The 56,694-nt window shown below is 62.9% G+C and carries 53 protein-coding genes and 1 tRNA gene; 29 read left to right on the top strand and 25 right to left on the bottom strand.

From position 1 onward, the window contains the following. Positions 1-42 precede the first annotated feature (42 nt). The 6 genes from HEP69_RS14795 to HEP69_RS14770 form a co-directional block, all read right to left on the bottom strand. A complete protein-coding gene (locus HEP69_RS14795; protein WP_290559320.1) occupies positions 43-354 on the bottom strand; it encodes a heavy metal-binding domain-containing protein in 312 nt (103 codons plus the stop codon). After that, entirely contained in the window at positions 354-551 is a 198-nt protein-coding gene (locus HEP69_RS14790; protein WP_290559319.1) for a hypothetical protein, read from the bottom strand. Before HEP69_RS14790 ends, HEP69_RS14795 begins: the two co-directional genes overlap by 1 nt. A 48-nt stretch (positions 552-599) precedes the next feature. Continuing rightward, a complete protein-coding gene (locus HEP69_RS14785; protein ID WP_290559318.1) occupies positions 600-917 on the bottom strand; it encodes a hypothetical protein in 318 nt (105 codons plus the stop codon). Beyond that, positions 917-2,437 carry a Fe-S cluster assembly protein SufB gene (sufB, locus tag HEP69_RS14780; protein WP_290559317.1) on the bottom strand — a complete coding sequence of 507 codons (1,521 nt, stop codon included), beginning with the start codon at positions 2,435-2,437 and terminating at the stop codon, positions 917-919. Before sufB ends, HEP69_RS14785 begins: the two co-directional genes overlap by 1 nt. A gap of 16 nt (positions 2,438-2,453) precedes the next feature. After that, a complete protein-coding gene (locus HEP69_RS14775) occupies positions 2,454-3,512 on the bottom strand; it encodes a cysteine desulfurase family protein (RefSeq protein WP_290559316.1) in 1,059 nt (352 codons plus the stop codon). Between the two features lie 103 nt (positions 3,513-3,615). Beyond that, positions 3,616-4,077 (bottom strand): Rrf2 family transcriptional regulator, encoded by a 462-nt coding sequence (locus tag HEP69_RS14770; protein ID WP_290559315.1) that lies wholly within the window; start codon positions 4,075-4,077, stop codon positions 3,616-3,618. 216 nt (positions 4,078-4,293) lie between these two features. Here HEP69_RS14770 and HEP69_RS14765 point away from each other — a divergent pair, with 216 nt between their 5' ends. From HEP69_RS14765 to HEP69_RS14755, 3 genes are all read left to right on the top strand, one after another. After that, complete coding sequence (locus HEP69_RS14765) at positions 4,294-4,947, top strand: alpha/beta hydrolase (protein ID WP_290559314.1); 654 nt, start codon at positions 4,294-4,296, stop codon at positions 4,945-4,947. 15 nt (positions 4,948-4,962) lie between these two features. Then, complete coding sequence (locus HEP69_RS14760) at positions 4,963-5,205, top strand: hypothetical protein (protein WP_290559313.1); 243 nt, start codon at positions 4,963-4,965, stop codon at positions 5,203-5,205. Between the two features lie 181 nt (positions 5,206-5,386). Next, positions 5,387-6,601 (top strand): NADP-dependent isocitrate dehydrogenase, encoded by a 1,215-nt coding sequence (locus HEP69_RS14755; protein WP_290559312.1) that lies wholly within the window; start codon positions 5,387-5,389, stop codon positions 6,599-6,601. Between the two features lie 76 nt (positions 6,602-6,677). Here HEP69_RS14755 and HEP69_RS14750 read toward each other — a convergent pair whose 3' ends face one another. After that, positions 6,678-6,914, bottom strand: coding sequence for a DUF6356 family protein (locus tag HEP69_RS14750; RefSeq protein WP_290559311.1), 237 nt, complete (start codon positions 6,912-6,914; stop codon positions 6,678-6,680). 115 nt (positions 6,915-7,029) lie between these two features. On the opposite strand from HEP69_RS14750, the gene HEP69_RS14745 reads away from it, so the two are divergent. The 3 genes from HEP69_RS14745 (at position 7,030) to typA (ending at position 9,787) form a co-directional block, all read left to right on the top strand. After that, the gene (locus HEP69_RS14745) at positions 7,030-7,488 is read left to right on the top strand and encodes an Lrp/AsnC family transcriptional regulator (RefSeq protein WP_290559310.1); all 459 of its coding nucleotides are present in this window, start codon (positions 7,030-7,032) and stop codon (positions 7,486-7,488) included. Between the two features lie 15 nt (positions 7,489-7,503). Further along, positions 7,504-7,839 carry a multidrug efflux SMR transporter gene (locus HEP69_RS14740; RefSeq protein WP_290559309.1) on the top strand — a complete coding sequence of 112 codons (336 nt, stop codon included), beginning with the start codon at positions 7,504-7,506 and terminating at the stop codon, positions 7,837-7,839. 130 nt (positions 7,840-7,969) lie between these two features. Beyond that, on the top strand, positions 7,970-9,787 hold the full coding sequence (gene typA / locus HEP69_RS14735) for a translational GTPase TypA (protein WP_290559308.1): 1,818 nt from the start codon (positions 7,970-7,972) through the stop codon (positions 9,785-9,787). A gap of 60 nt (positions 9,788-9,847) precedes the next feature. On the opposite strand, the gene HEP69_RS14730 is transcribed toward typA, so the two are convergent. The 3 genes from HEP69_RS14730 to recA all read right to left on the bottom strand — a co-directional run bounded on the left by HEP69_RS14730 (position 9,848) and on the right by recA (position 14,053). Further along, positions 9,848-10,135 carry a DUF1330 domain-containing protein gene (locus tag HEP69_RS14730; protein ID WP_290559307.1) on the bottom strand — a complete coding sequence of 96 codons (288 nt, stop codon included), beginning with the start codon at positions 10,133-10,135 and terminating at the stop codon, positions 9,848-9,850. A gap of 3 nt (positions 10,136-10,138) precedes the next feature. Continuing rightward, positions 10,139-12,796, bottom strand: coding sequence for an alanine--tRNA ligase (gene alaS / locus HEP69_RS14725; RefSeq protein WP_290559306.1), 2,658 nt, complete (start codon positions 12,794-12,796; stop codon positions 10,139-10,141). 186 nt (positions 12,797-12,982) lie between these two features. After that, positions 12,983-14,053, bottom strand: coding sequence for a recombinase RecA (gene recA / locus HEP69_RS14720; protein ID WP_290559305.1), 1,071 nt, complete (start codon positions 14,051-14,053; stop codon positions 12,983-12,985). 196 nt (positions 14,054-14,249) lie between these two features. On the opposite strand from recA, the gene HEP69_RS14715 reads away from it, so the two are divergent. Then, positions 14,250-14,843: a gamma-glutamyl kinase gene (locus tag HEP69_RS14715; protein WP_290559304.1), complete on the top strand. Its 594-nt coding sequence runs from the start codon at positions 14,250-14,252 to the stop codon at positions 14,841-14,843. A gap of 5 nt (positions 14,844-14,848) precedes the next feature. On the opposite strand, the gene HEP69_RS14710 is transcribed toward HEP69_RS14715, so the two are convergent. The 3 genes from HEP69_RS14710 to guaB all read right to left on the bottom strand — a co-directional run bounded on the left by HEP69_RS14710 (position 14,849) and on the right by guaB (position 19,872). Beyond that, complete coding sequence (locus tag HEP69_RS14710; protein ID WP_290559303.1) at positions 14,849-17,161, bottom strand: ATP-binding protein; 2,313 nt, start codon at positions 17,159-17,161, stop codon at positions 14,849-14,851. A gap of 102 nt (positions 17,162-17,263) precedes the next feature. Beyond that, positions 17,264-18,424, bottom strand: coding sequence for an RsmB/NOP family class I SAM-dependent RNA methyltransferase (locus tag HEP69_RS14705; RefSeq protein ID WP_290559301.1), 1,161 nt, complete (start codon positions 18,422-18,424; stop codon positions 17,264-17,266). After that, entirely contained in the window at positions 18,424-19,872 is a 1,449-nt protein-coding gene (guaB, locus tag HEP69_RS14700) for an IMP dehydrogenase (RefSeq protein WP_290559300.1), read from the bottom strand. The genes HEP69_RS14705 and guaB overlap by 1 nt, the downstream gene beginning before the upstream one ends. 248 nt (positions 19,873-20,120) lie before the next feature. Here guaB and HEP69_RS14695 point away from each other — a divergent pair, with 248 nt between their 5' ends. The 4 genes from HEP69_RS14695 to HEP69_RS14680 all read left to right on the top strand — a co-directional run bounded on the left by HEP69_RS14695 (position 20,121) and on the right by HEP69_RS14680 (position 23,925). Continuing rightward, the gene (locus tag HEP69_RS14695; protein ID WP_290559299.1) at positions 20,121-22,163 is read left to right on the top strand and encodes an ASKHA domain-containing protein; all 2,043 of its coding nucleotides are present in this window, start codon (positions 20,121-20,123) and stop codon (positions 22,161-22,163) included. A 14-nt stretch (positions 22,164-22,177) separates the two neighbouring features. After that, positions 22,178-23,023 (top strand): methyltransferase domain-containing protein, encoded by an 846-nt coding sequence (locus HEP69_RS14690; protein ID WP_290559298.1) that lies wholly within the window; start codon positions 22,178-22,180, stop codon positions 23,021-23,023. A gap of 25 nt (positions 23,024-23,048) precedes the next feature. Then, positions 23,049-23,615, top strand: coding sequence for a peroxidase-related enzyme (locus HEP69_RS14685; protein WP_290559297.1), 567 nt, complete (start codon positions 23,049-23,051; stop codon positions 23,613-23,615). Positions 23,616-23,851: 236 nt separating this feature from the next. Beyond that, positions 23,852-23,925: transfer RNA gene (locus tag HEP69_RS14680), tRNA-Gly, on the top strand. A gap of 42 nt (positions 23,926-23,967) precedes the next feature. Here HEP69_RS14680 and HEP69_RS14675 read toward each other — a convergent pair. Both HEP69_RS14675 and HEP69_RS14670 read right to left on the bottom strand, forming a co-directional pair. Then, positions 23,968-24,948 carry a 2-dehydropantoate 2-reductase gene (locus HEP69_RS14675; protein WP_290559353.1) on the bottom strand — a complete coding sequence of 327 codons (981 nt, stop codon included), beginning with the start codon at positions 24,946-24,948 and terminating at the stop codon, positions 23,968-23,970. 97 nt (positions 24,949-25,045) lie between these two features. Beyond that, positions 25,046-26,572 (bottom strand): acyl--CoA ligase, encoded by a 1,527-nt coding sequence (locus tag HEP69_RS14670; protein WP_290559296.1) that lies wholly within the window; start codon positions 26,570-26,572, stop codon positions 25,046-25,048. Between the two features lie 227 nt (positions 26,573-26,799). Here HEP69_RS14670 and HEP69_RS14665 point away from each other — a divergent pair, with 227 nt between their 5' ends. Further along, positions 26,800-27,891, top strand: a complete 1,092-nt coding sequence (locus tag HEP69_RS14665) for a histidinol-phosphate transaminase (protein ID WP_290559295.1) — start codon at positions 26,800-26,802, stop codon at positions 27,889-27,891. Here HEP69_RS14665 and HEP69_RS14660 read toward each other — a convergent pair. Together HEP69_RS14660 and HEP69_RS14655 are read right to left on the bottom strand one after the other, a co-directional pair. Next, on the bottom strand, positions 27,888-28,868 hold the full coding sequence (locus tag HEP69_RS14660) for a 3-hydroxybutyryl-CoA dehydrogenase (protein WP_290559294.1): 981 nt from the start codon (positions 28,866-28,868) through the stop codon (positions 27,888-27,890). The genes HEP69_RS14665 and HEP69_RS14660 overlap by 4 nt on opposite strands. Then, on the bottom strand, positions 28,855-29,955 hold the full coding sequence (locus HEP69_RS14655) for an NAD/NADP-dependent octopine/nopaline dehydrogenase family protein (RefSeq protein WP_290559293.1): 1,101 nt from the start codon (positions 29,953-29,955) through the stop codon (positions 28,855-28,857). Before HEP69_RS14655 ends, HEP69_RS14660 begins: the two co-directional genes overlap by 14 nt. A 230-nt stretch (positions 29,956-30,185) precedes the next feature. On the opposite strand from HEP69_RS14655, the gene dctP reads away from it, so the two are divergent. The 3 genes from dctP to HEP69_RS14640 all read left to right on the top strand — a co-directional run bounded on the left by dctP (position 30,186) and on the right by HEP69_RS14640 (position 33,168). Next, positions 30,186-31,211: a TRAP transporter substrate-binding protein DctP gene (gene dctP / locus HEP69_RS14650; RefSeq protein WP_290559292.1), complete on the top strand. Its 1,026-nt coding sequence runs from the start codon at positions 30,186-30,188 to the stop codon at positions 31,209-31,211. A gap of 97 nt (positions 31,212-31,308) precedes the next feature. After that, the gene (locus HEP69_RS14645; protein ID WP_290559291.1) at positions 31,309-31,809 is read left to right on the top strand and encodes a TRAP transporter small permease; all 501 of its coding nucleotides are present in this window, start codon (positions 31,309-31,311) and stop codon (positions 31,807-31,809) included. A 21-nt stretch (positions 31,810-31,830) separates the two neighbouring features. After that, positions 31,831-33,168, top strand: coding sequence for a TRAP transporter large permease subunit (locus tag HEP69_RS14640; protein WP_290559290.1), 1,338 nt, complete (start codon positions 31,831-31,833; stop codon positions 33,166-33,168). 73 nt (positions 33,169-33,241) lie between these two features. Here HEP69_RS14640 and HEP69_RS14635 read toward each other — a convergent pair whose 3' ends face one another. From HEP69_RS14635 to HEP69_RS14620, 4 genes are all read right to left on the bottom strand, one after another. After that, entirely contained in the window at positions 33,242-34,015 is a 774-nt protein-coding gene (locus tag HEP69_RS14635) for an aspartate/glutamate racemase family protein (protein ID WP_290559288.1), read from the bottom strand. A gap of 108 nt (positions 34,016-34,123) precedes the next feature. Next, positions 34,124-35,677 carry an indolepyruvate oxidoreductase subunit beta family protein gene (locus tag HEP69_RS14630; RefSeq protein WP_290559287.1) on the bottom strand — a complete coding sequence of 518 codons (1,554 nt, stop codon included), beginning with the start codon at positions 35,675-35,677 and terminating at the stop codon, positions 34,124-34,126. Beyond that, complete coding sequence (locus HEP69_RS14625; RefSeq protein ID WP_290559286.1) at positions 35,674-37,824, bottom strand: indolepyruvate ferredoxin oxidoreductase subunit alpha; 2,151 nt, start codon at positions 37,822-37,824, stop codon at positions 35,674-35,676. Before HEP69_RS14625 ends, HEP69_RS14630 begins: the two co-directional genes overlap by 4 nt. A 29-nt stretch (positions 37,825-37,853) precedes the next feature. After that, entirely contained in the window at positions 37,854-38,345 is a 492-nt protein-coding gene (locus HEP69_RS14620; RefSeq protein WP_290559285.1) for a MarR family transcriptional regulator, read from the bottom strand. A 332-nt stretch (positions 38,346-38,677) separates the two neighbouring features. On the opposite strand from HEP69_RS14620, the gene HEP69_RS14615 reads away from it, so the two are divergent. Further along, positions 38,678-39,640 (top strand): 2-hydroxyacid dehydrogenase, encoded by a 963-nt coding sequence (locus HEP69_RS14615; protein WP_290559284.1) that lies wholly within the window; start codon positions 38,678-38,680, stop codon positions 39,638-39,640. On the opposite strand, the gene HEP69_RS14610 is transcribed toward HEP69_RS14615, so the two are convergent. Continuing rightward, a complete protein-coding gene (locus HEP69_RS14610; RefSeq protein ID WP_290559283.1) occupies positions 39,637-40,125 on the bottom strand; it encodes a MarR family transcriptional regulator in 489 nt (162 codons plus the stop codon). The two genes, HEP69_RS14615 and HEP69_RS14610, sit on opposite strands and share 4 nt — an antisense overlap. A gap of 120 nt (positions 40,126-40,245) precedes the next feature. Between HEP69_RS14610 and HEP69_RS14605 the strand changes: the two genes are divergently transcribed. The 11 genes from HEP69_RS14605 (at position 40,246) to HEP69_RS14555 (ending at position 51,512) form a co-directional block, all read left to right on the top strand. Continuing rightward, positions 40,246-41,190 (top strand): PDR/VanB family oxidoreductase, encoded by a 945-nt coding sequence (locus HEP69_RS14605; RefSeq protein WP_290559282.1) that lies wholly within the window; start codon positions 40,246-40,248, stop codon positions 41,188-41,190. A 21-nt stretch (positions 41,191-41,211) separates the two neighbouring features. Beyond that, entirely contained in the window at positions 41,212-42,540 is a 1,329-nt protein-coding gene (locus HEP69_RS14600; RefSeq protein ID WP_290559281.1) for an aromatic ring-hydroxylating dioxygenase subunit alpha, read from the top strand. Further along, positions 42,537-43,019 (top strand): aromatic-ring-hydroxylating dioxygenase subunit beta, encoded by a 483-nt coding sequence (locus tag HEP69_RS14595; protein ID WP_290559280.1) that lies wholly within the window; start codon positions 42,537-42,539, stop codon positions 43,017-43,019. Before HEP69_RS14600 ends, HEP69_RS14595 begins: the two co-directional genes overlap by 4 nt. After that, positions 43,016-44,638 carry an AMP-binding protein gene (locus tag HEP69_RS14590; RefSeq protein WP_290559279.1) on the top strand — a complete coding sequence of 541 codons (1,623 nt, stop codon included), beginning with the start codon at positions 43,016-43,018 and terminating at the stop codon, positions 44,636-44,638. The genes HEP69_RS14595 and HEP69_RS14590 overlap by 4 nt, the downstream gene beginning before the upstream one ends. Then, positions 44,638-45,813, top strand: coding sequence for a thiolase family protein (locus tag HEP69_RS14585; RefSeq protein WP_290559278.1), 1,176 nt, complete (start codon positions 44,638-44,640; stop codon positions 45,811-45,813). The genes HEP69_RS14590 and HEP69_RS14585 overlap by 1 nt, the downstream gene beginning before the upstream one ends. Next, a complete protein-coding gene (locus HEP69_RS14580; RefSeq protein ID WP_290559277.1) occupies positions 45,810-47,063 on the top strand; it encodes an SDR family oxidoreductase in 1,254 nt (417 codons plus the stop codon). The genes HEP69_RS14585 and HEP69_RS14580 overlap by 4 nt, the downstream gene beginning before the upstream one ends. Then, the gene (locus HEP69_RS14575; RefSeq protein WP_290559276.1) at positions 47,060-47,833 is read left to right on the top strand and encodes a cyclase family protein; all 774 of its coding nucleotides are present in this window, start codon (positions 47,060-47,062) and stop codon (positions 47,831-47,833) included. The genes HEP69_RS14580 and HEP69_RS14575 overlap by 4 nt, the downstream gene beginning before the upstream one ends. Beyond that, a complete protein-coding gene (locus HEP69_RS14570; RefSeq protein WP_290559275.1) occupies positions 47,830-48,546 on the top strand; it encodes an SDR family oxidoreductase in 717 nt (238 codons plus the stop codon). The genes HEP69_RS14575 and HEP69_RS14570 overlap by 4 nt, the downstream gene beginning before the upstream one ends. Positions 48,547-48,661: 115 nt before the next feature. After that, entirely contained in the window at positions 48,662-49,690 is a 1,029-nt protein-coding gene (locus tag HEP69_RS14565; RefSeq protein ID WP_290559274.1) for a TRAP transporter substrate-binding protein, read from the top strand. 6 nt (positions 49,691-49,696) lie between these two features. Then, positions 49,697-50,218: a TRAP transporter small permease gene (locus tag HEP69_RS14560; RefSeq protein ID WP_290559273.1), complete on the top strand. Its 522-nt coding sequence runs from the start codon at positions 49,697-49,699 to the stop codon at positions 50,216-50,218. A gap of 1 nt (position 50,219) precedes the next feature. Next, complete coding sequence (locus tag HEP69_RS14555) at positions 50,220-51,512, top strand: TRAP transporter large permease (RefSeq protein WP_290559272.1); 1,293 nt, start codon at positions 50,220-50,222, stop codon at positions 51,510-51,512. A gap of 154 nt (positions 51,513-51,666) precedes the next feature. On the opposite strand, the gene HEP69_RS14550 is transcribed toward HEP69_RS14555, so the two are convergent. Next, a complete protein-coding gene (locus tag HEP69_RS14550) occupies positions 51,667-52,428 on the bottom strand; it encodes a hypothetical protein (protein ID WP_290559271.1) in 762 nt (253 codons plus the stop codon). 78 nt (positions 52,429-52,506) lie between these two features. Here HEP69_RS14550 and HEP69_RS14545 point away from each other — a divergent pair, with 78 nt between their 5' ends. After that, entirely contained in the window at positions 52,507-54,228 is a 1,722-nt protein-coding gene (locus tag HEP69_RS14545; RefSeq protein WP_290559270.1) for a dihydroxy-acid dehydratase, read from the top strand. Next, positions 54,221-55,096, top strand: a complete 876-nt coding sequence (locus HEP69_RS14540) for an NAD(P)-dependent oxidoreductase (protein WP_290559269.1) — start codon at positions 54,221-54,223, stop codon at positions 55,094-55,096. Before HEP69_RS14545 ends, HEP69_RS14540 begins: the two co-directional genes overlap by 8 nt. 155 nt (positions 55,097-55,251) lie before the next feature. On the opposite strand, the gene HEP69_RS14535 is transcribed toward HEP69_RS14540, so the two are convergent. Both HEP69_RS14535 and HEP69_RS14530 read right to left on the bottom strand, forming a co-directional pair. After that, positions 55,252-55,794, bottom strand: coding sequence for a hypothetical protein (locus tag HEP69_RS14535; protein ID WP_290559268.1), 543 nt, complete (start codon positions 55,792-55,794; stop codon positions 55,252-55,254). A gap of 138 nt (positions 55,795-55,932) precedes the next feature. Beyond that, the coding region (locus tag HEP69_RS14530) for an NAD(P)-dependent oxidoreductase (protein WP_290559267.1) at positions 55,933-56,694 on the bottom strand (762 nt) is incomplete at its 5' end.

Genomic DNA, 56,694 nt, shown 5'->3' with positions numbered 1-56,694 from the left:
TGCCCTTTCAGTAATTTCCAGGCGGCGCGGCGCCTGCCCGCTTTATCCCAGCTGCACAGCCGTGCCCGAGGCACTGACCATCAGCATGTTATTGATCACTTCATAATCCAGATCGACACCGACAACGGCATTCGCGCCCAAAGCCTGCGCCCGTTCCTGCATCTCGGCCAGCGCGGTTTCGCGCGCCTTGCCCAACTCTTGCTCATATGCGCCCGAGCGGCCGCCCAGAATATCGGTGATCCCGGCAAACACATCCCGGATCACGTTGGCGCCCAGGATCGCCTCGCCCACGACGATGCCTTTGTAATCCGCGATGCTGTGGCCTTCGACCGAAGGCGTGGTTGTCACAATCATCACATGCTCCTCAGAAAGTAGTTATAGCCCATCGCGACCAGCAAGGCCGCGCCGCCCGCGGCACTGGCGGTCAGGAACACCGATTGCTCGATCAGGCCGCCGGTCTTGCCCCTGCGCCGCCTGACCGAAAAGCCGATCAGCGCACCGATAAAGACGCCCAACGCAGGGGCAAGCGATTGCAGAACCAACTGTTGCATGTCTATTGCGCGCCCCGGCCCGCTGTCAGCGACAATCCATTCACGTGACTACTCCGTATCCTGAAGGTCCAGCACGACCGCGCTTTTGGCCCGTTGCATCACGGTCACCAACCGCAAAAGCAGCGCGCTCCAGCAGACAAACAGCACCAGACCGATCAGGATCTCGAACCGTTCGGCCAGGCTGGCAATCATCCAGCCATCGCTGACCAGTTCCGCCACGATCTCATCATGCGCCAAGGACAGAAAGAACACGACCATATGGCCCAGCACCAATAACGTGACCTCCCGCGTCTCAGGGGTGAGACGCGAGGGGTGGCCCAGCCGGATCATCAGCCGTGGTCTGTCATTTGGCGCATCCAGGGCCATCAGCCCACGGAACCTTCCAGAGAGATCGCCACAAGCTGTTGCGCTTCCATGGCAAATTCCATCGGCAGGGCCTGAAGCACGTCCTTGCAGAACCCGTTGACCACAAGCGCCACGGCCTCCTCCTCATCCATCCCGCGCGAGCGGCAATAAAAGAGCTGGTCATCGTCCACTTTGGATGTGGTTGCCTCATGCTCGACCCGCGACGAGTTGTTCCTGACCTCGATATAGGGCACGGTATGCGCCCCGCATTTGTCGCCGATCAGCAGGCTGTCACATTGGGTGTAGTTCCGGCTCTCCTTGGCCTTGGGGTGCATCGACACCAGGCCGCGATAGGTGTTCTGCGCTTTGCCCGCACTGATCCCCTTCGAGACGATCCGGCTCTTGGTGTTCTTGCCCAGATGGATCATCTTGGTGCCGGTGTCGGCCTGCTGATAGTGGTTGGTGATGGCGATCGAGTAAAACTCTCCCTGGCTGTCGTCCCCGCGCAGGATGCAGGAGGGATATTTCCAGGTCACAGCCGAGCCGGTTTCCACCTGCGTCCACATCACCTTGGCCCGGTCGCCCCGGCAATCGGCACGCTTGGTCACAAAGTTATAGATCCCGCCCTTGCCGTTTTCGTCGCCGGGATACCAGTTCTGAACGGTGGAATATTTCACCTCGGCATCTTCTTCGATGATGATTTCGACAACCGCCGCATGCAACTGGCTGGTATCGCGCTGCGGCGCGGTGCAGCCTTCGAGATAGCTCACATATGAGCCTTTGTCGGCAATGATCAGCGTCCGCTCGAACTGGCCGGTGTTTTCGGCATTGATGCGGAAATAGGTGCTGAGTTCCATCGGGCAGCGCACGCCGGGCGGCACATAGACGAACGAGCCGTCCGAAAACACCGCCGAGTTCAGCGTGGCATAAAAATTGTCCGAGACCGGCACGACCGACCCGAGGTATTTCTTGACCAATTCGGGATGATCCTTGATCGCCTCAGAGATCGAACAGAAGATCACGCCCGCCTTTTTCAGCTCGGCCTGGAAGGTCGTGCCGACCGACACGCTGTCGAACACCGCATCAACGGCGACCTTACGGCCCTCGGCGGGGGCGTTTTCCGCCCCCTCAACACCGGCCAGGATCATCTGTTCTTTCAGCGGAATGCCCAGCTTTTCGTACGTCGCCAGCAGCTTGGGATCGACCTCGTCCAGGGATTTCGGCTTCACTTCCATGCTCTTGGGGCGCGCATAGTAATACTGATCCTGAAAATCGATCTCAGGATAATCGACCATCGCCCAATCGGGCTCTTCCTTCTGAAGCCAGCGCTCATAGGCCTGCAGACGCCATTCGGTCATCCATTCCGGCTCTTCGTTCTTTTCCGAAATCAGGCGCACGATATCGGGGGTCAGGCCCTTGGGCGCATACTCCATCTCGATATCGGTTTCCCAGCCGTATTTATACGTGCCGACTTCGCGTACCGCATCGACGGTTTCCTGATCGACGCCTTCTTTGACTTGGGTCTGGTCCAACGCTGCCATCGGGCTCTCCATGTTGTTATGCCGCACCTTGTTCCGTGCGGGCGCGGAATTTCTGTTCTTTGCTCTGCCACGCCTGCACGAAACGCAGCACCTCATCCTCTGTCGTCGCGGGCCCGAGCGAAACACGGACCGCACTGGCCGCCTGCCCTGCATCAAACCCCATCGCACGCAAGACCCGGCTCTCGCGGACCTTGCCGCTGGAACAGGCAGACCCGGCGCTGATCGCGAAACCAGCCAGATCCATCTGCATCACCTGGGTTTCCCCTTTCCAGCCATCCGTGATGAAACAGCTGGTATTGGGCAGACGCGCAACGCCTTTCCCGACAAAAATAGTCTTGTTTGCCCGGGCCTCAAGACTTGTTTCTAGAATATTTCTAAGTTTTTCAACCCGCTCCCATACCCCATTTGACAGATCCTGCATCGCCGCTTCAATTGCAGCGCCTAAGCCAGCGATTCCAATGATGTTTTCGGTCCCAGACCGACGACCCATTTCCTGTCCGCCACCCAGAGAGAGGGCCGGAATGTCAAATCCGCGGCGCACGATCAGCGCCCCGACACCCTTTGGTCCGCCCAGCTTGTGACCGGACAGAATCGCCAGATCGGCGCCGCTCCAGGAAAAGACGAAGGGGAGGCGCCCCACCGCCTGGGTGATATCCAACAGCAGCAGATTTCCCGCATGCCCGTCCGCGCTCCAGCCTTCTGCGCCTTTGTGCGGTTCGGTGACGATGCCGGTCTCGGAATTGGCAAGCCCCATCGCCAGAACCGTGTCCGTCCCGCTCCCCGGCTGATGATGCGCCCAAAGCGCGTCATGAGCGGTGGGCGGCACCCGGACATCGGAAAACCCCTCCAGAACCCGTGCGGCCTCGGTCGCACCCGACGTAAAGACAACTTCGGCCACCTGACACCCGACCGCCTGCGCCACCTGCTCCCGCGCACGCTCCACCAATGCCTTGGCCGCACGCCCCTCGCTGTGAACGGAAGACGGATTGCCGACCACATCCATGGCGGCGATCATCGCCTGTCGCGCCTCAACCCGCAGCGGAGCGGTGGCGTTATAGTCCAGATACGCCCTCACGCGCCCACCTGCCGCTTCTTCTTGCTGAAAATACGACGGGGAGCGCGAGGGGCCGCGCCCCTCGCCAGTGCCACCGTGCAATGCCGGGCGGGGGGATGCAGGATCATTCGGAATCCACGATTGCAAACAGACCCGGCACGGCCGGACAGGGTGCGAGGTCGTTCTGCACGATATCCGACAGCCGCGTCTGATGCAGGAATACATAGACATGCGCGCTCAGGCTTTCCCAAAGCCGGTTGGTCAGCGATTGCGCGCGGCTGCCCGACAGCGCGCCCGAGGCCCCGGCCCCCTTGTGCATCGCATCCACCGTCTCATCCACAGCCGACAGAATATCGACCACCCGGATCTCGGACGCCGGACGCGCCAGCCGATAGCCGCCGCCGGGCCCGCGGACCGACATCACCAGTTCGGCGCGCCGCAATTTGACAAAGAGCTGTTCCAGATAGGGCAGCGAAATCTGCTGCCGTTCGGAAATATCGCCGAGCGTCACCAACTTGTCCTGCGATTGCAATGCGATATCGCACAGCGCCACCATCGCATATCTGCCTTTGGTCGAAAGTTTCACTGAAATACCCTTCCCGTCAAATCAGTATTCCGAAGCTGCCTGTGCGAAAAGATTGACGTTCCCGCGATCTCAGCCTATGTGGCCAAGACCGCGCGCACCCGCACGGCGCCGGACCTGATTAGAACGGTTCTAAGGAGACCAAGCGATTTTGTCAATAATCGCGCCGCTGCCTGAACCCGATCACCGGCTCGGACGACGATAACAACAGGACCGCATATGCCCGAGGTGATTTTTCCCGGCCCAGAAGGTCGGCTCGAAGGCCGCTACCACCCCCAAAAGGAAAAAGACGCGCCAATTGCGATCATCTTGCATCCGCACCCGCAGTTCGGCGGGACGATGAACAACAAGGTCGTCTATAATCTGCATTACGCGTTCTATAACATGGGCTTTACGGTGCTGCGGTTCAATTTCCGTGGCGTCGGGCGCAGCCAGGGCGAATACGATCAGGGCATCGGAGAGCTGAGCGATGCCGCCTCCGCACTCGATTATCTGCAATCGATGAACAACAATTCCAAACATTGCTGGGTCGCGGGGTTCTCCTTCGGGGCCTGGATCGGCATGCAGCTCTTGATGCGGCGGCCAGAGATCACCGGGTTCATCAGCGTGTCGCCCCCCGCCAATATGTATGACTTTTCGTTTCTGGCGCCCTGCCCTTCATCGGGTCTGATCATCAACGGGACCGCCGATCGCGTCGCACCGCCCCCCGATACGCGCAACCTGGTCTCAAAGCTGCATGAACAAAAGGGCATCACGATCACCCATCAAGAGATCGAAGGCGCCGACCACTTCTTCAAAGAGCCGCATATGGACACCATGATCGGCAATGTCACCGATTACGTGAAGCGGCGGCTGACCGAAACGACACGGTAGATCAAAGGCACGGATATGGGACTGGCCGAGGAACTGGGCGACAAGCTGGCGATCGACGTTCTCAAGGTGATCGACAAACTGGGCGACGATCAACTGGTCATGGAGGTCGCCAAGGTCCTGGCGGCCAGCTCCACCCCGACCGAGGAGGCGTTTCTCACCTCCGTGCGCGTGCGCCAGGCCGAAGCCCGGGCGCGAGGCTTTCTGCGCGACTATGTCAAAAAGGAACTGGCCAAGCGGCCACAGACCCCCAAGGACTGAAGCGGCCTGCATCTGCCCGCGCGTCCTCGTCACGGGTCCGGGGACAGGACACTCTCAGGCCCCTGACAAGCTGCCGCGGCCCAGGGTTCATCTCTTTCACATTGCGTTACCATGCACGCTATAGTCTGCGTCGTTGAGACGTCACGCGTCTGATGACACCGAAACCAAAAAGAGGTCTCTGATGAGCAAGATCAAAGTCGAGGGCCCCGTCGTCGAGATGGACGGAGATGAGATGACCCGCATCATGTGGGACTTCATCAAAACCAAACTGATTCTGCCTTATCTCGATATCGATCTGCTCTATTACGATCTGGGCATCGAAAGCCGGGATGCCACCGGCGATCAGATCACCATTGACGCCGCCGAAAAGACCAAGGAGGTCGGCGTCGCCGTCAAATGCGCCACGATTACACCGGATGAAGCCCGAGTCGAAGAGTTCGGCCTGAAAAAGATGTGGCCCAGCCCCAACGGCACGATCCGCAACATTCTGGGTGGTGTGGTGTTCCGCGCGCCGATCATCTGCCGCAACGTCCCGCGCCTGGTGCCTGGCTGGACCAGGCCGATCGTGATCGGGCGCCACGCCTTTGGCGATCAATACAAGGCCAGCGACATAAAATTCCCCGGTCCCGGCAAACTGACGATGCGGTTTGAAGGGGTGGGCGGTCAGGTGATCGAACGCGAGGTCTTTGACGCGCCCTCTGCGGGGGTGTTCATGTCGATGTATAACCTCGACCAGTCCATCACCGATTTCGCCCGTGCAACCTTCAACTATGCGTTGGGGATCGGCTGGCCGGTGTATCTGTCGACCAAGAACACCATCCTCAAACACTATGACGGCCGGTTTCTGGAAATCTTTCAGGAGGTGTACGACGCCGAGTTCGCCGACCGGTTCAAAGAACAGAACATCTGGTACGAACACCGCCTGATCGACGACATGGTGGCCTGCGCGATGAAATGGAACGGCGGGTTCGTCTGGGCTTGCAAGAACTATGACGGTGACGTGCAATCCGACACGGTGGCGCAGGGCTTCGGCTCGTTGGGTCTGATGACCTCACAGCTGATGACGCCCGACGGCAAGATCGTGGAGGCCGAGGCCGCCCATGGCACCGTCACGCGCCATTACCGGCAGCACCAAAAGGGCGAGGCGACGTCCACCAACTCGATCGCGTCGATCTATGCCTGGACCGGCGGGTTGAAACACCGCGCCAAGCTTGACGAAAACGCCGAGTTGACGCGCTTTGCCGAGACACTCGAACGGGTCATTGTCGAAACGGTCGAGGGCGGGTCGATGACCAAGGACCTTGCCCTGCTCGTCGGACCGGATCAGGGTTGGCTGACAACGATGGGATTTCTCGAAAAGATCGACGAGAATCTCAACAATGCCCTGACGGGGTAACGTCAGGCCGAACCGCTTTCGGGCCACGGCGCCGAACCAACGCGCCGCAACCTGTCATTGGGTCGGGCGCGAGGGATTACTCCGCCGGGGTCGCTGCGGCGCCGGGCTGCGCTCCGCGGTGTTCGATCCGCGCATACATCTTGCGGATCAATCCGCTGGCGGTCGTCTTGCACAGCGCCGGGATCAGCGCATGGACCAGTGCCGCGCATCCGGCCAGAAACAAAAGGCCCGCAAACCGCAGGGCAAAGCCCATATGCTCGGCATAGCTTTCATCGACGGAATGAGGATGGTCCAGAAAAAGGGCTTTGAACATGTTCGCGCTCCACTGTTGCGTTGTGCTCAGCTTACCGCGGCAGCATGGGGAAGATTTCACAAAGACCGGTGAACGCCCACTATGAATGGGAGATTATCCCTGATATCCATCCCAGATGGAGAATATCGACACCCTTGACCGTAAGATCCTGACCGTTCTGCAACGCGCCTGTGATACCCCGCTTGAGGCCATCGGCGAAGAGGTGGGCCTGTCGCGCAATGCCGTGTGGCGCCGCATTCGCGCCTTGGATGCAACCGGCATCATTCGCGCTCGTCGGGCAGAATTGGACGCGGCCCGGTTGGGCCTGGGGCTGATGGTGTTCATGCAGATCCGCACCCAAAGCCATGATCCGGACTGGCAAAAGGCATTTTCAGCCGCGACGCGCGCGCTGACCGGCATTCTCAGTGTCTATCGCATGACCGGAGATCTGGATTACCTGATCCGCGCGCGGGTGGCCGATATGGCCGATTACGATCGGCTTTATCAGGCGCTGATCGCGCGCGTGCCGCTGTCGGATGTCTCGGCAAGCTTTGTAATGGAAGAAATCAAGGACGACCCTGCCCTGCCCCTCTAACCCCCGGAGCGATGTATGCCCCTGCATTACGTCTACCTGATCGTCGCGGTGTTCTTTGAAACCGTCGGTACCACGGCCTTGCAGGCCAGCCAGCAATTTACCCGCCTGGGTCCAACCCTCGTCGTCATCATCGCCTATGGAGCCGCGTTTTTCTTCCTGGGACTTACCCTGAAATACATGCCGGTTGGCATCGTCTATGCGATGTGGTCAGGGCTGGGGATCGTCCTCATCGCGCTGATCGGGTTTGCCGTTTTCGGCCAGCGCTTGGATTTCGCGGCACTCCTCGGGATGGCCATGATCATCGGAGGGATCGTTGTGATCCATCTCTTCTCCAAATCGGCGCATCAATAGCGGATTCTCGGGCGATGGTTTGGCCCGCCGGGTCGCTGATCACCGCACGGGTCCAGTGGGTGGCTTTTTGCTGGCATCTCCGGACTGGCCGCGTTATGCGCGCGGCAACTCCCGTACAAAGGCTGACCTTATGGACCTGCGCAATATCGCAATCATCGCTCACGTTGACCACGGCAAGACCACTCTGGTGGATGAGCTTTTGAAACAATCGGGCGCGTTCCGCGACAATCAGGCCGTGGCCGAACGCGCCATGGACAGCAACGATCTGGAGCGCGAGCGCGGCATCACGATTCTGGCCAAGGCGACCAGCCTCGAATGGAAAGGCACCCGGATCAACATCGTCGACACGCCCGGCCACGCCGATTTCGGGGGTGAGGTCGAACGCATCCTGTCGATGGTGGACGGTGTGGTCCTGCTGGTCGATGCCGCCGAAGGGCCGATGCCGCAGACGAAATTCGTGACCTCCAAGGCGCTGGCCCTGGGGCTGCGCCCGATCGTTGTGCTCAACAAGGTCGACAAGCCGGACGCCGATGCGGACCGTGCGCTGAACGAGTGCTTTGATCTCTTTGCCAACCTGGATGCGACCGAGGATCAGCTCGATTTCCCGCATCTTTATGCCTCGGGCCGGTCAGGCTGGGCCGATGCCGAGTTGGACGGGCCGCGCAAAGACCTGTCCGCGCTCTTTCAACTGGTGATCAATCACGTCCCTGCCCCGCGTCAGATCAAACGCCAGGATGAGGATTTCCGCATGCTGGCCACCACACTGGGGGCCGATCCGTTTGTGGGCCGGATTCTGACGGGCCGTGTCGAATCGGGTCGCGTCAAGGTCGGTCAGACCGTGCAGGCCCTGTCACGTATTGGCCAAAAGATCGAACAGTTCCGCGTCACGCGTGTTCAGGCGTTCCGGGGTCTGGGTCAGCAGGATATCGACCTGGGCGAGGCAGGCGACATCGTCTCGCTTGCCGGGATGTCCAAGGCCACGGTGGCCGATACGATCTGCGCGTTGGCCGTCGACACGCCGCTGGACGCGCAACCCATTGATCCGCCGACAATCACCGTCACCTTTGGCATTAACGATTCCCCCCTGGCCGGGCGCGACGGCAAGAAGGTGCAAAGCCGGGTCATCCGCGAACGGTTGATGAAAGAGGCGGAATCCAACGTCGCCATCAAGATCGCCGACACACCGGGCGGAGAGGCTTTTGAGGTCTCGGGCCGCGGCGAGCTTCAGATGGGCGTTCTGATCGAGAACATGCGCCGCGAGGGGTTTGAGCTGTCGATCTCCCGCCCGCAGGTGATCATGAAGGACGAAGACGGCCAGATGATGGAGCCCGTGGAAGAGGCGACCATCGACGTCGATGATGAGTATTCCGGCGCAGTGATCGAGAAACTGACCGGAACCCGCAAGGGCGAACTGGTGGAGATGAAACCGGCGGGCGCAGGCAAGACCCGCATCATCGCCCATGTTCCGTCACGCGGGCTGATCGGATATCACGGCGAGTTTCTGACCGATACCCGAGGGACAGGCGTTCTGAACCGTGTCTTTCATGGCTGGACGCCACACAAAGGCTCGATCCCGGGACGCCGCGCCGGTGTTCTGATCTCCATGGAGAATGGCGATGCGGTCGCCTATGCGCTGTGGAACCTTGAGGATCGCGGTAAAATGTTTATCGGTGCACAGGCCAAGATCTATACCGGGATGATCATCGGCGAACACAGCCGCGAGAACGACCTGGAAGTGAACCCTCTGAAGGGCAAGAAGCTGACCAACGTGCGCGCGTCGGGCACCGATGAAGCGGTCCGGCTGACAACGCCTGTCACACTCTCGCTGGAAGAGGCGATTGCCTATATCAACGACGATGAACTGGTGGAAGTTACGCCGAACGCGATCCGGCTGCGCAAACGCTATCTGGACCCGCATGAGCGTAAACGGATGGCCAGGACATCTTAGCCGGGGTCGGGGCACTGCCCCGGACCGCGTTTACCTATCCGTCGGGGTGAAAAATCGCGCTTATTCGTCGGTCTCGACGATCATAAGCTCCCGCTCCGACGCGTCACGGGCATGGTTGAGGGCACGCTGATAAACATCTGAATTGTAACATTTCTCAGCCGCTTCGACAGAGGGAAACCGCGCCACGACATTGCGGGGTCGCGCCTGCCCCTCAAGCTGGACGAACCGCCCACCACGCGCGATAAACACACCGCCATGCTCGGCGATGGCCTGGGTCGCCAATGCGGCATATTTGGCATAGGCCGTCTCATCCGTCACCGTGACATGCGCGATCCAGAGTGCACCCATCTTTCAGCCCTCCAACAGTTTTTCTGCGGCCGCGATCGCAGCCTGTGCATTCGCGACATCCCTGCCGCCGCCTTGCGCCATATCGGCCCGACCGCCGCCGCCCTTGCCGCCCAGTTCGGCAACCGCCGCACGCACCAGATCAACAGCCGAAAGGCGGTCTGTCAAATCGTCTGTCACTCCGGCTGCGACCGCCGCCTTGCCCCCGGCATCGGCAATCAGCAGAACCGCACCGGTTTCCAGCCGCGTCTTATGTTCGTCAATCAAGGCGGGGAGATCCTTGCCGGTGACCCCTGAAAGCACCTGAGCTATGATCTTTATCCCATTGATTTTCTTTGGACTGAGTCGATTTTCCCCACCACCGGCCATTGCCAGTTCACGGCGCAACTGCACAACTTCATTCTCCAGCGCGCGATTGCGCGACAGAAGTTCGAGCTGTTTCGCTTTGGCATCCTCCGGACCCTGCGCCTTAAGCTGCATCTTCATCCAATTGAAGGCATCCGCCTGATCTTCCAGCCAATCTAGCGCCTCTTGCCCGGTCAAGGCCTCTATGCGGCGCACACCTGCCGAAGAGGCCGTGTCCTGAACAATGGCGAACGCACCGATATCACCCGTGCGCCGGACATGTGTGCCGCCGCAAAGCTCCAACGAATAGGTATCCCCGTCGCTGCCTTTGCCAGAGCCCGGCTGACGACCCATCGAAACGACGCGCACCTCGTCCCCGTATTTCTCACCGAAAAGCGCCTGCGCCCCCAGCGAGCGCGCATCGTCGGGTGTCATGATCCGTGTCTCGACCGGCGCGTTCTGGCGGATATAGGCGTTCACCTCGATCTGAACCCGCTGGATCTCCTTCGGGCTCAATCCTTTGGTGTGGCTGAAATCAAACCGCAGCCGATCCTCGGCGTTCAGCGAACCGCGTTGCGCCACATGATCGCCCAGGGCCTCCCGCAGGGCTTCGTGCAGCAGATGCGTCGCGGAATGGTTCGCGCGGATCGCTGTGCGGCGACCGTGATCGACCTCCAGAACGGCCGCCTGCCCGGTCTGAATGGTTCCGTCCACGACGGTCCCGATATGGACAAAGACATCCGCAGCCTTTCGGGTATCGGTGATCTCAACACGTGCCGCATCGGTTCGGATGAGGCCGCTGTCACCGACCTGCCCGCCGGATTCCGCGTAAAACGGTGTCTGGTTCAGAGCGATCTGCACAGCATCTCCCGCAGTCGCGGTATCGACTTGCACCCCGTCACGCAGAATAGCCACCACTTGCCCTTCGGCGGTTTCGGTATCGTATCCCAGAAAATCCGTTGTCCCGTTCTGATCCGCGATATCGAACCAGATCGCCGCATCCGCCGCCTCGCCCGACCCCGCCCAGGCCGCGCGTGCCTTGGCCTTTTGTTCCGCCATCGCGGCGTCGAACCCATCGGTGTCCACCGTCCGGCCTTTTTCGCGCAGCGCATCCTGCGTGAGATCCAGCGGGAAGCCGAACGTGTCATAGAGTTTGAACGCGGCCTCGCCCGGAAGCTCGGCCTCATCGCCGAGCCCGGCCAGTTCGTCATCCAGCAGTTTCAGCCCGCGATCCAATGTCTGCTTGAACCGCGTCTCCTCCAGCTTCAGTGTCTCTTCGATCAGCGCCTTGGCGCGGCCCAGCTCGGGATAGGCAGCGCCCATCTTGTTGACCAACGCAGGGACAAGCCGATGCATGAGCGGGTCTTTGGCGCCCAGAAGATGGGCGTGCCGCATCGCCCGCCGCATGATCCGGCGCAGAACGTAACCGCGCCCGTCATTCGACGGCATCACCCCGTCTGCGATCAGAAACGAGGTTGAGCGCAAATGATCCGCAATCACCCGGTGATGGGTCTTGCCCGGTCCGTCGGGATCGGTGGAGGTCGCATCCGCGCTGGCCTCGATCAGGTTGCGGATCAGATCCGTGGCATAGTTGTCATTGGTGCCCTGCAAAAGCGCCGCCACCCGTTCGATGCCCATGCCCGTGTCGATGGACTGCGCGGCCAGATCTCGGCGCGATCCGTCCTCAAACTGCTCAAACTGCATGAAAACCAGGTTCCAGATCTCGACAAACCGGTCGCCATCCTCGTCCGGGCTGCCCGGAGGCCCCCCCCAATACTGCTCCCCGTGGTCAAAGAAAATCTCGGTGCAGGGGCCGCACGGCCCGGTCGGACCCATCATCCAGAAGTTGTCATTTGTGGCAATGCGGATGATGCGGTCTTCGGGAACACCGGTCTTTTTCCAGATCTCGACCGCCTCGTCATCGGTATGATAGACGGTCACCAGCAGCTTGTCCTTGGGGATATCAAGCTCGCGCGTGATCAACTCCCAGGCAAACGGGATCGCCTCGGATTTGAAGTAATCGCCAAAGCTGAAATTACCGAGCATCTCAAAAAACGTGTGGTGCCGCGCGGTATAGCCCACATTGTCGAGATCGTTGTGCTTGCCGCCCGCGCGTACACATTTCTGTGCTGTCGCCGCGCGGGTGTAGTCGCGATGCTCGACCCCGGTAAAGAGGTTCTTGAACTGCACCATGCCCGAGTTGGTGAACATCAATGTGGGATCGTTGCGCGGCACCAAAGGAGAGCTGTCGACGACCGCATGCCCCTGCTTGGCAAAGTAATTCAGAAAGGTGGACCGGATGTCGTTGACTGAGGGCATGGGGATGGGTGACCTTGCAGGGCTATTCGGGTTCGGCCTGAAATAGCGCTCTGTCAGGGGGGTGTCTACAGCATTGGCGGCTCAAACGGAAACAGAGCGGCCCGTCAGCCGCCCTGTCCCGGGATATTCTCGATCCTGCGTCCAGGATCGGGGCGTTTGTACAGTCGCCGTCTGCGTCTGGTGCGCTCAGGCTTCTAGGATGTCCTCGCCGCCGCCATCACCCGGTGCCATATCGAATTCCAGGCCATGCGCGGCGCGGATCTTATCCTCGATCTCCAGGGCTGTGGCGATGTTTTCTTTCAGAAAGGTCTTGGCATTCTCGCGCCCTTGACCGATCCGTTCATCGCCATAACTGAACCACGAGCCCGATTTTTCGACAACGCCGGCTTTGACGCCCAGATCCAGAATCTCCCCCGTCTTGGAGATCCCCTCGCCATACATGATGTCGAATTCAACCTGCTTGAACGGCGGCGCCACCTTGTTCTTGACGACCTTCACGCGGGTCTGGTTGCCCACGATCTCGTCGCGGTCCTTGACCGCGCCGATGCGGCGGATGTCCAGACGGACCGAGGAATAGAATTTCAGCGCATTGCCACCCGTGGTCGTCTCGGGCGAGCCGAACATAACGCCGATCTTCATGCGGATCTGGTTGATGAAGATTACCATGCAATTCGAGCGGCTGATCGAGCCGGTGAGCTTGCGCATGGCCTGGCTCATCAGTCGGGCCTGAACGCCAACGCTGCTGTCGCCCATATCCCCTTCGAGTTCAGATTTGGGGGTCAGGGCAGCCACGGAATCGACCACAACCATATTCACGGCACCTGAACGGACCAGCGTGTCGGTGATCTCCAGCGCCTGTTCCCCGGTGTCGGGTTGCGAAATCAACAGCTCATCGACATCCACACCCAGCTTGCGCGCATATTGCGGGTCCAGCGCATGCTCGGCATCCACAAAGGCACAGACCCCGCCGTTTTTCTGCTGCTCGGCCACGCAATGGAGCGTCAGCGTGGTCTTGCCCGAGCTTTCGGGGCCGTAAATCTCCACGATGCGCCCCATCGGCAGCCCGCCGATCCCCAGCGCGATATCGAGGCTCAGCGATCCGGTCGAACTGGCCGCGATCTCCTGCACCGCGCCCTCGTCGCCCAGTTTCATGATCGAGCCCTTGCCGAACTGCCGTTCGATCTGAGCCAGCGCGCTATCGAGCGCCTTTTGCTTGTCTGCTTTTTTCTTGTCGGTCATTGTCAAAAGATCTGCCATTGGCCTGTTGTCCCGTCCTTTAGTGTCACACCGGGCGCGGCCCGGCAATCGCTGCTTTGTTCACCTCTTGTTCCTTATGCGATCAAAAAGAGAACATATCAACACAATTTTCCACAAATCCACTGTTTCGCAGGGAGGTTAAGGAGTAGTTTACACGCGTCGGGTTCGACGGGTTTCAAGGAGTATTCTGCCACATATGCTTGTTTTTATGACCGAAAAACTGGTTTTCCTGTCTGTGCCCAAAACCGGAACGACAGCGTATGAGACCGCGCTGGCGCCGCGGGCAGACATTGTCGTGTCGAACCCGCCCGAACTGAAACACGCGCCGCTTTATCGGTACAACCGGTTCTTTCGACCGATGTTCGACAAGGTGTGCAACACCCAGATGGAGACGTTGGCAGTGATGCGCGAGCCGATCGACTGGCTCGGCAGTTGGTATCGGTACCGGCGGCGGCCGTTCATGGCAGGCAAACCCAATGCGACCCACGCGATCAGTTTCGATGAGTTCGTGCGGGCCTATTGCAAGGGCGATCCGCCCGGATTTGCCAATGTCGGCAGCCAGGCCAAGTTTCTGGAGGCCCGCCCCAATGGCACGGCGATCACCCATCTGTTTCGCTATGATGACCAGCCGCGGCTGATCGCGTTTCTGGAGGACCGGTTGCAGACCAGCCTGTCGCTTGGGCGCGAGAACGTCTCACCGGCGATGTCCCTGGATCTATCGCCCGAGGTGGAGGATATGCTCCGCCGCAAACATGCCGATGAATTTGCCCTTTATGACACCATCAAGTAGCGTATTCAGTGGATCGTCCCATTCAGCTGTTCGTGAACTGTGTCCGTCAACTGATTGAGAGAAAACGGTTTTTGCAGAAATACCGAGTTCGGAATGCCCGGTCTGGTATCGCCGAACGCGCCTTCCGCATACCCTGAGACAAAAACGACGCGCACCTCCGGGCGTGTCTTGAGCGCCTGCCGGACCCAGCTTGGGCCGTCCATGCCCGGCATCACCACATCGGTCACAAAGACATCGACGTTCAGCGCGCCATCCTCCAGCGTATTGAGGGCGTCTTCGGCCGATTCCGCCTCGATCACCGTATAGCCGCGCAAGCGCAGCGCACGGGAGGCAAACGCCCGCACCGGCGCCTCATCCTCCACCAGCAGCACCACCCCCTCACCGTGTTTCGGCGTCGACTTGATGGAGAGATCCTTGCGGAAAAGCTGATCCGTGGCCTGTTTTTTGCGGACGGGGAAAATCAGCGAAAACGCCGTCCCGCTGCCGACCGCACTGTCCACAAAAATGTAACCCCCGGTCTGCTTGACGATCCCATAGGCGGTCGACAGGCCCAGACCGGTCCCTTCGCCGGTCCGCTTGGTCGTGTAAAACGGCTCAAAGATCTTTTGCAGCTTATCGGGAGGAATGCCGACCCCTTCGTCGATCACCTTGACCAGCACGTAATCCCCCGACGGGATCGATGCGCGGTCCCGCTCAATCGGAGTGGTAAGCGTCATAGCCTCTGTCACGATCCGGATCTCGCCGCCGTCGGGCATCGCATCGCGGGCATTCACAACCAGGTTCATCAAGACCTGTTCCAACTGCCGCTTGTCTGCGCGGATCGCCCCCAGAACCGGGTCATGGCTGAGCGTGAGTGTCACCTTCTCGCCCACGAGACGGTTCAGCAGATGTCCCAGATCCGACAGCGTGTCACGCACGTCCAGCACCTCGGGCCGCAGGGTCTGCTTGCGCGAAAAGGCCAGGAGCTGACCGACCAGAGAAGCCGCCCGATTGGCGTTCTGGTTGATCTGCATAAGATCGGCATATTCCTCATCGCCCTGATCGTGGCGCAGAAGCAAAAGGTCGCAATGACCGGAAATCGCGGTCAGAAGGTTGTTGAAATCATGCGCGACCCCGCCCGCCAATTGACCAATCGCCTGCATCTTCTGGCTTTGTACGAACTGCGCTTCGAGCGTCTTGAGCTCTGTTGCGTCATTCAGCACGGCGATCAGACAATCCTCTTCCTCCAGGCGGGTCGAGCTGAGCGTGACCTGGACAAACATCTCCTGATCCCGGCGGGTAAGGCGCAGAAACTCAGATTTCGGCGCGCGCCGACGCGCGGTCGTTTCTTCCAGCCAATCGGCGATCGGACGGCCCAGCCCCTCCATCACGTCGCCCAGCATGGCCCCTTGGGCAGGCAGATCCCCAAGCAATGCCTCGGCGGCTGGATTTGCGCTGAGAATCTTGCCGGTCACATCGAGATGCAGCAACGCCACCGGCAGCCCCCCGATGCCCGACAGACCTACCTTCCCAGCCGGCGCTTCGGCCAACAGGACGATTTCCCGGCGCCCGGCCTTCAATCCGCGTTCGATCAATTGAAACGGGCGCGGACCATCCGTTGTGGTGACCTGTACGGTCTTGCCGCTTGGGATGGGCCAGTTCGCAACCACGCGGTCAATGGATGTCGCCCGCTCTCCGATCAGGATGCGGGCGGCTGCGTTCATCGACAAGATCGCGCCTGACTGACTGACGGTCATCACCGGCACCGGCAATCCCTCTGCCCCGCGCTGGACGGGATCGCCATCGGCGATATCCTCGATCCGCCACAAGAAACGGTTGTCCCGCAAATACTGCACCGACAGGCGCACCGGACCGGAGCGCGTCACGATATCCTCACGCGCGGACCCCTTGTCGCGCGCCAGCATTTGCAACCGGTAGAGCACACCGGACGGATCGGCAAAGATCCCGCGCAAGGTCGCGGCCACCGTATCGCCGAATGTGGGCGCGAACCGTCGCCGCGCAGCCGGGTTCCCCGACAGCAGCGCGCCATCCGCATCGGCGACAAAGCTTGCCGCTGCATCGTTTTCAATGAACTCTGCCAGCATCTTGCTGGCCCGGCGCGAGATCACCGCGCGGGTCCCGTCAATCCCGGCCAGCACCAGCACCGCGAAAGAAAGACTGGCCCCCAGTGCCAAGGCCCAGATGACGATCTGTCCGCTGCTCCATACTATTGCGTACAGGATCAGCGACGCCGCCAACACCGCAATCACGACAAGACGACCTGCCCTTGGGATCGCCGCACGCCTCAGCGTCCTTGCGTTGGTACTGGCCAGCGTCACATGCAGCTCCTCTGCCCTTGGGTCAGCACCCTGTTGTCGCGCACCAAGCGTTAAGCGCTCCTTAACGCCCGTCAATTTCGTGCTTAAAGTGTATTGCCGGGATTATCTTCGCGTCAATAGGGTCAAAAAGAATCCATCGCCACCGCCCGTAAGGGGCCATCGTCGCGACAGCGTGCCCTGCCAGTCCGGGCACCGGGCCAGAAAGGCGTCGATCCGGTCTTCGTTCTCTGCGCGCAGGACTGAGCAGGTGGCATAGGCAAGCGTTCCCTGCCCGGCGACCAGCGCGCAGGCCCGATCCAGGATGCTGTCTTGTGTCTGCATCAGGGTTTGCAGACGGTCGGGGGTCAGCGCCCATTTCCCATCCGGGGCACGGCGCCATGATCCGCTGCCCGAACAGGGCACATCGCACAGAACCAGATCGTAGGGCGTGGATCCCTCCATCGTGCCGCTGTCTGTCAGCGTGACACGCAGACCGGCCCGTTCGGCGCGCGCGGGCAGGTCCCGCATGCGGCGCGGATCGCTGTCATGGGCGGTCAACGCGATATCGGCCCGCGCGCCCATGGCGAGTGTCTTGCCCCCGCCGCCCGCGCAAAAATCCAGAACCTGCCGGCCATCGGCGAGCGGCAGGGCCGCAACGACCGCTTGGCTTGCAACATCCTGCATCTCAAAGCAACCGTCTTGAAAAGCGGTTGTGTTGCGCAGGCGGCGGGCGCCCTGGGTGATCTCCAGCGCCGTCGCGGCCGTTGTGTGCGGTCTGGCCTCGATGCCGTCTTCGGCCAAGCGCCGGATCAGACCCTCACGATCGGCGCGCTTGGTGTTGACGCGCACGAAGACCGGCGCACGCTGGCGGAGATAGGCCGCCCCTGCGGCGACCTCAGCGCCCAGGCTGTCCTGAAACGCGGGCCACAGCCAGTCGGGGATGTCCCCGGCCTCTGCGCCCGGCTTGGGGCAATGGCCTTCCTCGCCCGCGGCGATCCGGTCCGGACCATAGGTCGATCCATCAAAGAGCGCGCCCAGCTCGGCCCCCTGCGATCGCAGGGCGCCCAGCATCAGACCCCGGCCCGTCATCGCACCGCCCAGGGCAGCAAAAGAGCGGCGACACCGCACGGCATCGAACACGTGATCGCGCACAGCGGCGCGATCCTTTGAACCGGCAAAGCGGGCACGCCGCGCCCAGCCGGTCAACGCCTGTTCGGCAGGCGTTCCGGCCAGGATCTCATCCAGCAGCAGGATCGCCGCCTGCACCCGCGCGGCGGGGGTCATTAGAGCGCCCGGTAATTGGGGCTTTCGCGGGTGATCTGCACGTCGTGGACATGGCTTTCCTTAAGCCCCGCGCCGGTGATCTTGACGAATTGGCAGTTCTTGCGCATTTCGTCGACCGTGGCGCAGCCGGTATAGCCCATCGCGGCCCTGAGCCCGCCCACAAGTTGATGGATCACGGCACTTGCACTGCCTTTATAGGGCACCTGGCCCTCGATCCCCTCGGGCACCAGCTTGTCGCTGGCGGCATCTTTCTGGAAATAACGGTCCGCCGATCCGCGCGCCATGGCCCCCAGAGAGCCCATGCCGCGATACGACTTAAAGCTGCGCCCCTGATACAGGATCACCTCACCGGGGGATTCGTCCGTTCCGGCGATCATCGAGCCGACCATGGCGCAGGACGCGCCTGCCGCAATCGCCTTGGCGAAATCGCCGGAAAACTTGATGCCCCCATCGGCGATCACCGGCACGTCGCCCGCCGCCGTCGCACAATCCATGATCGCGGTCAGCTGCGGCACACCGACACCGGCGACCATCCGCGTGGTACAGATCGACCCCGGACCGATCCCGACCTTAACCGCATCGGCACCCGCACCTATCAGCGCGCGCACAGCCTCTCCGGTGGCGACATTGCCTGCGACCACCTGAACTTCATTGGAAAGCGTCTTGGCCCGCTCGACAGCCCGCGCCACCCCTTCGGAATGGCCATGCGCGGTGTCGATCACGATCATGTCGACACCCGCATCGACCAGGGCCTCGGCCCGCTCAAAGCCCGCATCCCCCACGGTCGAGGCGGCCGCCACGCGCAAACGCCCCAACTGGTCCTTGCAGGCGGTCGGGTTCAGAACCGCCTGTTCGGTGTCCTTGAGGGTCAAAAGACCGGTGAGTTGACCCTCGGCATTGGTGACCAGCAGTTTTTCGATCCGGCGGGCCTTCATCAGGCTGATCGCCTCCTCGCGGTCGGCCGGTTCATGCAGGATGGCGAGATCGTTCGAGGTCATCATGACCCGAACCGGCGTGTCATCCTCGGAGGCAAAGCGCATGTCGCGATTGGTAACGATCCCCACCACGCGCCCGGTTTCGTCGACCACCGGAAAGCCGGTGACGTTATAGCGCTCCTGGAGGGCCTTGGCATCCGCCAGGGTCTGATCCGGGGTAAGGGTGATGGGATTATAGACGATGCCGCTTTCAAAGCGCTTGACCCGGCGGATCTCGCGGGCCTGCTCTTCGATACTGAGGTTGCGGTGCACAACACCCATGCCGCCGGCCTGTGCCATCGCTATGGCCATGCGCCCCTCGGTCACCGTGTCCATTGCCGAGGACAAAAGCGGTATGTTCAGGGCGATCTGCCGGGTCACGAATGTTCGGGTATCGGCTGTGGATGGCAGAACCGAAGAGGCCTGCGGAACCAAGAGCACATCATCAAAGGTGAGGGCCTCGCGAATCTCCATCTCAACGTCTCCATGGATGTCTCGTTTGGCGGCGACGCTATCGCACGGTTTGGACGGCAAGAAAAGAGGGCACACAACATCTTGTCTGATTTCAGACCTGTGCGCGGCGCGACTCTTGTGCGAAAATTCACGGTCCGGCGACCGATCATGGGAACATGTGCCGCATGCGGGCTTTATTATGACGAGTTTGCAATGGTTTCTGATCGGCAAATCTCTAGGTTACGCCCAGATCAACCCTGGGAGTGCTCATGTCCACCGATCCGCTCATCGTTTTCACCCCTTCCGGCAAACGCGGCCACTTTGCCGTCGGCACCCCGATCCTGACCGCGGCGCGTCAGCTGGGCGTCGACCTCGATTCCGTCTGCGGCGGTCGCGGCATCTGCTCCAAATGCCAGATTACGCCCTCCTATGGCGAGTTCTCCAAGCACGGGGTGACGGCAAATGCCGACGCGCTGTCGGAGTGGAACGCGGTCGAGGAACGGTACAAATCCAAACGCGGTCTGAAGCAAGGCCGTCGCCTGGGCTGTCAGGCCACCGTGCAAGGCGATATCGTCATCGATGTGCCCCCCGAAAGCCAGGTCCACCGTCAGGTGGTGCGCAAGGCCGCCTCTGCCCGCGCGATCACGATGGACCCTGCCACACGGCTTTACTTTGTCGAGGTGGAGGAGCCGGACATGCACTCTCCCACGGGAGATCTTGAGAGGCTCGAACGCGCCCTCAAGGAACAGTGGCAGATCGCCGGGATCACTGCGGAGCTCTCGCTTTTGTCCAAGCTGCAGCCGGTGCTGCGCAAGGGCAAATGGCAGGTCACGGTCGCCCTTCACGCCGATCACCGGGGCGGCACGGCGAAAGTAATCGAGATCTGGCCCGGCCTGCACGAAGCAGGCCTTTACGGGCTGGCCATTGATCTTGGCTCGACCACGATCGCGGCCCATCTCACCGATCTCGACACCGGGGCGGTGATCGCCTCCTCGGGTCTGATGAACCCGCAGATCCGCTTTGGAGAAGATCTGATGAGCCGGGTCTCCTATGCCATGATGAACCCCGGAGGGGACACCGACATGACCCGCGCGGTGCGGGACGCCTTGAACGAACTGGTCGGCTCGATTGCCGAAGAAGGCGGGATCGATCCATCGCTGATCGTTGAGACGGTCTTTGTGTGCAACCCGGTGATGCACCACCTGCTTTTGGGGCTTGACCCGGTGGAACTGGGACAGGCGCCTTTCGCCCTGGCCACGTCCGCCTCCCTTACCCTGCCCGCGCACGACCTGGACCTGACCACCATGAACCCGCGTGCGCAGGTCTATATCCTGCCCTGCATCGCAGGCCACGTGGGCGCCGACGCCGCCGCGGTGGCACTGAGCGAGGAGCCGGGCAAGTCCGAGGATCTGGTCCTGGTCGTCGATGTGGGCACCAATGCGGAGATCCTGCTGGGCAATACCGAACAGGTGCTGGCGTGTTCCTCGCCCACCGGGCCTGCCTTCGAGGGCGCCCAGATCAGTTCGGGTCAACGCGCGGCCCCTGGCGCCATCGAACGGATCGAGATCAATCCGGAAACCAAAGAACCCCGGTTCCGGGTCATCGGCTCCGACATCTGGTCCGACGAGGACGGCTTTGCCGAAGCCACGGCAAGCACCGGCATCACCGGCATTTGCGGATCCGGCATTATCGAGGCCGTGGCCGAAATGCGCATGGCGGGCCTGCTGGATGACAGCGGTCTCATCGGATCGGCGGCGCAGACCGGCACCGCGCGCGCGGTGCCCGAAGGGCGTACCCATGCCTATCTGATCCATGATGAGACTGCGACGGGCGGCCCGCGCATCACCGTGACCCAAGGCGACATCCGCGCGATCCAGCTTGCCAAATCCGCGCTTTACGCCGGTGCGCGCCTGTTGATGGACGAAATGGGGGTCGACCGGGTGGACCGGGTGGTCCTGGCGGGCGCGTTCGGGGCCCATATCTCGACCAAACACGCGATGGTGCTGGGCATGATCCCCGACGCGCCGCTGGATAAGGTGACAAGCGCGGGCAACGCGGCCGGCACCGGGGCGCGGATCGCGCTGTGCAATATCGCCGCGCGCGCCGAAATCGAGCGTGTCGTGCGTGAGATCACCAAGGTCGAAACCGCGATCGAGCCCAGGTTTCAGGAGCATTTCGTGGCCGCCAACGCGATCCCCCACAAGACGGATCCGTTTCCCGAACTTGCCAAGATCGTCACCCTGCCCCAGTGTCGCTTCAACACAAACAGCGGTGACGACGGGGGCGGGCGCCGTCGGCGTCGGCGCGCCTGACCAAAGGAGAAACCATGACCCGCAATGCCGACCAACAGGCGTTCTGGACCTCCGTCGCGGGCCCCAAATGGGTCGATCATCAAGAAGCGATGGACATGCTGATGCAACCGGTGCTGGAGGGGCTTTTTGAGCGTGCGGCCCTGCCGCCCGGAGCCCGGGTTCTGGATATCGGCTGCGGCACCGGCGCAAGCAGCCTGCAGGCGGCCGAGATCGTTGGGCAAGCGGGCCAGGTGCTGGGTGCCGATATCTCGTCCTCGCTTTTGGCGCTGGCGCGGAGCCGGGCAGCGGGCCGAAGCAATATCGGTTTTGTCGAGGGCGACGCGGCAGAGCATACGTTTGCGCAGGCGCATCACGACCATCTTGTCTCGCGGTTCGGCGTGATGTTCTTCGCCGATCCTGCCGCGGCCTTTGCCAATATGGCGCGCGCCCTGAAACCGGGCGCGAAGATGACCTTTGCGGCCTGGGGGCAGATCCCTCACAACCCGTTCTTTACCGTCCCCGCGCAGGCCGCCCGCGCGCTTCTGGGGCCGGTCCCGAAATCCGACCCAGACGGCCCCGGCCCGTTCGCCTTCCGCGATCCCGACCGGGTCCTGAGCATCCTGCGAAGTGCCGGGCTGACGGACTGCGCTGTCGATGTCGTGCCCGTTGACCTCACCCCGCAGGGCACGCCCCAAAACCTGGCGCGGCAGACCACTGCCATCGGCCCCGCCGAAGCGGCCCTGTCGCATCATCAGGCCAGCCCGGATCAGCGTATCGCCCTGGAGGAAAAGCTCGTCGAGGCCTTCCGCCCCTTTCAGACCCCGCAGGGCCTGCGGATCCCGGCAGAGATCAACTATGTCTCGGCGGTTGTGCCCGCCTGACGCAACCCAATGTGTGAGGAACCCGATGAAACGCCTCTTTCCGTCGCTGCCGGAGACCGCGCATTTGGCGGATGTGCTGCGCGCCTTTCCCGCCACCGTGCGCCCTCTGCTTGAATTGCACGACGCGCTGATGCGCGGTCCCAGCGATCTCAGCGTGGCCGAGCGTGAGCTGATCGCAGCTTATGTATCGGGCCTGAACGCCTGTGCGTTCTGTTTCGGGGCGCACAGTCTGATGGCGCGGGCCTTTGGCGTGGATACCGCGGTGATCGACGCGTTGATCGCCGATCCGGCAAGCGCCCCGGTGGCCGAGCCGGTGCGCCCGCTGCTGGCCTATGTTGCCAAGCTGACCCAGACCCCGACATTGATGACCCAGGCGGATGCAGAGGCGGTCTATGACGCGGGCTGGTCCGAGGCCGCGCTCTATGACGCAATCCAGACCTGCGCGCTTTACAACTATATGAACCGCGTCATCGAAGGGACAGGCGTGGCGCCCTATCCCGATGTCGCGGAGGCGGACATGGAGGCCGAACTGCAGGCGCGCCGCAGCCGAAGCTATCTCGATTTCGGCAAGACGATTGGTGTGATCGAGTGATCAAGCGCGACCGGATGCAGGATCGGTGAGCCAACCCGTGAGCGGCCTTGGGCTGCCCGCCCGCCAGCTTGAACAGGATGATATGGCGATCTGAACGATCGCCCAACGCCGCTCCGAAAGGCAATCCGACCCTGCTTGATCAGGACCGCAGATCGCCCAAAGCGCGCACACGTCGTTGCAGGCACCCGCCCCCTTGACGCGCCCCAACCCCGGTCCTATCAGGTCACGATCAGAGCGCGGGTATGGTGAAAAGGTATCACGCGAGCTTCCCAAGCTTAAGTTACGGGTTCGATTCCCGTTACCCGCTCCAGATCATCCCAATCTTTGCGGCGCAGGCGGGATGCATCCCGCCCTACGGGTAGAGACCCGCGGATCGGGCCCTGAGTTGCACGAGCGCCAGAACCGTATCGATGGTCGGTGTGGCGGTGCCGGTGATCCGGCCCAGTTCCTGGACCGAGCCCACCAAGGCGTCGATCTCCATCGGGCGTCCCTGGTCCAGATCCTGCAACATCGACGTCCGATGTGCGCCAACGGCGGCACCGCCATCGATCCGGCGGTCCACATCAATGGGAAACCTCACACCCAGTTTCTCGGCTATTTCCTGCGCCTCGACCATCATGGCGCGGGCAACATCGCGTGTGCCGGGATCGGTGCAGAGCACATCCAGCGTCGCATGGGTCAGGGCCGAGATCGGGTTGAACGACAGGTTTCCCCAAAGCTTGACCCAGATCTCATCGCGCAGGCGCGGGCGCACGGGCGCTTTCAGACCCGCCGCGCTCAGCGCTTTGGAAAGCCGCAACGCCCGCTCGGATTTCGTGCCGTCGGGCTCGCCCAAGGAGAACCGATTGCCTTCGATATGGCGGATCACGCCGGGTGCGCTCACCTCGGCCGCAGGATAGACCACACAGCCCAGAACCCGATCCGGGCCGAACCCGTCCCATTGCGCATCGCCCGGATCGACGGTTTCCAGCCGGGCGCCTTCCAGCGGGCCGCCGATCTTGTGGAAGTACCACCAGGGCAGACCGTTCACCCCTGAGACAATCGTCGTATCGGGCCCGATCAGCGGCCGCATCGCCGCCACGACCCCTGGCACGGAATGCGCCTTGAGGGTGACGATCACATAGTCCTGCGGCCCCAGATCGGCGGGCTGGTCAGAGGCGGTGACAGGCACGGTCACCGGCTCGGCCCCCTCTTCGATCAGGCTCAACCCATTGGCCTGCATCGCCGCAAGATGCGGACCCCGTGCCACCAGGCTTACATCGGCACCGACCTTTGCCAGCTTGACCCCGAGATAGCCGCCGATGGCGCCGGCCCCGAACACACAAATCTTCATCATGCTCTCCCATGTCCCGGCGGCTCTTGCGACTGCGGGGATCCCTTCCTCGTTCTCCCAGACACCCCGCGCAGGCGCTGGCACGCAGAGACGGTGATCAGGCGTCTTCCACCAATCCCAGCTTCTCGGCCAGTCCGATCCGCTGCATCTTGCCCGTTGCCCCTTTCGGGATCTCATCCAGCACGATCACCCGGCGGGGCACCTTGAAGTCGACCATCCGCTCGGCCGCGAACGCGCGAATGTCGCGGTCCGTGGTTGTTGCGCCATCGTTCAGAACCACGGCTGCCGCGACCTCCTCACCCAGCTTGGGATGCGGCAGCGCAAAGGTAACCACCTGGGCGATATCGGGGTGATCCAAAAGCACGCCATCCACCTCCAGCGGGCTGATCTTTTCGCCGCCCCGGTTGATGATTTCCTTCAAACGCCCGGTCAGGTGCAAGAACCCGTCTTCATCGAAGGCCCCCTGATCCCCGGTGCGGAACCAGCGCTGGCCATCCTCAACGAAGAAGCTCTTCTTATTTGCCTCCGCGTTCCCCTCATAACCGGGGGTCACGTTCGGGCCGGAAATCACAACCTCTCCCACAGCCGCGATCAGCCGATCCTCGGCCTCATGGGCGATGCGTACCGCAGGGCCCGCCGCCACCCCGACCGATCCGGGCTTTTGCAGATCCATCCGGTTGCTGCACATCTGATGCGCCGCCTCGGTCATGCCATAAGCCTCGATCACAGGGGCGCCAAAGGTCTCGTTCAGCGACCCCATCACCTGAGCGGGCAGCGAGGCCGAGGAGGAGCGCAGGAACCGCAACGGCACCTCGGCGATCACCTCGGTATTGCGAGCGGCCCGGGCCAGAATGGCCTGATGCATCGTCGGCACAGCGGTATACCAGGTCGGCTTGGCCTCCCGCATCCAGCCGAAGAACCGCAATGCGTCGAACCCCGGCGCGCAGCAGATCGAGGCCCCCGCCTGCAAGGACGCGGTCACGGCCGCCACCAGCCCGTGAATGTGAAAAAGCGGCATCACGTTCAGGCAACGATCACCGGGCACAAGATCCAGCGAGGCCGCGATGTTGCACGCCGAGGCCACCACGTTGGACTGCAAGAGCGGCACGATCTTGGGCCGCGAGGTGGTGCCGGAGGTGTGCAGGATCAAGGCGATATCGTCGTTCTTTGGGGCGGATTGGTCGGCCTGCTGCTCCTCTGCGGCGTCGGCCGTCAACTCAAAGGCCCCGGCCCGAGCGCCTTCGGGCACCGACAGGCGCAGCACGCGCAAGCCAAAGCGATTGGCCGCCGCTTGTGCCGGGCCATCATATCCGTGGGGCAAGATAATCGCCTTGGCCCGGAGATCTTCGAGGTAGAAGGCAAACTCATCCTCGCGGTATCCCGGATTGAGCGGAGCGGTGGTCGCGGCCTGGGCCACGCTGACGAAACACACCGCCATTTCCGGACCGTTGGGCAGCACGATCGCCACCCGATCGCCGCGACCGATACCGCAGGCATGAAGCTGATCCGCCACTTTTTTGGCCTGCGCGCGCAAGTCCCCATAGCTGAGCCAATCGCGCCCCGGCGCGCCAATGGCCGGTGCATCGTCGGGATGGCGGGCCAGCAGGCCTTGAATGGTGGTCATGACGCTCTCCTCCTTCATGGTCTTGCGGAGCTTGCCCCGCGCACGGTGCCTGATCCTTCGCACGCCGCGTCTTATCAGGGGCCTGGCTCAAATGAAATGCCGCGCGCAAACCGATGGATCGGTCCACCATTGCGCTGTTTCGATCCCGCGCCCGCCCTCGCTGTCCGGCCCGGCTTGCGTGTCGTGCCATTTTACGCCCAACTGTGCCGGACAGGAAAGGACCGCCGATGCGACCACGCGCCTATCTCGACCCGATGCCGGTGCGGGGCCGGATTGCCCGGCCCCAGCCCAAGGGCCTGCCGCTGATCAATATGGGGTTCAATGAACTGCCCTATCCACCGGCACCGAAAGTGGCCGAGGCCTTGGCGCTGGCGGCGCAACGGGCGCAGTCCTACGGCAGCCCGCACAATGACGCGCTGCGCGCCGCACTTGGCGCGCGCAACGGCCTTGCCTCCGATCAGATCATCTGCGGCAACGGATCGGAAGAGCTGCTTGACGTGATCGCGCGGGTCTTTGCCCGGCCCGGCGATGAGATCCTGATTTCGGAGTTTGGCTATATCCAGTTCGCGCTGACCGCCAATCGGGTCGGGGCCAGCCTGATCAAGGCCTCCGAACAGGCGTTTACCAGCGATATCGACGCGCTTGTGGCGGCGGTGACAGAGCGGACGCGCATCCTCTTTCTGGCCAATCCCAACAACCCCACCGGCACGATGGTGCCCTTGGCCGAGCTGGCGCGACTGGCCCGGACCTTGCCGCCTACGGTGGTTCTGGTGTTGGATCTGGCCTATGGTGAGTTCGCGCCCGAGGGCTATTGCGCGCAGGTGCATGGGTTGGTTGCCGAGCACGAGAATGTCGCCGTGACCCGCACCTTCTCCAAAGCTTACGGGCTGGCCGGGGCGCGGGTCGGATGGTGCCATGGGCCGGATTGGATGATCCCGCTGCTTTATGCCGCGCGTGGCATGGGAACGGTGAATGCGCTGGCCCAGGCCGCTGCCTGCGCCGCGCTTGACGAGATGGATGTGGTCGCAAGCCGCGTGAGAGAGATTGTCAGCGAACGCCACAGGCTGGCCGCAGCACTCACCACTCTGGGGTTCACCGTGCTGCCCTCGCAGGCCAATTTCCTGTTGATCAGCCCGCCGGACGGCACGCCCGAGACCACAGAGGCGCTGGTAGAGCATCTTTTCGACACCGCAGGTATCATCGTCAACCGCACGCGGGAGGCCGGGCTGGAACGTTTTTTGCGCTTCTCGCTGTCGAGGGCGGCCCATAACGATCTGCTGCTGGAGACGGTGCGCGCCTTCCTGGACGGCCCCCCCTAGCCCTTGACCGGCATCTTGCCCAGATGCCGCAGCATCGCCGCAAAGGCATCCAGACGGCCCTGCTGATAGGCCGCGATATCCATGCCGTCATAGTCCAGAAACCCCTGCCCGTCACGCAGCCCGGTCCGGCGCTGTTCCATATTCTCGCCGATGATCCGGGGGGCTGCGAAGCGGTCCTCGCCCGTGGCATCGGCCATGTAACGGCTGGCGTAATACAGGATGTCGCCGCCACCCCAGTCGATGAACTCCAAAAGACCCAGCACCGCAAAGCGAAAGCCGAACCCATAGCGGGTCGCGGTGTCGATGTCTTCGGCCGTGGCCACCCCGTCCTCGACCATGCGCGCGGCCTCGTTCATGGCCAGCACCTGAATGCGGGGCACGATGTAACCGGGGCTTGGCGCGCAGATGACCGGCACCTTGCCGATCCGCTCCAGCAGGTCTTTAAGCGCCTGTGTCGCCTTCGGCGCGGTGGCGGTGCCGGGCGACAGCTCCACCAACGGGACCAGAAACGCGGGGTTGAGCCAATGGGCATTGAGAAAGCGGCCGGGATGCGTGACCAAAGGTTGTAGATCGTTTGACAGGATCGTCGAGGTGGTCGAGGCGATGATGGCCGATGGATCCGCATGAGCCGAGATGCGGGCAAAGGCCTCCGCCTTGACCTCCATCGTTTCGGGCACCCCCTCAAAGATGAACCGCGCGCCCGCCAGCCCTTCTGCCAACGCATCATGGCTAAAGTGGGTGACACGCGACAGCATGCCGTCGATCTCCGCCCGCTCCAAAAGGCCAAAGCCCGCCATCATCGTCAGGGTGGCGCGGATTTCGGCCCGCGCCTCATCGGCCAGCCGTGCCGCGTCGGCGGCGTCACGTGGCTTGGCGTCGATCAGCCGCACGGGGTGGCCGGAATAGGCGAAGGCCACCGCGATCCCCCGCCCCATGCGCCCCGCCCCAACGGCGGCGATTGCGTCAAATGTGGCCATCACGCGCCCCGTCCCTCAGCATGGCCTGAAGGGTCGCGCGGTCCAGACCGGCCATTCCCAGCCCGTCCAGCGTCCGCCCGGTGGAGCGGAAATCGTCGTCGCAGATTGCCGAGGCAATGGCCAAGAGCCCCGTCGCGGTGGGCGCGGGCACCCCCGCCCAATCGGCGACCGACACGAGAAAGGCGAGCCCGATCGCCACATCCTCACGCATATAGCGATGCTCGGTCAGCACCAGATGCTCGCGCCAATCGCCGCTATCGGTCAGCCGCTCATGGGCGGCATTGCCATACATCCATTCCTCCGCATCGTTGTCGTAATGATCCGACAGCGGAAAATGCGGCGCGCCGTATCCCAGCGCCGCACGCACCGCGATGCGTTCGCTGTCGAGCCGCGTGGTCACCCGGCGGATCGCGGGCGTCGTGCCCTCGTTATGAATGTCCCAGTGGTCGAAATGCTCGATCGGCCCTGCATTCATCGTGATCAGCGGCGGATGGATGATCGGCCCGGCATTCATCAGCGCGCCCGACAGCGCGTCGCCCGCAGCCTCGACAGATGGATAGGCCTGGGCCAGAACCGCATGGGCATGATCGGCGTTGCGCAGCGGATAGACACCCGTCGGCAGACGGGTCGCGCGGGTCGTGATGGCCACCGTATCCTCTCCATGCATCCGGGTCAGATAAGGCAAGGTCCCCGCCTCTGCCCAGCTCAGATCAGCGGTATTGCCCGCCCGCCGCACGATATCGGCCATGATCCAGCTGCCGAAACTGCCGGGGGGCAAAAAGATCACCTGCCCGTCCTCCAGATGCGGGGCCAGTGCAGCCGCGATATCCGCCTGCGCCGTGGCCGGTGTCGGGCACACGATCAGCGCGGCACCCCGGACCGCCGCGCCTATATCCGAGGTGACGACCGCGATGCGCACGGGCCGCGCGCCCTTTGCATCCTTGAGTGTCAGGGTGTTGTCGCGGGCCTGCAACCCGGTCTGAGCCTGTATATCGCGGCGCCAGAATCGCACCTGATGCCCGTGCTCGGTCAGATCCACCGCGGCGGCGGTCGATCCGTTTCCCCCGCCCAAAACTGCAATCTCCATGTGTTCCCCTCATGCGCTGTCGTCTCAAAAATTGCATGAAATTTCATACAACCCGAGTTTTGATGGCAAATCCGCGCCGGTCAAGCATTTCATATGTAAATGCATGGATTTTTTGTCTGCCCGACTTGCATGCCAGGCTCAGGGGTGCATGATGCCTGCGACAAAACTGCCCAACAGCATCCGGGCGCCGTCACCAAAACAAAAACAAGACAACACGGGAGACCCCCTTCATGACCTTCTTCACCCGCCTCACGGCCAGCCTGCCCGCGCTGGGCCTTGCGCTGGCCATGGCTCCCGCCGCCACGGCCGAGGACCGCGTCAGCGCGGTGCACGCCTTTCCTGAATTTCTGGTCTACACCAAGACGTTCCTTGCCATGGTCGAGGATATCAACGCGCGCGGCGAAGGTGTCGTGCAGATCGACGTGCGTGGCGGCCCCGAGGCCATCGGCATGTTTCAGCAGCCCGCTGCCGTGCGCGACGGCGTGATCGACATGGTCCACACGCCCGGGTCGTTCTATGGCGCCAACGTGCCCGAGATCGACGCGATGGTCGCCGCCCGCGTCACCCCGATGGAGGCCCGCGCCAATGGCGGAGCCGCGATCATGGATCAGGCCCATCAAGAGCGGTTCAACGTGCGCCACCTGGGCTGGATCGACGGCGGCATCAAATTCCACATCTACATGAATTCCGAACCGACCTTCCGCGAGGACGGGATCCTGGATCTGACCGGCGTGAAGCTGCGCGACAACCCGATCTATAACGCGTTTTTCACGGCGCTGAATGCCACCACCGCGTCGATGCCCGCGACCGAAGTCTATTCGGCGCTGGAAAAAGGCGTTGTGGATTCCGCCGCCTGGACGCAGATCGGCATCCCGCAACTGCGCTGGAACGAGTTTCTGACCCACCGGGTGGATCCGACATTCTACAACACCGATATCGGCGTGATCTTCAATCTTGATGCCTGGAACGCGCTCAGCCCCGAAGCGCAGGAGCTGATCGAGACGGTTGTGATCGAATGGGAAGAGAAATCCTATAACGACCGGCAGGCCGATGTGGCAACCGATGATCAGATCCTGGCCGAGGGCGGCATGATCTTTGTCGATCACCCCACCGAGGCGGCGGGCGAGGCTTATCGCAAGATCGCCGATGACGCCTCCTGGGGCCGCATGAAAGAGCGGATCGGCGGCGATGACGCGGGCATGGAGCGTTACAAGATGCTGCGCAAACACTATGCGCTGGACGACGGCGCAAGCTGATCGTGCGACACAAGGAACGCCATCCCGCACCTGGGCTGGCGCCAACCATCCCCGTCAAGAGGGGTGCGGCATACGAGGCGGAACAGGGGGAAACGGCATGCGTGTGATTGACCGCATTTGCGATCTGTTGGCCATTCTGGCCGGGATCTATCTGGTTGCGATCATGCTGGGGATCGTGATCAGCGCGCTGGCGCGCACCGTCAACCTGTCGGGCGCCTGGTCCAGCCATGTCTTTACCTTTGCCGAGTTCGGCCTCTTGTATATCGTGATGGCCGCCTCGCCCTGGCTTGTCCGCCACAAGGGCCATGTCTTTATCGAGCTTCTGACCGCCGCGCTGCCGCGTGCCGTGCAACGCCCGTTCAGCCGCTGTGTGGCGGGCCTGTGTGTCGTGATCTGCGCGGTTCTGGTCTGGTACACATTCGGCGCCACCGCCAAGGCCTGGCAGTATGGCGATGCCGAGATGCGCAGCCTGGACATGCCCAAATACCTGCTGTTGGGAGCGATGCCGATTGGCTTCGGCCTGATGGGGATCCAGTTCGCGCGTTTCGTCTTCGGGCGCGAAACCCTGCATACCGGCCAGGCCGGCGTCTACGAATAAACGCGCTAAGGATACGCTGATATGGAATGGTTCGAGGCGCTCTTTTTCCTTTTGGGGATGATCCTGTTTTTTATGGTGCTCGGGGTGCCGGTGGCGCTGGCCTTTCTGGCCGCCAACGTCATCGGTGCCGCCTATTTCATGGGTGGGCGCGGCGACATTTTCGACCAGATGGCCCGCGGGATCGGGCAGTTGGCCAATAATGCAATCCCCACGATCACCTCGTTCAACCTGATGCCGGTGCCGATGTTTCTGTTGATGGGAGAGATCTTCTTCTTCACCGGCCTGGCCAACCGCATGTTCGGCGCGGTGGACCGGCTGATGGGCCGCCTGCCCGCGCGGCTGTCCTTTGTCACGGTGGCGGGGGGGACGGCCTTTGCGACGCTCTCGGGCTCCTCGATGGGCTCCACGGCCCTTCTGGGCTCGCTCATGGTGCCCGAGATGCAGCGGCGGGGCTACAAAAAGCACATGGCGATCGGCCCGATTCTGGGCACCGGTGGACTGGCCATGCTGATCCCGCCCTCGGCGCTTGCGGTGTTGCTGGCCACGCTGGCCGAACTGGATATCGGTGCGCTGCTGATCGCGGGCATCCTGCCCGGGCTTCTTCTGGCCTGCATGTATGTGGTGATGATCCTCGGCATGGCGCTCTACGATCCCTCCGCCGCGCCGACATATGAGGTCGAGCCGACCAGCTGGGCCGAGAAGGGCAGGCTCTTTTTCGTCGACATCCTGCCGATGGTCTCGGTGGTGATCGGAGTGATCCTGGTGATCATGTTCGGCATCGCGACCCCGTCGGAAAGTGCGGCCTTCGGCTGTCTCGGGGTGATCGTGCTGGCCGCCCTCTATCGCTCGCTCAGTTGGGACGGGCTGGTCAAATCGGTCACCGGCGCCTTGAAGGTCACCACGATGGCACTCCTGATCATCTTCGGCTCGGCCACCTTCTCGGCCCTCCTGGCCTTCTCCGGCGCCTCCTCCGGCCTGATCCGCTGGGCCACCGGGTTCGAACTCGATCCCATCACCATGCTCCTGATCATGTTCGCCATCCTCTTGGTGCTGGGCATGTTCATGGACCAGCTCTCGATGATGCTTCTCACCGTGCCGATCTTCTTTCCGCTGGCGCAAACGCTTGGCTTCGATCTGATCTGGTTCGCGGTGATCGTGCTGCTGGCGCTTGAGATCAGCTTCACCACCCCTCCCTTCGGACTGCTCCTATTCGTGATGAAAGGGGTCTCGCCCCCCGACACGAAAATGCGCGACATCTATATCGCGGCCTTGCCGTTCATCGGTTGTTCGATCTTGCTGGTTGTGCTGCTGATCTTCATCCCCGGCATTGCCACATGGCTGCCCAGCCTGGGACAGTAAGGAGGCACCCACAGGTTTCTTCTCTTTCCAAATACGGCAGACTGCGGCCCGAATCCCGCGCCAGGCTGGCCGGTCAAAGCCCCTTGGGGTGGGTCAGGAACTCTTCGATCACCGGGTCGGGTGCTTTGACGTAATCGCCCACCCGGCTCACTCCCTGTCCGGTCATCCGTTTCAGACGCACCGCCATCTCGGCCATCTGCACAGCAATCGGAATGCCGTTGATGACCGGGGCACCATCGATCTGATGGTCCTCAAACTGCGAGAAAAGCAGCATCGGAATGCCCCCGCCCGGGATCAGCACGTCGATACCGCCAGCCACCAGCGGACGGCCCTGTTCTTCAAACAGGCGCTTGACCTCTTCGGCCTTCGCATCATCGCCATAGGCCTCCAGAATCTGGCCCGGCTCGAAGGTCATGGCATGCACGCCCGTGACCCGCTCCCGCAACCCGTATTTGCCGATCTGGTGATGAAACCAGGGAATAAAGCGCGGGTTGATCGTCACGATTCCCAGCCGCTGCCCCATCTGGCAACACCACAGCATCGTCGCCTCCCCCAACCCGATCACCGGAATATCCACGACACTGCGCGCCTCATAAAGCCCGGCATCCTGGAAATGGCCCACAATGACCGCGTCATACCCCTCGCGCTCGGCCCGCACCGCGTTGCAGATCATCTCCCGCGCACAGCGGAACTCCACCAGAGGATGCGCATAACTGTCATAGGGCGTGATGCCCCGGATATCGATCTGCGTATCGCGAGACGACACAGCCTCCAGATGCGGCCGCAGCCTGTCCCAATAGGATGCCCCATTCTCGTAATCCACATAAGACTGATACCACAGCTTCATGCCACCTCTCCCCAGCAGAACCGCCAAAAACAAACCGGCCCCCCCGCCTGCTTCTTCTGGCCAAAAATAGTCCCGGAGCGCGAGGCAGAGCCTCGCATATCTCCACCCCTACCCCACAAACGACCGGATCGTGTCCAGCGCACCGCGCAGGGCCTTGCCCTCTTCATCCTTCAGCGCCGCTTCGCGCAACCGGCGCGCCCAATCGGCGGCATCCTCGCGCCCGGCGACCAGCGTGATGCCATCCAGCACGATATCGAACTTCGACAGGCCCCGCGCATGGGTATCCGAATAGCCCTTGATCAGCCGACGACAGCGCAGCACCTCGACTGCCAGCGCATAGTCTTGCTCCCGATACCCCTCCACCGTGGCGAGCCAGGCATCCAGATGCGCCATCTCCACCACGTGGCGGCGCGTGCGCACCCGGTAGCCGCGCAAACCGGCAATCAGATAGAGCGGCAAAAACCCTTTCAGCGTGTCGGTGCGGATCCGGCGCCCCTTGTTGAACCACCGATCAAGCCGCGCCATCCAGGCACCCGAATTTTCAATCCGCTCACCAAGGCGCGCAGGCAAGAGCCCCGCGATCTCTTCGGCGCGCGGATGAAAGAACTCAGTCAGCAGCAAAAGCTGATCCTCGCGCTTGCCCATCTCGCCATCGATGCGCCGGGTGCGCGCCGCACGGGTCTTGCGATCGGCCACGCGGATCACATCGTCATAGGCCATGGCGTTGGCGATGTATTTCGCGGCCTCGCGGGTCAGCTCATACGCGTGATCGGCACTGTCGCGCGCGGCAACCGCCTCCAGCCGGTCGAGATAGGCCGCGCCATAGATCACGTCCTGGAACTCCACCCCCTTGCGCAGGCCCGCGCGCGCCATCTCCTGTGCCGGTGCGGGCAACCGGGCGACCCGGGTCAAGAGGTCCTCCCATGCAGCCAGCGCCTTGGCCGGTCCGCGCGGCGCTTGGGCAATCGGCGCAGGTTCTTTTTCCGGCATGGCAACCGCCGTGGCAGGCTCCGTGACAGCGGCAAAGCCCGCCTCAAACGCCCTGAGGCTCAGCTCCACCGCCTTGCCCGAGGCGCGGATCGCATCGCGGAACTGCTCGCGCTCGAACGGCAGTGCGCGCGAGCCTGCCAGCGCTCCGAAGAGGCTGGCGGAGATGACCGAGCCTTGCTCGACCGCCAGCCGCTCCATATCCGCCGTCAACAGGCGCCGCGCGGCGATCTCGGCCGCGGCCATCACCTCCTCGGCATTGGCGATGCCATCACCGGGCACCATCTTCTCCGAGACGGCCAGGGCGCGATGGGTCGAGGCGATCAGCGTCGTGCGGTCCGGCGTGACAAAGCCGCGCTGGATCGCACGGCCCGCCTCCATCATCTCGGCGGCGATCAGCACATCGACGTCGCCTGCCGACGGCGCCAGGGAAAAGACCGTATTTTCAACGCCTTCCGGCGCAATCTCGATGTAATAGATCGTGGCGCCCGTGCGCTGCGCCACACCGGCCACAGACGTGGCCTGCACCGCGCGACCCGCCGCGCGGGCCACCGCCTCGACCCAGCCCGTCAGCACGCCACCGCCCTGCCCACCCACGGCCATGATCACCAGTTTGGTGATCGCGCGGGCGCCATCGTCACCCTGAGGCAAAAAGAGCGACTCATGCAATGTCATTGCACAACCTCATCAAAACTCACCTGTTTGGCCGCGCGCCGCGCTTGCAGCCAGCCGATCACCGACCGGCGCAGACCGGCCATCCGCGCCTCGCCTGGCCTTGGGTTATGCACCACATCCGCACGGTAAAACGACGGGCACAGCACGGCGGCATCCGCCACCTCACCGCAATTGCCGCAGCCCACACAGGTCTGATCGATCGACGCCACCGGATCGTCGCGCAGCGGATCGTCCAGGGTTTTCAACGACAGGGACGGACAGCCAGACAGCCGGATACAGGCGTGATCGCCGGTGCAGATATCCTCATCCACGCCAAAGCGCGGCGCCTCGATCCGGCGCCCTTCGCCGATCGCCTTTTTCTTGACAGGCTTCTCGCGCCGCTGCTTGTTGAGCATGCATTCGGACGAGGCCACGATGACTTTCGGCCCGTCATACTCGGTCGTCAGCGCCTCGCGGATGGTGTCGCGCAGCTTGCCCACCTCATAGGTATTGTCGATCTGGCGCACCCATTTCACGCCGACCCCTTCGAGCGCCTTGGAAATCGGGTTGTTCGTGGCCTTGGTTGGATTGTCGGCCCGCGACGACATCAGATCCTGCCCGCCGGTCGCCGCCGAATAGTAGTTATCGACGATGATCGCGACGCTGTCGGACTTGTTATAGACCATGTTGCCGATGGAGGAGCTGAGCCCGTTATGCCAGAACCCGCCATCGCCCAGGAACGAGACCGCGCGCCGCGCGCCGCCCCCGTCGAACGCCGCATTCGAGGCAGGCCCCAACCCGTACCCCATCGTCTGCCCGCCGATCTCGAACGGCGGCAGCGAGCCGAAAAGGTGACAGCCGATATCGCCGCTGATCTGATGCTTGCCCAGCTCCCCTTCGACCAGTTTCATCGCCGCAAAGATCGGGCGTTCGGGACATCCCGTGCAAAACCCCGGCGGCCGGATCGGCACGGTTTCCGACAGATCCGGGATCTCGGGCGGTGGCGCGTTGGGCGCGCGCACCTGCCCCGGCAAAAGCTGCGGGGCCGCTTGCTTGAGGAAGGTCGTCACACTGTCCAGCATAACCTGACCGGTATACTCTCCGGCCATCGGAAAGATATCCTTGCCATGCAGCCGCGTGGGAGACCCTGCGCGGTTCAGCATCGTGGCAAGGCTTTGTTCGATGAACTCGGGCTGGCCTTCCTCGACCATCAAAAGCGCGTCCTTGCCGGATGCGAATTCCAGAAACTCATCGCGCACCATCGGGTAGGTCACGTTCAGGCAATAGATCGGGATGGCCGAATTGCCCTCCACATCCGCAAGGCCCAGCCGTTGCAGCGCCCGGATCACGCCATTGAACATGCCGCCCTGCACCACCAGCCCCACAGGCGCGGTTTGCGGGCCGAACATCTCGTTCAGGCCGTTTTCACGAATGAACGCCTCGGCGGCAGGCCAGCGTTTGTCGATCTTGTCGTGTTCCTGCTTATACGAGAACGGCGGCAGCACCACGCGCTCGAAATCGCTGCGCGGGTTCGAAAGCGCGTCGCGCACGCTGAGCGGCGGGATCACGTTATCGGCGGTCTCGAACTGACCAGTGACATGACACGACCGGATGCGCACCATCAGCATCACAGGCGTATTGGACGCCTCGGACAGATCGAACCCCTGTTTGACGGATTTCACGATGGAGGGCAGGTTCGGGCGCGGATCGAGCAGCCAGAACTGCGATTTCATCGCAAAACCGTGACTGCGCTCCTGCATGATGGACGAGCCTTCACCGTAATCCTCCCCCACGATCACGAGCGCGCCGCCGGTCACACCGGACGAGGCCAGATTGGCCAGCGCGTCAGAGGCCACATTCACCCCCACCGGCCCCTTGAAGGTCACGGCCCCCCGGATCGGATAGTGGACCGACGCCGCGAGCATGGCCGCCGCGGCCGCCTCCGACGCGTTGGCCTCATAGCGCACGCCCAGCTCGGAAAGCAGGTCTTCGGCATCGGCCAGCACATCCATCAGATGGCTGATCGGCGCGCCCTGATAGCCCCCGACATAGCCCACTCCCGCCTCCAGAAGCGCCTTGGTTATCGCCAGGATGCCCTCTCCGGTAAAGGTCTCTCCAGCGCCCAGCCTAAGGTCTTCGACTTCGCGTTTGAACGATCTTTCGGCCATTTCGACTGCCTCTCTCGCTGCTCAGAAATTCAGATGTCGTGTTTGCGGATGTTGCCCAGCATCTTGCGCAGGGTGCCAACAAACGCCCGCCTCTCCGCCGCCGGGATGCCTGCGAACATGGCGTCGTGGCCCGCAATCATATGTGGCCAAAGCCGGTCGAACGCCGCCTGCCCCTGGTCGGTGAGAAAGATACGCGAGGCGCGCTGGTCATCCGGGTCGGCTTCGCGCCGCACCAGACCATCGGCACAAAGCGCATCAAGCGCACGCGACAGCGTCGATTGCTCGACCACCGCATAGACGCCCAGATCGCCGATCTGCAATCCTTCACGGACCGACAAGATGGCCAGCGCCCGCATCTTGGCCGTGCTCAACCCCAGCGCCGCCATTTCCGCGCGCAGATTGGCGTTGTAGCGCCCCATGATGCGATTCATCAGATAGGGTGCATAACCCTCCAGCCCGATATCGGAGAATTCCGGTGGATCGGCGACCTGGCTGTTGGTTGTTTGAGCGGCTTTGTGCATCGGGTGGAACTCATACAGGTGGACGACAGTGTTGTCGCGCAGCTTATATGCAAATGCAAGTAACTTGTCAGGCGGATTTGGCCGACCATGCGCCGATAAACCTCCTCATGGGTCTACTGATCAACCGAAAGGCTGGTCCGTCAGTCACGCAGATGTCGCATCGGCCCCGGTGCCGACGCTGCGATCGCCAAACGGATCAACCCCGACCTTGGCAGACCGTTGCGCTGCGCCGTCGCCCAAGATGCGCGGGTCTGTCGGGCCGCAGATCCCGGATAGCCCTTCGCCCCAGAATATGGCACCTCTGCAGGGATCAAACGCAAAGTGAGACCCCGATGACGATCCGCCTGCTTGCCCTCAGACAGCCGCCCCCGCCTGTGATCCAGGCGCTGGAGGATGGCTTTGCCCTCGACATCATCGCAGACCCTGAGGCGCAGCCGGACTGGACGGCTGACGACCCCGCCTCCATTCGGGGCCTGGTCAATTTCAGCTCCACCCCTTTGACCGGTGCGGTGATGGACCGGCTGCCCGCGCTTGAAGTGATCTCAAGCGTCGGGGTTGGCTATGACATGATTGACGTGGCGGCGGCGCGGGCGCGCGGGATCGTCGTGACCCATACGCCCGATGTGCTGAACGCGGATGTGGCGAACTATGCGCTGCTGCTGCTGCTCGCGGCGAGCCGGGATCTGGTCCGCCAGGATGCCCATGTCCGGTCCGGCGCCTGGGCGACGCAGGGCGGGACCCCGCTGACCTGGTCATTGGAGGGCGAGACCATTGGTATCGTCGGGTTGGGCCGGATCGGACGCACCCTGGCGCAAAAGCTGGGCGCGTTTAACTGCGAGGTGCTGTATCACGGGCGCAGCCGCCAGGATGTCCCTTACGAGTTTTGCCCGGACCTTGCGGCGATGGCCAGGCGATGCCGCGCGATGGTGCTGCTGCTGCCCGGCGGGTCGGGCACCGATGGTCTGATCAGCGCCGCGGTGCTGGAGGCGCTTGGCCCCGACAGCGGCCTGGTGAATGTCGCGCGCGGATCGGTCGTGGATCAGACAGCGCTGATCGCGGCCTTGCAGGACGGGCGTCTGGGCTGGGCCGCGCTCGATGTATTCGAGGATGAACCGCATGTGCCCGACGCGCTGCGCGCTCTGCCGAACGTACTTTTGTCGCCCCATGCGGCCAGCGCCACGACCCAGACGCGTGGCGCCATGTTCGCATTGGTGGCCCAGAATATCCGGGCGCATTTTCTGGAAGGCGCCGCGCGCAGCCCGGTTCCGGAATGCCGCGACATGATCCGACGCTAGGACCGCTCCATCCGCGCCAGCAACGCGCGCAGAACCGGTTTGATCGCGCCAGCCTCCTCTTCGGTCAAAAGCGCCAGAAGCCTTGCCTCGTGCGCCCGAGCGTCAGCCACTAGCCCGACCGCCTGCGCACGGCCCTGATGGGTCAGAAACACCCGCACCCGGCGCGCATCGACCGGATCGGCACGGCGGCTCACCAGCCCGCGCGCGGCCATCTGGTCGATGATCTTGGTCAGCCGCGATTGCTCCAAAAGCGACAGGCGCGCCAATTCGGTCACCATCGCGCCATCCTCATCCGCGAGACACGCCAGCACGCGCCATTCCGGCGCACGCAACCCGTGCGCACGCACATGGGCGTGAAACTGACCGCTGGCCCGATCGCTGACAGCGGCCAGCAGGTACAAGAGATAATCGTCGACAAAGCTGCCCGCTTTGGCATCATGTGGCGGGTCGGTGCCCTCTTCCAAGCTCGGCCCATCTTGCGGCATGCCGTCTCCTCTGCTTTCATTCCCGGAATGCTCCGAACAAGAAGAGCTTTAACCCTAAAGTTTTCCCTTGACTCAAATTATATGAAATTTCATGTTAATGTAAACGAGGGGATCTGCCATATGCCTCAGACGTTGATCATCCAGGCGATCCGGGACGAGACGGACCGTATCCGTGTCTTTGATCTGACAGCGCCAGAGGGTGCCGCGCTGCCCAATTGGGCGGCAGGCGCGCATCTCACGTTCGAACTGGGCGAGGTCGGCACGCGCTGCTATTCGCTGATCAGATGGCCGGGGGTGGACGATCCTGCCTGCTATACCATCGCGGTGCAACGCGAGGACGACGGCGACGGCGGCTCGCGGAAGATGCATGCCCTCGCCGTGGGAGACAGAATCACCGCCCAAGGGCCCAAGAACGATTTTGAACTGCGCGACCATCCTGGTCCTGCCCTGCTCTTGGCGGGCGGCATCGGGCTCACGCCGATGATCTCCATGGCCACAGCTCTGCATGGCGCGAACCGCCCCTTCCGGCTTGTCTATGCGGCGCGGTCGGCGGATGTGATGGGGTTTGCCAACCCGCTTCAATCGGCGTTCGGCACCGGTGTCACGCTGAGATACGACGACACCGCCCCGCTGGATCTGGATGCGCTGATGGGCACGCTTACGCCGGACACGCATCTTTACATCTGTGGTCCCAAGGGCATGATCGACGCCGCACGCACCGCCGCCACCGCCGGAGGCCAGAGCGAAGACCAGATCCATATCGAGCTTTTCACCAACAGCGCCAGCGTCGATGGTGACACCGCCTTTGAGGTCGAGATTTCCTCGACCGGCGCGGTCTATACCGTCCCGCCCGGCAAGACCATTATCGACGTGCTGGAGGCCGAAGGGATCGACCTGATCTATGACTGCCAGCGCGGCGATTGCGGCATCTGCCAGACGGATGTGATCTCGGGCACGCCCGATCACCGCGACGTTGTGCTGTCGGACGCCGAGAAAGCCAGCGGCACGCTGATGCAGATCTGCGTGAGCCGCGCGAAGTCCGACCGCCTTGTCCTTGATCTCTGACGAAAAAAGAGGAGCCAGCCCATGCCGAGCTATACCGCCGAGACCGCCCGCGCCCTGGTGCGGGGACATCAGGTGCATCGCGACGTCTATGTCAGCGACGAGGTCTACCGGCTGGAGATGCGCCATGTGTTTCGCAACGCCTGGGTGTTTGTGGGCCATGACAGCCAGACCCCGAACAAGGGCGATTACTTTACCACGCAGGTGGGCGATCAGCCGGTCATCCAAGTGCGCCATTCCGACAATGAGATCTACGTTCTTTACAACCGCTGTCCCCACAAGGGCACCAAGATCGCGATTGACCGGCAGGGCAATACCGGCAAATTCTTTCGCTGCCCCTATCATGCGTGGTCGTTCAAGACCAATGGCTGCCTGTTGGCGATCCCGCTGAAGAAAGGGTACGAAGGCACCGGGCTGAGCGAAACCGAGAACGGCCAGGGCATGAAAGCGGTCGGTGCCGTGCATAATCACCGTGGCTTTGTCTTTGCGCGGCTCGCGGAAACAGGCATCTCGTTCGAAGAGTTCTTTGGCGACAGCCTCTCGTCGCTCGACAATATGATCGACCGCGCGCCCGCAGGCCGGATGGAGGTCGCAGGCCCGCCCTTGCGGTATATGCATCAATGCAACTGGAAGATGCTGGTCGAGAACCAGACCGACACCTGCCACCCGATGGTTGCCCATGAATCCAGCGCTGGCACCGCTGTCAAGCTCTGGGTAGAGATGGGCAATCCCGAACCGCGCCCGCCCGCGATGCAGATCATCGCGCCGTTCATGTCGTCCTATGACTTCTTTGAGAATATCGGCATCCGCACCTGGCCCAACGGACATGGCCATACCGGTGTCAAAGGCTCCATCCATGCCGACTACGAAGCGATCCCGGGCTATTTCGACGCGATGAAAGACGCTTACGGCGAGGCGCGTGCCAAGGCGATCCTCGATGAAAACCGCCACAACACGGTCTATTTCCCCAACATCATGGTCAAGGCGCCTCTGGGCCAGTTGCGCAACTTTATCCCGCTGGGCGCAAACAAGACGCTGGTGGAATCCTATGTCTACCGCCCTGTCGGTGCGCCTGACGAGCTGACCACCCGCTCGCATCTTTATAACCGGATGATCAACGCGCCAACCTCCATCGTGGGCCATGACGATCTTGAGATGTATGAGCGCGCCCAGGAGGGGCTGATGTCGGACGGGCTGGAATGGGTCGATCTGCACCGGCTTTACGAGGAGGGTGAGGATTTCAGCGTTGAGGCGGTCGATAACGGCACCACCGAACGCCAGATGCGCAATCAGTTCGATGCCTGGGCCAAGTTCATGCAGGATACGCCCGGCCCGGCGGAGGCCGCGGAATGAGCACGCCCACCCGCGACGATCTGATCGATTTCATCTATGCCGAGGCGCGGATGCTGGATGATGGCCGGTTCGAAGACTGGCTGGCGCTCTGGATGCCCGAGGGGCATTACTGGATGCCGCTGGAATGGCAGCAAAAGGATCCCCACAGCGCCAGCTCATACCTCTATGAGGACAATTTCATGCTGCGCCTGCGCGTCGAACGGCTGAGCGCCGAGCGCACCTTCAGCCAGAAACCCAAAAGCCGCTGCAACCATGTGATCCAGCGGCCTTTCGTCGATGAGTATGACCCCGACGCGAACCGCTATATCACCCACACCTCGATGCATTACGTGGAGACGCGGCTCGATGAGCAGCAATTGCTGGCCCTGACCGCGCGGCATGAACTGACACTGGTCGACGGCGCGCTGCGCATCGCCAACAAACGGGTCGATCTGCTCAATTGCGATGCGGCCTTCGGCAATATCCAGCTTTTGCCATGACCCTGACCGACCTCCCCTCGATCCACGACGCGTTCCTCTCCGCGGCCCGCCGCTGGCCCGCGCGGGCGATGCTGAACGTGCTGCCCGGCACGGCGGATGTCTATGGCATCGACGCGGGCGAGATCACCTATGGGCAGGCCGAAGCCAAGGTCGCCTGGCTTGCCGAGAGTCTGGCCGAGGCGGGCTATGCCCCGGGCATGCGCGTGGCGCTCTTGCTGGAGAACCGGCCTGCGTTCTTTCTGATCTGGCTGGCGCTGAACCGGCTGGGCCTTTCGGTGGTGCCGATCAACCCCGATCTGCGCGCCTCGGAGCTGGAATACCTGATCGGTCATTCCGAACCTGCGCTGGTGATCTCGATCGCCGCGCGGCGCGATGAGCTGGTTGAGGCCGCCCGTGCGGCCGGGCTCGACCTGCCGGTGATCGGCGAGGCCGACATGCCGCCCGCCCCGCGCCCCGGCTCGGTCGTGGCCGACCAGCTGGAGGGGGCCGCGCGCGAGGCGGCGGTGCTTTATACCTCGGGCACCACCGGCAAGCCCAAGGGCTGTGTGCTGTCGAACACCTATTTCCTGATGGCGGGCGAGTGGTATCGCGATCTGGGCGGCATCGCCGCGCTGACCGAAAAGGGCGAGCGGATGATCACCCCCCTGCCCGTCTTTCATATGAACGCGATGGCGGCATCCTTCATGGGCATGCTTGCGGTGGGCGGATGTCTGACCGTGCTCGACCGGTTCCACCCCAAGACATGGTGGGCGGATGTGTCCGCCGCGCGCGCCACCTGCCTGCATTACCTGGGGGTGATGCCCTCGATCCTGATGAAGACGGAGAGCGCGCCCGAAGATCGTGCGCATGCGGTGCGCTTTGGGTTCGGCGCGGGCGTGGATCCCAAACTGCACGGCCCTTTTGAGGCGCGCTTTGGCTTTCCGCTTTGCGAAGGCTGGGCGATGACCGAAACGGGGCTCGCCACCGCGATCACCAACAATGCGCCCGACCGGCTGATCGGCCAATCCTGCCTTGGAGTTGCGGGGCCGGAGATGGAGCTGCGGATCGTGACCGATGACGGGCACGCCGCCGCGCCGAATGTACCGGGCGAGCTTTTGGTGCGCCGCGCCGGGCCGGATCCGCGCCTGGGCTTTTTCACCGAGTATTATAAGGACCCAGAGGCCACCGACGCGGCCTGGGCGAACGGCTGGTTTCACACCGGCGATATCGTGCGGCGCGACGACGAGGGCCGGATGTTCTTTGTCGACCGCAAGAAGAACGTGATCCGCCGATCGGGCGAAAACATCGCCGCCGTCGAGGTCGAATCGGTGTTGATGAACCATCCCGGTATCACCGCCGCGGGCGTCGCGCCTGTCCCCGATGCGATCCGCGGGGATGAGGTGTTCGCCTGCATCACCGCCGCCGACCCTTCCACGGAGACCGCCCAGGCCATCGCGCTCTGGGCGCTGGAACGGATGGCCTATTACAAGGTCCCCGGCTACATCGCCTTTGTCGACGCGCTGCCGCTGACGCCCACGCAAAAGATCCAGCGCGCCACGCTGAAAGAAATGGCCGCCGATCTGCTGGCCCAAGGCCGGGCGGTGGATCTGACCCATCTCAAGAAACGGCAGGTGGCGTAATGGGGCGCCCCAGGCAGAGCTATGACGGTGTCGTGCTGACCGCCCCGGTGTCGGTACCTTATGAGCGCTATTCCATCGAGACCGCCCATTGGTGGATCGCACGCGCCCTGCGCGAGGTGCTCAAGCGGGCCGATCTGCCGTTGAAGGATCTCGACGGGTTCTCGGTGGCAAGCTTCACGCTCTTTCCCGACACCGCCGTGGGGCTGACGCAGCATCTGGGCCTCTGTCCGCGCTGGCTCGATCATATCCCGATGGGGGGCGCCTCGGGCGTGGTGGCGCTGCGCCGGGCGGCGCGCGCGGTACAGGCGGGCGATGCCGATATCGTGGCTTGCGTGGCGGGCGACACCAACCAGATCGACAGTTTCCGCCAGCTCTTGTCGTCGTTTTCGCGCTTTGCGATGGATGCCTCCTATCCGTACGGCTATGGCGGGCCGAACGCCAATTTCGCCTTGTTGACAGACCGTTACATGCATGAGTTTGGCGCGACACGTGCCGATTTCGGGCGGATCTGCGTGGCGCAGCGCGCCAATGCGCTGCGCTATCCGGCGGCGATCATGAAAAAACCGCTGACACTGGACGACTACCTTGCCGCGCGGCCGATTGCCGATCCCATCGCGCTGTTCGATTGTGTGATGCCGGTGGCTGGCGCAGAGGCGTTTATGGTGATGACCGAGGACGAGGCCATCCGCCGCAACCTGCCCTTTGCGCGCATCGCGGGCACCATCGAGCGGCATAACGCCTTTGCCGACGACCCCGTTCAGCTGCGCGGTGGCTGGGCGGTGGATGTGGATGAGCTCTACGCCACGGCCAAATGCGCGCCCCAAGATATGGATCTGGTGCAGACCTATGACGACTATCCCGTGATCTCGATGATGCAGATCGAGGATCTGGGGTTTTGCGACAAAGGGGCCGCCCCCGATTTCCTGCGCGACAAGGATCTGACCGTGACCGGCGATTTCCCCCATAACACCAATGGCGGCCAGCTTTCGGCCGGACAGGCCGGGGCTGCGGGCGGGTTCATCGGGCTGGTCGAAGCCATCCGGCAGGTCACAGGTCAGGCGGGGCCGACCCAGGTGGCAGACGCGGCCAAGGCGTTGGTTTCGGGCTTTGGGATGATCAACTACGACCGGGGCCTGTGTTCCAGCGCCGCGATCCTTGAGGGGGCCGCTCCATGACCGATGCGCTCCAACCGCCCCCAAAAAAGAACCCGCAAACGCGCACCGTCTCGCCGACGCGCCCGCCCGAAAGGCGCAGCCGCGCCACGCTTGGCCTGAGTGCCGCCGCCGCCGAGGGGCGCTTTGCCCTTCAGGTCTGTGCCGACTGCCAGACGGTGCAATACCCGCCCCGCGATGCCTGCCGAAGCTGTCTGAGCCCCGATCTGCCCTGGCGCGATGTATCGCCCGACGGTGCGCTCTTGGCGGAAACGACAGTGCGCACCTCGCCCAATCTCTATTTCCGCGAACGCGCGCCCTGGCGCACCGGGCTGGTCAGGCTTGACGCAGGTCCGGTTGTGATCTGCCATGTGCATGGCGATTGCGCGCCGCGCGGGCCGGTGCGGCTGTGGAACTTACTCGACCGGGCTGGTCAGGCGGTATTGCTTGCGGTGCCTCAGGAAAGGATGCCCCGGATGGAAGACGACCCGCAACTGCGGCAGATGACATCGGATCCCAAACACCGCCGGGTGCTGATCACCGATGCGCGCCACCCCGCGGTGCCCGCTCTGATCAAGGCGCTCAAGGCGGCCGGGGCTGTCGAAATCTATGTCGGCGAGCCTGAGACCTGGCGCCCCTCCCCCGGTCGCGCGGCGCTGGCGGAGATGGGCGTCGATCTGCAACCGCTCGATGTGACCGACACAGGCTCGGTCCAGCGGCTGGCGGCGGAATATGGCGGCAAGACCGATATCCTGATCAACACCGCGCGGTTTTTGCGGCCGGGCGGTGTGCTGGCCCGCGGCGATACCGCATTTGCCAGAGACGAGATCGAGGTGAATTACCTTGGCCTCATGCGTCTGGCCCAGGCCTTTGGCCCCGCGATGTGCGCGCGCACCGCAGACGGTGTCAATTCCGCCGTGGCCTGGGTCAATATTCTCAGCGCCGATGCGCTGTCGAACGCGCCGGACTATGGCTGTTTCGGGGCCTCGAACGCCGCAGCCCTGGCGCTGTCGCAGTCGCTGAGGGCCGAATTTCGCGGCGCGGGCCTGCGGGTGATGAACGTGCTGACCGGGCCCACCGATGACGCCTGGTATCAGCCACTGCCGCCGCCCAAGGTCGGCCCTGCGGCGCTTGCCCGCGCCATCGTGGACGGGCTGCAACGGGGGCTGGAGGATGTCTGCTGCGGCGATGTGGCCCGCGACATGCACGAGAGATTTCGCCGCGATCCCAAAGTGTTGGAGTGCGAGCGCACCATGGCGGGAGACCAGCCATGACCGCCTTGCAAAAGCTTGCCACGGGTCTGGCCGCAGGCACCATCCGGGTGGTGGACCTGACCCATACGCTGGACCCCGATTTTCCGGTCATCGTTCTGCCGCCCGAGTTCGGCCAATGCGCCCGGTTCCGCATGGAGGAGGTCAGCGCCTATGACCATCGCGGTCCTGCGTGGAAATGGCACAATATCTCGATGTCCGAACATACCGGCACCCATTTCGACGCACCATCGCACTGGATCTCGGGGCGGGACGTGCCACTGGGGTCGGTCGATGAAATCCCGCCCGAGCGGTTCGTGGGATCGGTCTGCGTGATCGACTGTTCGGATCAGGCGGAGGCGGATGCCGATTTCCTGCTCAACCCCGGCCATATCGCAGAGTGGGAGGCCACCCACGGGCAAATCCCGCCCGGCGCCTGGGTTTTGATGCGCACCGATTGGTCCAAACGCTCGGGCGCGGCCTATCTCAACATGCACGAGGAAGGGCCGCATTCCCCCGGTCCTGCGGCCGAGGCGATCCGCTTTCTGGTCGAGCAGCGCGATATCACCGGGTTCGGTACCGAAACGGTGGGCACCGATGCGGGCCAGGGCATGCATCTGTCGCCGCCATACCCTGCGCATTACATCCTGCACGGCGCTGGCAAATACGGGCTGCAATGCCTTGCAAACCTTTCTGAATTACCGCCCACGGGTGCGATCCTGATGGCAGCCCCGCTCAAGATCAAAAACGGGACCGGCAGCCCCTTGCGCGTGCTGGCGATGGTGGAGACATGAGGCTGACCGCCGTAATCACCGGAGCCAACAAAGGCATCGGCGGCGATCTGGCCGACTGCCTTTTGGCGCGCGGCTATAGCGTGATCAACGTAGCCCGCAATCCATCGGATAATCCGCGCGTTATCAACGTTCTGGCCGACCTTCTTGATCCTGAGGCCACGGCCCGGGCCGCCGCCGAGATCGCCGAGCAACACCAGGTCACTCACCTTGTCCATAACGCCGGGGTGATCTGGCCCAATCTGCTGGAGGAGGCCACGCCGCAGGATCTGGCGGGTCTGACCCAGATCCACCTGGGCGCGCCGCTGACCCTGCTTCAGGCGGTCCTGCCCGCGATGAAGGAACGTCAGTTCGGACGCGTGCTCTTTAACGGATCGCGCGCCGCCCTTGGTGTCCCCACCCGCACCGCCTATTCCGCGACCAAGGCCGGGATCATCGGCATGGCGCGCACCTGGGCGCTGGAACTGGCGCCTCATGGCATCACCGTCAACGTGGTGGCCCCCGGACCCGTGCGCACCGACAATTTCTGGAGCATCATCGAAAAAGACAGCGACGCCGAAGCGGCTCTGGCTGAACGGATCCCGGTCGGACGGCTGGGAGAGGTGCGCGATATCTCGAATGCGTTTCTCTATTTTTGCGACCCCGAGAACGGCTTTGTGACCGGCCAGACGCTTTATGTCTGTGGCGGCGCCAGCGTTGGAACGCTTCAGCTATGATCCGGCTTTCACAACCCAAGGATGCAAAGTAAAACAAGAGTTTGCCGACCGGCCTTTATGTGCCACCATCACAAGAAAAAGACCAACCAACAGATCGTCAACAGGGAGACACAGCATGTTTCACAAACTGATTACCCCGATAGCGGCAGGGGTTACCGCCGCCGCAATGACCGCTTCGGCCGCCTGGGCCGAGGTTGAGCTGACCTATTCGTCCTGGCTGCCCTGGTCGCATCCGGTGAACGAAAACATCTACATTCCATGGATGGAGGCGATCGAGGCCGACAGCGAGGGCCGCATCACCTTCCGGCGCCTGCCCAAACCGGTGGCCTCTCCGCCTGCGCATCTGGATGCCGTACGCACCGGCCAGGCCGATGTGGCCTTTGCGGTGCATGGCTATTCGCGTAACCAGTTCACGCCCTATATCTTTGGCGAATTCCCGTTTCTGGGCGACAGTGCAGAGGCGACCTCTGTTGCCTTCCAGCGCACCCATGACAAATTCTTTGCGGATATGGACCTTTACAAAGGCGTTCATGTGATCGGCGTGAACCTGCATGGGCCCGGACAGGTGCATCATTCGTCCGTGAACATGACCGCACCGTCCGATTTCGAGGGTCAGAAGTTCCGCACGGGCGGTCCCATCCCTCTGGCCATTGTCGAGGCCTGGGGCGGTGTGTCGATCCGCCAGCCCGCGCCGAAATCCTTCGAGATCCTCTCAGCTGGGATCGCGGACGGGATCCTGTTTGTTTTCGAGAGCCTGCCCAGCTTCAAGATCACCGAACTGGTGCCCTATTCCACTACGATGCCCGGCGGCTGGTACAACTCCTCGCATTACCTGGTGATGAACAAGCGCGCCTATGACAATCTGCCCGAGGATCTCAAGGCCATTGTCGACAAGCATTCGGGCGAGGCCTATGCGCGGCTGGCGGGGCAAGGCTGGGACACCATCAACGCCTGGGGATTCGAGACCGCGACGGCGGCAGGCAACACCATTGTCGAGGCCTCCGACGAGCTGAAATCGGCGCTGTCGGAGCTTAACGATCAGTTCATCTCCGACTACATCGAGGCGGCCAAGGAGTTCGGTCTGGACGGTCAGGAGGTCATCGACTTCTTCAAGACCGAGGCCGACAAAGCGGCCGCGATGTAATCCCCGATGGAGCCTTCGCCCACACATACGGCCACGGTATATATCCGTGGCCTGACCCCGGCCAGCACCGTCCTGGCCGGGATCGCCTGTCTTGTCCTCTTTGCGATGATGTTGTTGACCTTTGTCGACGTGATGGGCCGCTATGTTTTTCTGGCCCCGCTTCCGGCGGCCTATGAGATGATCTCCCTGATGATGCCCGCCATCATCTTTTGCGCGTTGCCGCTGAGCATGCTGCGCGAAACCCATGTCACGGTCGATTTGCTGGATGCTTTCGTGCCCCGGGGTCTGGCCCGCGTTCAGGGTGTTGCGGTCAATCTGTTCAGCGCCGCTGCGCTGGCATTGGTGACCTGGCGGCTGGGGGTCAAAACAGTCGAGGACCGCAACTGGGAGACCATCACGGACGAACTTTTGTTGCTGGTCTGGCCTTTTGGCGCGGGCATGACCGTGCTTTGTGCAATTGCGGCTGTGGCCGCGCTCGTCAACGCCTGGACCTATGCCACTGGCGCAAAGAAACGCGGAATATCCTGACATGACCGAAGCCCTGATTGGCCTGGCAGCCCTTCTGATCCTGGCCTTTATGCGCATTCCCATCGCGATGGTGATGATCATCGTTGGATTTATGGGCATGGCCTGGGTGATCAACCCGGTCGCCGCGTTCTATAACGTCGGCCAGACGGCCTTCGACGCGGCCATCAATTACGAGCTGTCGGTGGTACCGCTCTTCGTGCTGATGGGCAATTTCGTGGCCCGCGCGCGGCTCGCATCCGAGCTTTACAACGCCTCCAACGCGTTTCTGGGGCACCGCAAGGGCGGGCTCGCCATGGCCACCGTGGTGGCATGCGGCGGATTCTCGGCTATTTGCGGCTCGTCCCTGGCCACGGCGGCAACCATGTCCAAGGTCGCGATGCCCTCGATGCGGCGGTTCAACTATTCCGATACGCTGGCCACAGGGTCCATCGCGGCGGGCGGCACGCTGGGCATCCTGATCCCGCCTTCGGTCATTCTGGTGATCTACGGTATCCTGACCCAGCAAAGCATCGGCAAGCTCTTTGCCGCCGGTCTGATCCCCGGCCTGCTGGGCGTCCTGCTCTATCTGGCCGCCGTGCGCTATGTCACCTGGCGCAAGCCCGAAGCCGGTCCCGCGGGCGAGCGTCAGGATTGGTCTCAGCGCCTTTATGCGCTGCGCAATGTCTGGGGGGTCCTCGTGCTTTTCGGCATTGTGATGGGCGGGATCTATGGCGGGGTTTTCTCCCCGACCGAGGCCGCGGGCATCGGCGCGTTCGGCGCGTTTCTTTTCGCGCTGTTTCGCGGCGCGCTCAGTTGGCAGGTGCTGTGGGAGGTTCTGGTGGAAAGCGTCGAGACCACGGCAATGCTGTTTACCGTGCTGATCGGCGCGCTGCTATTCGCGAACTTCATCAACTACACCGACTTCCCGCAGGCGCTTTTGGGGTTTGCCCAGCAGTTTGCCGATACGCCCTGGCTGGTGATCCTGGCAATCCTGGCGATCTATGTGGTGCTGGGCTGTGTGTTCGAGAGCCTGTCGATGATCCTGTTGACGGTGCCGATCTTCTTTCCGCTGGTGCGCGATCTGGGATATGACCCGATCTGGTTCGGCATTGTCGTCGTGGTGGTGACCGAGATCAGCCTGATCACGCCGCCGGTGGGGCTGAACGTTTTCGTGCTCCGAGGGGTGCTGCCGGATGTAAAGACCAGCACGATCTTCAAGGGCGTGACCCCCTTTTGGTGCGCCGATCTGGTGCGTCTGGCGCTGATCGTGGCGATCCCGGCGCTGTCGCTATGGTTACCGAGTTTTGTGGTTTAGGGTGCTCCGCCAAACAAATGCCTCGCCCGGCGGCGCCACTGGGCAGCCCCCGACCGCCCGCGTCAAACCGGAGCTTTGCCTCCGGCAAAACGGCGGGGGCTTTCAGCCCAGTGCCCGCGGTCCTGGGCGACCCTTTGTCGTTGGCTCGACCGGTTTACCCCGTGAGTGTGAACTCAACCGCGCCCAAACCCGACATGGTCATGCGCACCTCCCGCACGTCATCTTCCAAGAGCCGGATCGGAAGATGCGTGCCGCACATCACCGCCATGCCCGGCGTGATCTCAACCCCGCGCGTGTGCAGATTGTTGATCAGCCACATCACCGCCTCGACCGGATCCTGCGGCGGCGTGCCCGTGGTCTCGGCCACCGTCGCGCCATCCAGTTCCAGCGCCACATGCATGTTCGGCAGATCGAGCGCATCAGGGGCCACCGATACCTCCCCCAAAACGATGCCCGCGTTGAACACATTCAGCGCCACCGCCTGCGGCAGCTTGAGCGTGGGCATCGCCACGCCGCGCTGGTCGATCAGTTCGATGGCCGCGTGAAACCTGTCGATCAGCGCCAGCGCTCCGGCCCGATCCACCGGGCCGCTCAGATCCGCCGCACCGTCGGTCAGAATCGCACAAAGCTCGGGCTCAACGCTCACCGACCCGAACGCGGCCAGCGGCAACGCCACACCGCTTTGATAGATCTCATCGGCGAAGATGCGCGCGCAAACCGGCTCGCTCACACCAAAATGCGCCATCTGCGGCGCGCCGTTCACGGCCAGTTTGAACCCTCCGACGGCTCCGGGCACGCCCGCCACATAGGCGTCCTGCCAGCCGTATGCCTTGGCCACATCATCCACGGCAGGCAAATCGAACGCCCGCACCTTTGCCCGCGCGGCCACCGCGCCGTCCGCCCAATCCTGTTCCATACATCCACTCCGATTTCCAATTCAGATGCACATTGGCAAAGCCATCCCCGGAAATCCACCGCCCTATAGGAGCCCGCCATGCCAACCCAGAAAAAACTCCGCTCGCGCATCACCACCGACGGGCTGGACCGTGTGCCGCACCGCGCCTTCATGCGCGGTCAGGGATTGGATGATGACGCGATCGCGCGCCCGATGATCTGCGTGATATCCACCCAGTCCGAGACATCGCCCTGCAACATGGGCCTGCGCGATCAGGCCGAGCATGCCTATAAAGGCGTGCAGGAGGCGGGCGGCACGCCGCGCGAAAGCACGACCATCTCCGTCTCGGACGGGCTGAGCATGAACCATCAGGGCATGAAAGCCTCGCTGATGTCGCGCGAATTGATCGCGGATTCGGTCGAGCTGGTGATGCGTGGGCATGCCTATGACGGGATCATCGGATACGGCGGGTGTGACAAGAACCTGCCCGCGATGATCATGGGCATGGTGCGCATGAACGCGCCGTCGGTCTTTGTCTTTGGCGGCTCGACCCTGCCGGGGCAATACAAGGGCAAGACGATCTCGATTCTGGACACCTATGAAGGGGCCGGGGCGGTGATGACGGGCGATCTGAGCCAGGCCGAGCTGGATGAAATGGAGCGTGCCGCGATGCCCACGGTGGGCGCCTGCCCGGGGCAGTTCACCGCCAATACGATGGGCATGGTGTCGGAGGTGCTGGGCATCGCCCCTCTCGGCTCGGCGCTGATCCCCGCAGTCTATTCCGAACGCACCGCGCTGGGACGCAAGGCAGGTCATCTGGTGATGCAGATCCTGGAACGGGGCGGCCCGCTGCCGCGCGATCTGGTGACCCGCGAGAGCCTGGAGAATGCCTGCGCCATCGTCGCCGCGACCGGCGGTTCGACCAATGCAGGCATGCATATCTGTGCGATCGCGAATGAGGCGGGCATCGCCTTTACCATGGACGATGTGGGCGCGGTGTTCGAACGCACGCCGCTGATCGGCAATCTGCGGCCTAGCGGACAGTATTACGCATTGGATGTGCATCGCCTGGGCGGTGTGCCCATAATCATAAAGGAGCTGATCCGGTCGGGCCATATGCACGGGCATACCCCCACCCTGACCGGTGAGACGCTGGCCGAGGCCACGGCATCAGCCCCCGACCCCGATGGCGCGGTTATCCGCCCGGTCTCGGACGCCATCGACAGCTCAGGTGGCGTGATCGTGATCAAGGGCAACCTCGCGCCCGAAGGGGCGTTCATCAAGGTGGCGGGCCTCAAGAAGCGGATCCATGAGGGCCCTGCCCGTGTCTTTGACAGCGAGGAGGAGGCCATGGCCGTCATCCGCCAGCGCGGCTATGCGGAGGGCGATGTGCTGATCATCCGCAACGAAGGGCCCAAGGGCGGCCCCGGCATGCGCGAGATGCTGGGCCCCACGGCGGTGATCTATGGTCAGGGCATGGGCGAAAAGGTGGCGCTGGTCACCGATGGCCGCTTTTCCGGGGCCACACGCGGCATGTGCATCGGATATCTCTCGCCCGAGGCGGGCGCGGGCGGCCCGCTGGCCCTGGTCGAGACCGGCGATACCATCCGCATCGACACGACCGAGGGCGTGCGCGCCATTGACCTGAGGGTGGATGACGACACCCTCGCCAAACGCCGCGCCGCGCTTGCGGCCGTGCCGCCACGCAAGCTGGCCGGTGCCATGGAAAAATACGCCAATGCGGTGCAAAGCGCCTATGTCGGTGCCACCACCCATTCCGGCAATGCCGATTGGCCATTTGAGGAGCCTCAGAATGACTAAACCCCGCATCGGCTTTGTGGGCACCGGGTTGATGGGCCTGCCCATGGCCCTCAACCTCGTTTCCGCGGGCTTTCCGGTCAGCGTGTGGAACCGCTCCGCCGAAAAGGCCGTTCCGGCGATCGCGGCGGGGGCCAGCCAGGCCACCACGCCGGCCGATCTGGCCGAGCAATGCGATGTGATCATGTGCTGTCTGACCAACGCCGCCGCGGTCGAGGCCGTGGTGTTCGGAGAGACCGGTATCGCCACCGTGCAGGGCCCCGGCATTCTGATCGATTTCTCGTCGATGGATCCAGAGCTGACCAAGACGTTCGGCGCCCGTCTGCGCGCGGCCAACGGGATGGGCTGGGTCGATGCGCCGGTGTCTGGCGGCACACCCGCGGCAACGGCGGGCACGCTGACCGTCATGGCCGGAGGCACCAAGAGAGATTTCGCGACCGCCGCTCCGCTGATAGAGCCATTGGCGCAACGCATCACCCATATGGGACCGGCCGGTGCGGGCCAGATGACCAAGTTGGTCAACCAGATCCTGTCTGGCGGGATCATGGCGCTGACCGCCGAGGCGGTGAATTTCGCTCAGAGATCTGGGGTCGATGCCACAAGACTGACCGACGCGCTGGCCGGTGGGTTTGCCGATTCCAAACCCTTTCAGTTGCTCGCGCCGCGTATGGCCAGCAAAAGCTTTCAAGACCCTCTGGGCACCGTCGTGATGATGCTGAAAGACCTCGATACGGTGGCAGCGGTGGCCGAGGGGCATGCCGCCCTGCCAATGACCGATCAGGCCCGGGCCTTGATGCGTCATGCCGCAGAGATGGGGCATGCCGACGACGATATCTCCACCATCGTTCTGGCGTTGCAGACCCTCGATTAGCGCACCCTTTGTCTCTCCTGCCCAGGCAGATTGAGGCGGTGGAGAAAGCCGGATCGCCGGACTGTTGTTGGTGCGGGCCGCCTCGCGGGTGGTCGCCTTTATGCAAGAACGCCGGGCTGCGCGGCCCGGCGTTCTGCGTAACATTGATCTTGCGGTCAGTCGGTCGCCGCTTCGGCAGCCGTCTCGTTATCGGTACCACGCGATGCGGTGATATCGCCCTCGTCGTCGACCCCCATGGTCGCGGTGTCATCGGACCCGGCAGAGCGCTCGCTCAGCTCGGCACGGATCGGCAGACCGTCGATGCCCACGATAAAGAACCCGTCGGCATCGCTCACGAAACCGGCACTGTCGACGTTAAACACCTCTTCGGCGCTGGCATTGTCGGCGCCACGCGACGCCATGATCAGGCCTTCGTCGTCAATGCCCTGAGCTGCGGTCGGGTCGGCACCGGCATAGCGCTTGCTCAGATCGACCTTGATCCAGTCGCCCTTTGCGTCCACCAGATAGGCTTCGTTCTCGTCAATGAGATAGCCCGCCTCGTTCAGGGTTGCCACTTCGACGGCTGTCAATGCACCGGCGTCACGCACATCGACGAGAACCTCGGTTTCAGAAGAGGTGTCGGTCGGCGCGGTGTCGGATGCCATGGCACCGGTTGCCATCAATGCGGCGGCGATTGCGGTCGTCAGGGTCAGTTTCATGGTGTAACGTGTCCTTTCGTTTTCTTGCAGAGATGTTCGTCTCTGTCACGGCTAGACAACGGACCCATCGCATTTTTGGTTCCCGAATTTTTTCTGGATTTTTTCTGACGCCTTTCAAAAGTCTTTTAAATCAGTCCTTTATCCGGTATCCTTTAACCGTTTGAAAAGGCTGGACGTATCCCAGCGTCCGCCGCCCATCTTCTGCACATCCTTGTAGAACTGATCGACCAGCGCAGTGACCGGCAGGCTCGCGCCGATCTCATCTGCGGTATCGAGGCAGATGCCCAGATCCTTGCGCATCCAATCCACCGCAAAGCCATGCTCGAACTCATCGTCGAGCATCGTCTCGTACCGGTTGACCATCTGCCAACTGCCCGCGGCCCCGCCGCCGATCACATCGACCACCGCGCGGCCATCCAGACCCGCCTTCTGGGCAAAATGCAGCCCCTCGGACAGACCCTGCACCAGACCGGCGATGCAGATCTGGTTAACCATCTTGGTGAGTTGCCCGGCACCACTTGCCCCCAACCGCACGCATTTCTTGGCAAAGGCACCGATCAGCGGCTCTGCCTGCGCGTAAGGCTCTGCATCTCCGCCGCACATCACCACAAGCTGACCGTTCTCTGCGCCCGCCTGACCGCCCGATACCGGCGCATCGACAAAGGCCACGCCCTGCTCCTTGGCGATCGAGTACAGCTCGGCCGTGACCTTGGCCGAAACCGTTGTGTGATCGACAAAGATCGCCCCCGCCTGCATTGCGCCAAAGGCGCCATCGGGCCCAAGGCAGACCCCGCCCAGGCCATCGCCATTGCCCCCCCAGGCCACACCAACCTCGGCCCCTCCCACGGCCCCCCCCGGGGTTGCGGCCTCCCCCCCCCCCTCGCCCCCGCCCCGGCCCCC

The organism is Aestuariivita sp., from assembly GCF_021404545.1.
GTDB lineage: Bacteria > Pseudomonadota > Alphaproteobacteria > Rhodobacterales > Rhodobacteraceae > Aestuariivita.
This window is presented reverse-complemented; position numbering and strand designations above follow the sequence as displayed.

Bases quoted from the DNA above. Each gene is read 5' to 3' on its own strand.
- HEP69_RS14570 (WP_290559275.1), top strand. From the start codon at position 47,830: ATGAGGCTGACCGCCGTAATCACCGGAGCCAACAAAGGCATCGGCGGC.
- dctP (WP_290559292.1), top strand. From the start codon at position 30,186: ATGACCTTCTTCACCCGCCTCACGGCCAGCCTGCCCGCGCTGGGCCTT.
- HEP69_RS14750 (WP_290559311.1), bottom strand. From the start codon at position 6,914: ATGTTCAAAGCCCTTTTTCTGGACCATCCTCATTCCGTCGATGAAAGC.
- HEP69_RS14550 (WP_290559271.1), bottom strand. From the start codon at position 52,428: ATGGAACAGGATTGGGCGGACGGCGCGGTGGCCGCGCGGGCAAAGGTG.
- HEP69_RS14660 (WP_290559294.1), bottom strand. From the start codon at position 28,868: ATGGCCACATTTGACGCAATCGCCGCCGTTGGGGCGGGGCGCATGGGG.
- HEP69_RS14640 (WP_290559290.1), top strand. From the start codon at position 31,831: ATGGAATGGTTCGAGGCGCTCTTTTTCCTTTTGGGGATGATCCTGTTT.
- HEP69_RS14590 (WP_290559279.1), top strand. From the start codon at position 43,016: ATGACCCTGACCGACCTCCCCTCGATCCACGACGCGTTCCTCTCCGCG.
- HEP69_RS14655 (WP_290559293.1), bottom strand. From the start codon at position 29,955: ATGGAGATTGCAGTTTTGGGCGGGGGAAACGGATCGACCGCCGCCGCG.
- HEP69_RS14795 (WP_290559320.1), bottom strand. From the start codon at position 354: ATGATTGTGACAACCACGCCTTCGGTCGAAGGCCACAGCATCGCGGAT.
- HEP69_RS14585 (WP_290559278.1), top strand. From the start codon at position 44,638: ATGGGGCGCCCCAGGCAGAGCTATGACGGTGTCGTGCTGACCGCCCCG.
- HEP69_RS14565 (WP_290559274.1), top strand. From the start codon at position 48,662: ATGTTTCACAAACTGATTACCCCGATAGCGGCAGGGGTTACCGCCGCC.
- HEP69_RS14635 (WP_290559288.1), bottom strand. From the start codon at position 34,015: ATGAAGCTGTGGTATCAGTCTTATGTGGATTACGAGAATGGGGCATCC.
- HEP69_RS14765 (WP_290559314.1), top strand. From the start codon at position 4,294: ATGCCCGAGGTGATTTTTCCCGGCCCAGAAGGTCGGCTCGAAGGCCGC.
- HEP69_RS14685 (WP_290559297.1), top strand. From the start codon at position 23,049: ATGAAACGCCTCTTTCCGTCGCTGCCGGAGACCGCGCATTTGGCGGAT.
- typA (WP_290559308.1), top strand. From the start codon at position 7,970: ATGGACCTGCGCAATATCGCAATCATCGCTCACGTTGACCACGGCAAG.
- HEP69_RS14670 (WP_290559296.1), bottom strand. From the start codon at position 26,572: ATGACCACCATTCAAGGCCTGCTGGCCCGCCATCCCGACGATGCACCG.
- HEP69_RS14755 (WP_290559312.1), top strand. From the start codon at position 5,387: ATGAGCAAGATCAAAGTCGAGGGCCCCGTCGTCGAGATGGACGGAGAT.
- HEP69_RS14715 (WP_290559304.1), top strand. From the start codon at position 14,250: ATGCTTGTTTTTATGACCGAAAAACTGGTTTTCCTGTCTGTGCCCAAA.
- recA (WP_290559305.1), bottom strand. From the start codon at position 14,053: ATGGCAGATCTTTTGACAATGACCGACAAGAAAAAAGCAGACAAGCAA.
- HEP69_RS14580 (WP_290559277.1), top strand. From the start codon at position 45,810: ATGACCGATGCGCTCCAACCGCCCCCAAAAAAGAACCCGCAAACGCGC.
- HEP69_RS14730 (WP_290559307.1), bottom strand. From the start codon at position 10,135: ATGGGTGCACTCTGGATCGCGCATGTCACGGTGACGGATGAGACGGCC.
- HEP69_RS14665 (WP_290559295.1), top strand. From the start codon at position 26,800: ATGCGACCACGCGCCTATCTCGACCCGATGCCGGTGCGGGGCCGGATT.
- HEP69_RS14615 (WP_290559284.1), top strand. From the start codon at position 38,678: ATGACGATCCGCCTGCTTGCCCTCAGACAGCCGCCCCCGCCTGTGATC.
- HEP69_RS14675 (WP_290559353.1), bottom strand. From the start codon at position 24,948: ATGAAGATTTGTGTGTTCGGGGCCGGCGCCATCGGCGGCTATCTCGGG.
- HEP69_RS14575 (WP_290559276.1), top strand. From the start codon at position 47,060: ATGACCGCCTTGCAAAAGCTTGCCACGGGTCTGGCCGCAGGCACCATC.
- HEP69_RS14760 (WP_290559313.1), top strand. From the start codon at position 4,963: ATGGGACTGGCCGAGGAACTGGGCGACAAGCTGGCGATCGACGTTCTC.
- alaS (WP_290559306.1), bottom strand. From the start codon at position 12,796: ATGCCCTCAGTCAACGACATCCGGTCCACCTTTCTGAATTACTTTGCC.
- HEP69_RS14625 (WP_290559286.1), bottom strand. From the start codon at position 37,824: ATGGCCGAAAGATCGTTCAAACGCGAAGTCGAAGACCTTAGGCTGGGC.
- HEP69_RS14560 (WP_290559273.1), top strand. From the start codon at position 49,697: ATGGAGCCTTCGCCCACACATACGGCCACGGTATATATCCGTGGCCTG.
- HEP69_RS14785 (WP_290559318.1), bottom strand. From the start codon at position 917: ATGGCCCTGGATGCGCCAAATGACAGACCACGGCTGATGATCCGGCTG.
- HEP69_RS14535 (WP_290559268.1), bottom strand. From the start codon at position 55,794: ATGAAACTGACCCTGACGACCGCAATCGCCGCCGCATTGATGGCAACC.
- HEP69_RS14790 (WP_290559319.1), bottom strand. From the start codon at position 551: ATGCAACAGTTGGTTCTGCAATCGCTTGCCCCTGCGTTGGGCGTCTTT.
- HEP69_RS14540 (WP_290559269.1), top strand. From the start codon at position 54,221: ATGACTAAACCCCGCATCGGCTTTGTGGGCACCGGGTTGATGGGCCTG.
- HEP69_RS14695 (WP_290559299.1), top strand. From the start codon at position 20,121: ATGTCCACCGATCCGCTCATCGTTTTCACCCCTTCCGGCAAACGCGGC.
- HEP69_RS14745 (WP_290559310.1), top strand. From the start codon at position 7,030: ATGGAGAATATCGACACCCTTGACCGTAAGATCCTGACCGTTCTGCAA.
- HEP69_RS14690 (WP_290559298.1), top strand. From the start codon at position 22,178: ATGACCCGCAATGCCGACCAACAGGCGTTCTGGACCTCCGTCGCGGGC.
- HEP69_RS14620 (WP_290559285.1), bottom strand. From the start codon at position 38,345: ATGCACAAAGCCGCTCAAACAACCAACAGCCAGGTCGCCGATCCACCG.
- HEP69_RS14740 (WP_290559309.1), top strand. From the start codon at position 7,504: ATGCCCCTGCATTACGTCTACCTGATCGTCGCGGTGTTCTTTGAAACC.
- HEP69_RS14600 (WP_290559281.1), top strand. From the start codon at position 41,212: ATGCCGAGCTATACCGCCGAGACCGCCCGCGCCCTGGTGCGGGGACAT.
- HEP69_RS14605 (WP_290559282.1), top strand. From the start codon at position 40,246: ATGCCTCAGACGTTGATCATCCAGGCGATCCGGGACGAGACGGACCGT.
- HEP69_RS14630 (WP_290559287.1), bottom strand. From the start codon at position 35,677: ATGACATTGCATGAGTCGCTCTTTTTGCCTCAGGGTGACGATGGCGCC.
- HEP69_RS14545 (WP_290559270.1), top strand. From the start codon at position 52,507: ATGCCAACCCAGAAAAAACTCCGCTCGCGCATCACCACCGACGGGCTG.
- guaB (WP_290559300.1), bottom strand. From the start codon at position 19,872: ATGGAGATTCGCGAGGCCCTCACCTTTGATGATGTGCTCTTGGTTCCG.
- HEP69_RS14645 (WP_290559291.1), top strand. From the start codon at position 31,309: ATGCGTGTGATTGACCGCATTTGCGATCTGTTGGCCATTCTGGCCGGG.
- sufB (WP_290559317.1), bottom strand. From the start codon at position 2,437: ATGGCAGCGTTGGACCAGACCCAAGTCAAAGAAGGCGTCGATCAGGAA.
- HEP69_RS14610 (WP_290559283.1), bottom strand. From the start codon at position 40,125: ATGCCGCAAGATGGGCCGAGCTTGGAAGAGGGCACCGACCCGCCACAT.
- HEP69_RS14705 (WP_290559301.1), bottom strand. From the start codon at position 18,424: ATGACCCCCGCCGCGCGGGTGCAGGCGGCGATCCTGCTGCTGGATGAG.
- HEP69_RS14595 (WP_290559280.1), top strand. From the start codon at position 42,537: ATGAGCACGCCCACCCGCGACGATCTGATCGATTTCATCTATGCCGAG.
- HEP69_RS14555 (WP_290559272.1), top strand. From the start codon at position 50,220: ATGACCGAAGCCCTGATTGGCCTGGCAGCCCTTCTGATCCTGGCCTTT.